At 46.9% G+C, this 57,671-nt stretch carries 50 protein-coding genes (2 of these 50 running past the window's edge); 23 read left to right on the top strand and 27 right to left on the bottom strand.

The genetic code is table 11. The features are described 5' to 3' along the window. A protein-coding gene (locus tag AAC052_RS02330) for a cation-translocating P-type ATPase (protein WP_339810632.1) crosses the window boundary here: on the bottom strand, positions 1–1,334 show its 5' portion. Its footprint begins 1,174 nt before the window's first position; the window shows 1,334 of its 2,508 coding nt (coding positions 1–1,334); it begins with the start codon at positions 1,332–1,334; its stop codon lies off the left edge, out of view. Positions 1,335–1,770: 436 nt separating this feature from the next. On the opposite strand from AAC052_RS02330, the gene AAC052_RS02325 reads away from it, so the two are divergent. From AAC052_RS02325 to AAC052_RS02315, 3 genes are read left to right on the top strand one after another with little or no spacing between them, the layout of a single operon-like run. Then, positions 1,771–2,910 (top strand): Re/Si-specific NAD(P)(+) transhydrogenase subunit alpha, encoded by a 1,140-nt coding sequence (locus tag AAC052_RS02325; protein ID WP_339810631.1) that lies wholly within the window; start codon positions 1,771–1,773, stop codon positions 2,908–2,910. After that, entirely contained in the window at positions 2,910–3,224 is a 315-nt protein-coding gene (locus AAC052_RS02320) for an NAD(P) transhydrogenase subunit alpha (protein WP_317490148.1), read from the top strand. Before AAC052_RS02325 ends, AAC052_RS02320 begins: the two co-directional genes overlap by 1 nt. A gap of 7 nt (positions 3,225–3,231) precedes the next feature. Beyond that, entirely contained in the window at positions 3,232–4,677 is a 1,446-nt protein-coding gene (locus AAC052_RS02315) for an NAD(P)(+) transhydrogenase (Re/Si-specific) subunit beta (protein WP_317490149.1), read from the top strand. A gap of 603 nt (positions 4,678–5,280) precedes the next feature. On the opposite strand, the gene AAC052_RS02310 is transcribed toward AAC052_RS02315, so the two are convergent. The 4 genes from AAC052_RS02310 to AAC052_RS02295 all read right to left on the bottom strand — a co-directional run bounded on the left by AAC052_RS02310 (position 5,281) and on the right by AAC052_RS02295 (position 9,445). Next, on the bottom strand, positions 5,281–6,366 hold the full coding sequence (locus tag AAC052_RS02310; protein WP_339810629.1) for an amidohydrolase family protein: 1,086 nt from the start codon (positions 6,364–6,366) through the stop codon (positions 5,281–5,283). Between the two features lie 95 nt (positions 6,367–6,461). Beyond that, entirely contained in the window at positions 6,462–7,979 is a 1,518-nt protein-coding gene (locus tag AAC052_RS02305) for a biopolymer transporter TolR (protein WP_339810626.1), read from the bottom strand. 271 nt (positions 7,980–8,250) lie between these two features. Further along, positions 8,251–8,808: a peroxiredoxin-like family protein gene (locus tag AAC052_RS02300; RefSeq protein ID WP_339810624.1), complete on the bottom strand. Its 558-nt coding sequence runs from the start codon at positions 8,806–8,808 to the stop codon at positions 8,251–8,253. 64 nt (positions 8,809–8,872) lie between these two features. Then, positions 8,873–9,445 (bottom strand): Crp/Fnr family transcriptional regulator, encoded by a 573-nt coding sequence (locus tag AAC052_RS02295; protein WP_339810621.1) that lies wholly within the window; start codon positions 9,443–9,445, stop codon positions 8,873–8,875. A 478-nt stretch (positions 9,446–9,923) separates the two neighbouring features. On the opposite strand from AAC052_RS02295, the gene AAC052_RS02290 reads away from it, so the two are divergent. Next, a complete protein-coding gene (locus AAC052_RS02290) occupies positions 9,924–10,703 on the top strand; it encodes a phytanoyl-CoA dioxygenase (RefSeq protein ID WP_339810619.1) in 780 nt (259 codons plus the stop codon). Positions 10,704–12,408: 1,705 nt separating this feature from the next. Here the strand turns inward: AAC052_RS02290 and AAC052_RS02285 are convergent. From AAC052_RS02285 to AAC052_RS02230, 12 genes are all read right to left on the bottom strand, one after another. Further along, positions 12,409–12,780 carry a hypothetical protein gene (locus AAC052_RS02285; RefSeq protein ID WP_339810617.1) on the bottom strand — a complete coding sequence of 124 codons (372 nt, stop codon included), beginning with the start codon at positions 12,778–12,780 and terminating at the stop codon, positions 12,409–12,411. A 502-nt stretch (positions 12,781–13,282) separates the two neighbouring features. Next, positions 13,283–13,588, bottom strand: coding sequence for a hypothetical protein (locus tag AAC052_RS02280; RefSeq protein ID WP_339810616.1), 306 nt, complete (start codon positions 13,586–13,588; stop codon positions 13,283–13,285). Between the two features lie 200 nt (positions 13,589–13,788). Continuing rightward, positions 13,789–14,487 (bottom strand): hypothetical protein, encoded by a 699-nt coding sequence (locus AAC052_RS02275; protein ID WP_339810615.1) that lies wholly within the window; start codon positions 14,485–14,487, stop codon positions 13,789–13,791. A 41-nt stretch (positions 14,488–14,528) separates the two neighbouring features. Beyond that, positions 14,529–15,122 (bottom strand): hypothetical protein, encoded by a 594-nt coding sequence (locus tag AAC052_RS02270; protein WP_339810613.1) that lies wholly within the window; start codon positions 15,120–15,122, stop codon positions 14,529–14,531. 175 nt (positions 15,123–15,297) lie between these two features. Continuing rightward, on the bottom strand, positions 15,298–15,816 hold the full coding sequence (locus tag AAC052_RS02265) for an RDD family protein (protein ID WP_339810612.1): 519 nt from the start codon (positions 15,814–15,816) through the stop codon (positions 15,298–15,300). Between the two features lie 182 nt (positions 15,817–15,998). After that, entirely contained in the window at positions 15,999–16,577 is a 579-nt protein-coding gene (locus AAC052_RS02260) for a hypothetical protein (protein WP_339810610.1), read from the bottom strand. Further along, positions 16,577–16,921, bottom strand: coding sequence for a hypothetical protein (locus AAC052_RS02255; protein ID WP_317490418.1), 345 nt, complete (start codon positions 16,919–16,921; stop codon positions 16,577–16,579). Before AAC052_RS02255 ends, AAC052_RS02260 begins: the two co-directional genes overlap by 1 nt. Positions 16,922–16,940: 19 nt before the next feature. Beyond that, on the bottom strand, positions 16,941–18,341 hold the full coding sequence (locus AAC052_RS02250) for an IS110 family transposase (protein WP_339810608.1): 1,401 nt from the start codon (positions 18,339–18,341) through the stop codon (positions 16,941–16,943). Positions 18,342–18,838: 497 nt separating this feature from the next. Continuing rightward, positions 18,839–19,873, bottom strand: a complete 1,035-nt coding sequence (locus AAC052_RS02245; protein ID WP_339810606.1) for a hypothetical protein — start codon at positions 19,871–19,873, stop codon at positions 18,839–18,841. Positions 19,874–20,050: 177 nt separating this feature from the next. After that, a complete protein-coding gene (locus tag AAC052_RS02240; RefSeq protein ID WP_339810605.1) occupies positions 20,051–21,499 on the bottom strand; it encodes a hypothetical protein in 1,449 nt (482 codons plus the stop codon). Between the two features lie 292 nt (positions 21,500–21,791). Continuing rightward, positions 21,792–22,646: a DUF4382 domain-containing protein gene (locus tag AAC052_RS02235; protein WP_317490156.1), complete on the bottom strand. Its 855-nt coding sequence runs from the start codon at positions 22,644–22,646 to the stop codon at positions 21,792–21,794. A 33-nt stretch (positions 22,647–22,679) separates the two neighbouring features. After that, positions 22,680–24,158 carry a DUF4382 domain-containing protein gene (locus AAC052_RS02230; protein WP_339810603.1) on the bottom strand — a complete coding sequence of 493 codons (1,479 nt, stop codon included), beginning with the start codon at positions 24,156–24,158 and terminating at the stop codon, positions 22,680–22,682. 87 nt (positions 24,159–24,245) lie between these two features. On the opposite strand from AAC052_RS02230, the gene AAC052_RS02225 reads away from it, so the two are divergent. From AAC052_RS02225 to AAC052_RS02215, 3 genes are all read left to right on the top strand, one after another. Further along, positions 24,246–24,761 (top strand): sigma-70 family RNA polymerase sigma factor, encoded by a 516-nt coding sequence (locus AAC052_RS02225; protein ID WP_317490158.1) that lies wholly within the window; start codon positions 24,246–24,248, stop codon positions 24,759–24,761. A 66-nt stretch (positions 24,762–24,827) separates the two neighbouring features. Beyond that, a complete protein-coding gene (locus AAC052_RS02220; protein ID WP_339810601.1) occupies positions 24,828–25,733 on the top strand; it encodes a FecR domain-containing protein in 906 nt (301 codons plus the stop codon). A 37-nt stretch (positions 25,734–25,770) separates the two neighbouring features. Further along, positions 25,771–28,248 carry a carboxypeptidase-like regulatory domain-containing protein gene (locus AAC052_RS02215; RefSeq protein WP_339810599.1) on the top strand — a complete coding sequence of 826 codons (2,478 nt, stop codon included), beginning with the start codon at positions 25,771–25,773 and terminating at the stop codon, positions 28,246–28,248. Positions 28,249–28,345: 97 nt separating this feature from the next. On the opposite strand, the gene AAC052_RS02210 is transcribed toward AAC052_RS02215, so the two are convergent. After that, positions 28,346–29,179 (bottom strand): TIM barrel protein, encoded by an 834-nt coding sequence (locus AAC052_RS02210; RefSeq protein WP_339810597.1) that lies wholly within the window; start codon positions 29,177–29,179, stop codon positions 28,346–28,348. Between the two features lie 219 nt (positions 29,180–29,398). Here AAC052_RS02210 and AAC052_RS02205 point away from each other — a divergent pair, with 219 nt between their 5' ends. Next, positions 29,399–29,914, top strand: a complete 516-nt coding sequence (locus tag AAC052_RS02205; RefSeq protein WP_339810596.1) for a hypothetical protein — start codon at positions 29,399–29,401, stop codon at positions 29,912–29,914. A gap of 103 nt (positions 29,915–30,017) precedes the next feature. Here the strand turns inward: AAC052_RS02205 and AAC052_RS02200 are convergent, their stop codons facing one another. After that, positions 30,018–30,689 carry a hypothetical protein gene (locus AAC052_RS02200; RefSeq protein WP_339810594.1) on the bottom strand — a complete coding sequence of 224 codons (672 nt, stop codon included), beginning with the start codon at positions 30,687–30,689 and terminating at the stop codon, positions 30,018–30,020. A gap of 198 nt (positions 30,690–30,887) precedes the next feature. On the opposite strand from AAC052_RS02200, the gene AAC052_RS02195 reads away from it, so the two are divergent. Further along, complete coding sequence (locus AAC052_RS02195; RefSeq protein ID WP_339810593.1) at positions 30,888–32,162, top strand: hypothetical protein; 1,275 nt, start codon at positions 30,888–30,890, stop codon at positions 32,160–32,162. Positions 32,163–32,171: 9 nt separating this feature from the next. Here AAC052_RS02195 and AAC052_RS02190 read toward each other — a convergent pair whose 3' ends face one another. After that, positions 32,172–33,791 (bottom strand): sulfatase, encoded by a 1,620-nt coding sequence (locus AAC052_RS02190; RefSeq protein WP_339810591.1) that lies wholly within the window; start codon positions 33,789–33,791, stop codon positions 32,172–32,174. 90 nt (positions 33,792–33,881) lie between these two features. Continuing rightward, the gene (locus AAC052_RS02185; protein ID WP_339810589.1) at positions 33,882–34,319 is read right to left on the bottom strand and encodes a PH domain-containing protein; all 438 of its coding nucleotides are present in this window, start codon (positions 34,317–34,319) and stop codon (positions 33,882–33,884) included. A gap of 111 nt (positions 34,320–34,430) precedes the next feature. Between AAC052_RS02185 and AAC052_RS02180 the strand changes: the two genes are divergently transcribed. Continuing rightward, entirely contained in the window at positions 34,431–36,170 is a 1,740-nt protein-coding gene (locus AAC052_RS02180; protein ID WP_339810588.1) for a family 43 glycosylhydrolase, read from the top strand. Positions 36,171–36,177: 7 nt separating this feature from the next. Here the strand turns inward: AAC052_RS02180 and AAC052_RS02175 are convergent, their stop codons facing one another. Beyond that, complete coding sequence (locus AAC052_RS02175) at positions 36,178–36,645, bottom strand: DUF1440 domain-containing protein (RefSeq protein WP_339810587.1); 468 nt, start codon at positions 36,643–36,645, stop codon at positions 36,178–36,180. Positions 36,646–36,823: 178 nt separating this feature from the next. On the opposite strand from AAC052_RS02175, the gene AAC052_RS02170 reads away from it, so the two are divergent. Both AAC052_RS02170 and cysM read left to right on the top strand, forming a co-directional pair. After that, positions 36,824–37,663 carry a serine acetyltransferase gene (locus AAC052_RS02170; RefSeq protein ID WP_317490168.1) on the top strand — a complete coding sequence of 280 codons (840 nt, stop codon included), beginning with the start codon at positions 36,824–36,826 and terminating at the stop codon, positions 37,661–37,663. Continuing rightward, a complete protein-coding gene (gene cysM / locus AAC052_RS02165; RefSeq protein WP_339810585.1) occupies positions 37,660–38,538 on the top strand; it encodes a cysteine synthase CysM in 879 nt (292 codons plus the stop codon). Before AAC052_RS02170 ends, cysM begins: the two co-directional genes overlap by 4 nt. A 16-nt stretch (positions 38,539–38,554) precedes the next feature. Here the strand turns inward: cysM and AAC052_RS02160 are convergent, their stop codons facing one another. Next, positions 38,555–38,851: a putative quinol monooxygenase gene (locus tag AAC052_RS02160; RefSeq protein WP_339810583.1), complete on the bottom strand. Its 297-nt coding sequence runs from the start codon at positions 38,849–38,851 to the stop codon at positions 38,555–38,557. Between the two features lie 265 nt (positions 38,852–39,116). Further along, positions 39,117–40,643, bottom strand: a complete 1,527-nt coding sequence (locus AAC052_RS02155) for an arylsulfatase (RefSeq protein WP_339810581.1) — start codon at positions 40,641–40,643, stop codon at positions 39,117–39,119. Between the two features lie 85 nt (positions 40,644–40,728). Here AAC052_RS02155 and AAC052_RS02150 point away from each other — a divergent pair, with 85 nt between their 5' ends. From AAC052_RS02150 to AAC052_RS02130, 5 genes are all read left to right on the top strand, one after another. Beyond that, a complete protein-coding gene (locus AAC052_RS02150; protein WP_339810580.1) occupies positions 40,729–41,694 on the top strand; it encodes a S41 family peptidase in 966 nt (321 codons plus the stop codon). Positions 41,695–41,751: 57 nt separating this feature from the next. Then, positions 41,752–42,831, top strand: coding sequence for a membrane dipeptidase (locus tag AAC052_RS02145; protein ID WP_339810579.1), 1,080 nt, complete (start codon positions 41,752–41,754; stop codon positions 42,829–42,831). Positions 42,832–42,966: 135 nt separating this feature from the next. Continuing rightward, entirely contained in the window at positions 42,967–44,877 is a 1,911-nt protein-coding gene (locus AAC052_RS02140; RefSeq protein WP_339810576.1) for an ATP-binding protein, read from the top strand. Between the two features lie 54 nt (positions 44,878–44,931). Further along, positions 44,932–46,377, top strand: a complete 1,446-nt coding sequence (locus AAC052_RS02135) for an HD domain-containing protein (RefSeq protein WP_339810574.1) — start codon at positions 44,932–44,934, stop codon at positions 46,375–46,377. A gap of 152 nt (positions 46,378–46,529) precedes the next feature. Next, positions 46,530–47,222, top strand: a complete 693-nt coding sequence (locus tag AAC052_RS02130) for a tetratricopeptide repeat protein (RefSeq protein WP_317490177.1) — start codon at positions 46,530–46,532, stop codon at positions 47,220–47,222. Here the strand turns inward: AAC052_RS02130 and AAC052_RS02125 are convergent. Further along, on the bottom strand, positions 47,201–47,935 hold the full coding sequence (locus tag AAC052_RS02125) for a ceramidase domain-containing protein (protein WP_317490178.1): 735 nt from the start codon (positions 47,933–47,935) through the stop codon (positions 47,201–47,203). The two genes, AAC052_RS02130 and AAC052_RS02125, sit on opposite strands and share 22 nt — an antisense overlap. Before the next feature lie 189 nt (positions 47,936–48,124). On the opposite strand from AAC052_RS02125, the gene AAC052_RS02120 reads away from it, so the two are divergent. The 6 genes from AAC052_RS02120 to AAC052_RS02095 all read left to right on the top strand — a co-directional run bounded on the left by AAC052_RS02120 (position 48,125) and on the right by AAC052_RS02095 (position 56,414). Continuing rightward, positions 48,125–50,566 (top strand): outer membrane beta-barrel family protein, encoded by a 2,442-nt coding sequence (locus AAC052_RS02120; RefSeq protein WP_339810569.1) that lies wholly within the window; start codon positions 48,125–48,127, stop codon positions 50,564–50,566. Positions 50,567–50,904: 338 nt separating this feature from the next. Continuing rightward, positions 50,905–51,357, top strand: a complete 453-nt coding sequence (locus tag AAC052_RS02115) for a hypothetical protein (protein WP_339810568.1) — start codon at positions 50,905–50,907, stop codon at positions 51,355–51,357. Between the two features lie 76 nt (positions 51,358–51,433). Continuing rightward, entirely contained in the window at positions 51,434–52,057 is a 624-nt protein-coding gene (locus AAC052_RS02110; protein ID WP_317490181.1) for a sigma-70 family RNA polymerase sigma factor, read from the top strand. Further along, a complete protein-coding gene (locus AAC052_RS02105; RefSeq protein ID WP_339810566.1) occupies positions 52,050–52,601 on the top strand; it encodes a hypothetical protein in 552 nt (183 codons plus the stop codon). The genes AAC052_RS02110 and AAC052_RS02105 overlap by 8 nt, the downstream gene beginning before the upstream one ends. Before the next feature lie 10 nt (positions 52,602–52,611). Beyond that, entirely contained in the window at positions 52,612–53,682 is a 1,071-nt protein-coding gene (locus AAC052_RS02100; RefSeq protein ID WP_339810564.1) for a hypothetical protein, read from the top strand. Positions 53,683–53,951: 269 nt separating this feature from the next. Beyond that, positions 53,952–56,414, top strand: coding sequence for a PAS domain-containing protein (locus AAC052_RS02095; protein WP_339810561.1), 2,463 nt, complete (start codon positions 53,952–53,954; stop codon positions 56,412–56,414). 484 nt (positions 56,415–56,898) lie between these two features. Here the strand turns inward: AAC052_RS02095 and AAC052_RS02090 are convergent, their stop codons facing one another. Together AAC052_RS02090 and AAC052_RS02085 are read right to left on the bottom strand one after the other, a co-directional pair. Further along, positions 56,899–57,378: a DinB family protein gene (locus AAC052_RS02090; RefSeq protein WP_339810559.1), complete on the bottom strand. Its 480-nt coding sequence runs from the start codon at positions 57,376–57,378 to the stop codon at positions 56,899–56,901. A gap of 134 nt (positions 57,379–57,512) precedes the next feature. Further along, positions 57,513–57,671: the 3' end of a hypothetical protein gene (locus AAC052_RS02085; RefSeq protein ID WP_339810558.1), read on the bottom strand. 381 nt of this gene lie beyond the right edge of the window; 159 of the gene's 540 nt are visible here — the last part of the coding sequence; its start codon lies beyond the right edge, outside the window; it ends in the stop codon at positions 57,513–57,515.

The following is a 57,671-nucleotide window of genomic DNA, read 5'->3' as shown; positions in this document are numbered from 1 at the left end:
ACCCCCAACACCCTGTAACCATCCTTTGCCAGGGTGTTAATGGCTTCATGCACTTGCTCCTTTTCACTTGCCGACAGGCCAGATACAGCAATCATCGCCTCGGGGGCACCCTTGGCGGCAATGATTCTTTTACCATTGCCATCTTCAAAAATATGCGTCATCATGGGCGGTTTTCCACCCAGCGGATACTCATGCGCCATGTTGAATACAAGCCGCTCATCGGTTACCATAAACTTACCGTAAGCTTCGTGCAGCGCCACCTCCATAGGATCGAAAGGGATGGGTTCGGTGGCCCACATGGCCAACCGAACAAGAGACTGGGCATCTGCTGAAAGTGGCTGACTAGCATCCGCTATTTCCTGTGAAGACAGCACAAACAACCTTGCCAGGCTCATTTTGTTTTCGGTAAGTGTGCCGGTTTTGTCAGTGCAAATCACCGTGGCGCTACCCAGTGTCTCCACAGTTTTCATCTGCTTCACCACTATGCCAAGCTTCATCAGTCGCCAGGCACCCAGCGCCATAAATGTGGTGAAGGCCACGGGTATTTCTTCAGGCAAAATGCTCATGGCCAGTGTCAGTGCCTTCAATAGACTGTCGAGCACATTGTACGACCGGAAATAATTGATGGCCCATACCACCAGAAAGACAATGGCGCCGATCAGCACCATCTTCTTAACAAAATTGGTTATCTGCTTTTCCAGTGGTGTTTTTTCTTCAGCGATGTCTTCGAGGCTTTTGCCAATTTTACCGAGGTTAGTGGCGTTGCCAATGGCGGTAACAGTGGCTATGGCCAATCCGCTGGCAACTGTTGTGCCTAGTGAAACCTTGTTATCTTCCTTGGCAGCATCTTTATATACTGCCATCGACTCGCCCGTGAGAATTGATTCGTTGACTGAAAAATCGTTGGAATGCACGATGATGCCATCTGCGGCAATGGTATTACCCTCTTCAATCATCAGGCTGTCGCCCACCACCAGTTCCTCACTTTTTATTTCTATCGTTTCGCCGTCTCTTATCACCTTGCACATAGGCTGGGTGAAGTTCTTGAGCTTCTCCAGGGCGTTGCGGCTGCGGGAGTCCTGGTACAGAGAAATGCCTGCTACGAGCACAATGGCCGCCGCCAGAAAAAGGCCATCACCAACATTGCCGGTGAAAAAATAAATGGAAGAGACAACCAGCAGCAGCACCACCATGGGCTCTGTGGCGATGCTTTTGAGCGCTTCGATTAGGCCGCTCTCCTTTTTGTAGTTCAGTGTATTGGCACCATGCTTTTTCCTGGCTTCGAAGACTTCTTTAGCTGAAAGACCCTGAATATTAAAGTTATTGCTGGCCATAGTCGATTCGTTGTGCAGTAGTTTCTTGCGTCACCAGCCTTGTGATGTTTAAAGGCCGTTTAGGAAAGTAGTGGAAATAATCCGTTCGTTAAACAGAAACGAGTAGAGAAATCTTAAAATAGCTGACTGCTGTACATGGTAGCTGGTCAAACTGCGTCTGTAAAGGGAAGCGCAATGTCATAAGTGAGCGAAATAATTGCAAAAGACTCACATTGAAGCTATTATCGTAGGTTGAGGGATAAGGAAAGTGGGTGCACATGACGGTGGTGCCCAAATGATAATTGAAAACTTTGGAATTTTTTACCGCATATTTACTAGTAAATGATGCGAAAGTGACTTGAAAGTCGGTGAGTGATACGATTGCAAGGCTTTTTGAGCCATGCGGTTCATTTGCCTTGAGAATAATAGTACACCCTATAGCTAATAACGCAAAACAATGATTGTAGGCCTTCTAAAAGAAAGCGGAAATGAACAGAGAATCGCTTTTTTACCGGAAATCGCAGCCAGATTGGTTCAGCAGAAAGTTCGGGTTTTTGTAGAAAAAGATGCAGGGTTAACGGCATTTCAATCCAATCAATTATACGAGGAAGCAGGAGCGGAGATAGTTTCACGAGAAGAAGTGTTGACTAAATCTGATTTGCTTGTGCAAATCGGTGAGCCATCGCCGGAGCTGGTTGAGCAGTTGGGGAGCGATAAGATATGGCTGAGCCAGTACAACCCCCTCTGGAATAAAAACCTTGTGACGCAGTTTCTCCAAAAGGGAATTACCAGCTTCAGTATGGACTCTATACCCCGGACGTCGAGGGCGCAGGCAATGGACGTACTTTCATCGATGGCTACTGTTTCAGGTTACAAAGCCGTGCTGGAAGGTGCCAGTCAACTGCCCAACTTTTTCCCCATGTTCATGACTGCAGCAGGCACCATCCGCCCGGCCACGGTATTGGTGCTGGGAGCGGGAGTAGCAGGCCTTCAAGCCATAGCGATTGCCCGAAAGCTTGGCGCTCAGGTGCAGGCTTTCGATGTGCGCTCGGCAGTGAAAGAGGAGGTGATGAGCCTGGGAGCACGGTTTGTGGAAGTGGAAGGGGCCAAAGAAGACGCTGCGGCAGGTGGATATGCTGTAGAACAAACGGAAGAATTCAAACAAAAGCAGCAGCAGGCCATCAACGACCATGCTGCGAAAGCTGACGTGGTGATATGCACAGCACAGATTCCAGGCAGAAAAGCGCCAGTTCTTCTGCCCAAAGAGGCAGTGGAGCGAATGAAGCCCGGATCTGTGATTGTCGATTTGGCGGCTTCAAGTGGTGGCAATTGTGAGCTGACGCAGGACAATGAGACCGTTGTGCATCATGGTGTGAAAATCATCGGGCAATCAAATTACCCTTCGATGATGCCGGTGGATGCCAGCAAGATGTACGGAAAAAACGTTTTTAATTTTCTCGAACTGCTGATTGCCGACGACGGGTCGCTCAATCTTAATTTCGAAGATGACATCGTGGCCGGCACGTGCATCACCCACAAAGGGGAAGTTTTGAATAGCCGGGTAAAATCACTTTTTGGAGAGCTAATTGATATTTAATGGAGCAGGTATTTGTTTTCTTTTTCACCTATAGAGAGGCCATTTTCATCATCGCCTTGTCGGTTTTTTTGGGAATTGAAGTGATTTCCAACGTGCCATCCGTGTTGCATACCCCGCTTATGTCGGGAGCTAATGCCATAAGCGGTGTCATCATTATTGGCGGGATTATCCTCGTTGGCCACGCCGATGCATCAAAAGCATCGCTGGAGCTGATTTTGGGGATTCTCGCTATCATTTTTGCCACACTCAATGTGGTCGGCGGCTTCGTGGTGACGGACCGCATGCTGGAGATGTTCAAAAAGAAAAAGAAATAAACCATCTATGGATCAGGTAATTGGGAGTTTAAATGGTGTCGATTTCACCCTGGGCGGGGCTTTGCTCGAACTAAGCTATTTGCTGGCCGCTCTTCTCTTTGTGGTGGGCTTAAGGCTGCTGAGCCATCCGGAAACGGCCAGAAAGGGAAATTTTTATGCGGCTGCCGGTATGTTTCTGGCTATGGTCACCACCCTGCTGCTGCACAAAAACAGCCAGGGAGAGGCTATTCCACTGGCCAATGTGTGGATCATTCTGGCGGCGCTTGGAGTTGGCACCGTATTGGGCTGGGTGATGGCATTGCGCATTCAGATGACGGCAATGCCCCAGATGGTTTCATTTTACAATGCCACGGGCGGTGCAGCCTCGGCCCTGGTGGCGATGCTGGAGTTTCCGAATACCGACATGGGCAATGTGGGCTCGGCGCTGGCCACACTGTTGGGACTGATAGTGGGAAGTGTTGCCTTCAGTGGTAGCATGCTGGCCTACGGTAAACTCGACGGAAAAGTTGGCGACACCGTGTCCGGCTGGATGAAATACCTGAATTTGCTTCTACTGCTTGTAGTGGTCGGGCTGTCGGCTTACATGATGGCGTCAGGCCAAACAGCGGACGAGCTGAGTTGGGCGCTGTACCTGCTGCTCGGCATTTCATTGGTGTACGGGGTCACTTTCGTTATGCCTATCGGCGGTGCCGATATGCCCGTTGTTATTTCTCTGCTCAATAGCCTCACAGGCATAGCAGCTACCATGGCTGGGTTTATTTACGGCAACCAGGCAATGATCCTGGGAGGTATTTTGGTGGGCGCCGCAGGCACCATCCTCACCGTGCTCATGTGCAATGCCATGAACCGGTCGCTGCTCAACGTAATTCTGGGGGCGTTTGGCGGGGCAGGAGCAAGTGCCGGTGCCGGACCCGAAGGCGACATGAAGGAAATCAGCATGAGCGATGCTGCCATTTTGCTTTCTTATTCTAAAAGTGTGGTGATAGTGCCTGGCTACGGCCTGGCAGTGGCGCAGGCACAGCACGTTTGTCATGAACTCGACATGTTGCTGGCTGAGAAGGGAGCCAATGTGCGTTATGCCATCCACCCAGTGGCCGGCCGCATGCCCGGGCATATGAATGTGCTGCTTGCCGAAGCCGACGTGCCCTACAGCCAACTGGTGGAGATGGATGACATCAACACCGAAATAGCCAACACCGACGTGGTAGTGGTCATAGGTGCCAACGACGTCGTGAATCCGGCGGCCATCAATAACCCGGGCAGCCCCATTGCAGGCATGCCTATCATCAATGCGCACCTTGCTAAGAACATCATTGTAATGAAGCGAGGCAGGGGCAAGGGCTATGCTGGCATCGAAAACGAACTCTTCTTTGATCCCAAAACCAGGTTGCTGTTCGGCAATGCCAAAGACACTTTGCAGAAGCTTGCCAGCGAGGTAAAGAGTTTGCATTAGGAAAGCTCGTCGGCGGCTTTTAAGCAAGGCCATCACAGGGGCCCTGGCTCCAAAAGAGAACCTGACTGGGTACTATTCCTTTTTTTCAGCGTTGTGATACCCTGGGTTTTTTTGGGGGATGTTGCATAACTCAACCTGGTGTTGATCTACTTCGAAAATTTTGTTTGACTTCAGAGAAACTGTGCCTGAGAAACACAATTGGAGGCTGAGTAGTAAGGTTTTGTTCAATTGCTGTTAGCAGCTTTACCCTGTGCCTTTAACATTCCTTTAGGTTTTTGAGAATTGCCACAAAGGCACGAAGACACTAAAGTTTTGAGTTTCGGATTTTGAGTTAATGTTGACTAGTTGATTTCTATGCAAGTGCTGTTTATCAGTCTTTTCTTATGGCCTTTGTGGCCAAAACAACTTAGATTCTAAATTTCTTCCTGTTTTCACTGCTGCGATACACAAAAGGTATTTCCTTAGAAGCATTCTCAAAATTAGCCCCTGAAGACCCAAATTGGATAACAGTCTTTTAAATTGGTACAGAAAGACCACTTTTTTAGAATGTGAGGAAAATGTGAGGCGGCATTGGCTCCAAAAGAGAAACTGCTGCAGTGCTATTTATTCAAGCCCCAGGAAATTACTAGCATTTTGAAAGTAAACCTTTTCCAATACCTCCCTGGGTAGGCCCAGGCCCCTGGTATGCTGCTTCCTGATGACCAGCGAATCGGTGGTGCTTAGGTACCGCCACAGGTCGTTGTAAGTGGCATCGAGGTCTTTCTGCTCAGCGTCGAGCTGTTCGGCTGTCCAGTCCACTGCCGAATCGTAATTCCCGAAGTCGGTGCCGAACATGATCCTGTCCTGGTACTTCACAAAGAAGGCCTTCACCTTGTCGCTGTTCTGGCTGGCCAGGTCGCCAAACCGGGCAGCAGGCTCAACCATCATGTTTGGATATTTGTCCAGGCGCTCAGCCACCATATCCACGTTGTGCGACATGCTGCCCATGTGGGCGCACAAAATGGGCAAATCCGGATTTGCTGCAATCCACCGGTCACGGGCAGCAATGATGGTTTCATAGCTTGGGATTTCAGGATGGGCGAACGCATGGTATTGCGGATTGTTTTTGTAGTACTCGTAGTGCGGATTCATTGGGTTGTCCAACGGCCGCCATGCCTGCACCGGCTCACCTATATGGGCCATGACGGGGATGCCGTTTTCCTTTAGAAAATCCCAAACAGGCTGAAGACGGGCATCGTCAATCTGGATGAACTGCCCGCTGCCGTCTTTGGTCACCATACCGAAGTTCTTCCACACCTTCACCATTTTGGCACCGGTGGCAATCTCGTTTTTCAGCCGTTCAATGTTTTTGGTGGCAAAGTCCGGGTCATCAATACCCACACCCACCAGTGAACTACACAGGTAAAATACCCCGGGGTTTTCAATATCCATATCCACATACTGTTCCCAGCTACGGTTGATGCCGGTAGAATCCTCTTTAGCCACATCCACCAGCACCGCCTGCATGATCCAATCCTGAAAAAAGGAGGAAAGGTAGGGGCGGGCGTAGCGGTAGTGCGCATGCACATCTATTTTTCGTATCGTTTGCTGTTCGATGGCTTCTGCCTGGCTCGTGCCAGTCTTTTCCTTTCCGGGGCTACAAGCTCCAAGGATGAAGAGCGGGAATAGATAATAGGCTATATTTTTCATATACACAGATTCAATGCCGTTTAGTTAAAAGGTTCAGACTGTCAATTATATTTCACCCCTTTCCTAAACGACATTGGACACAAATTACCTGCCGGTTAGTAGTTCAGGAAAGCGCTGTTGCTCACGAAGGCGATGCGTTTCCCGTCGGGCGACCAGTTCGGCACATTCATTGAGCCCTGGCCTCCATAAATATAGCCAATAATTTTTGGCTCACCCCCGGTAATCGGCATTAGCCGGATATAGCAGTGCTTATAAAACGGGTGCTGTCCTGAGTCCACCGTTCTTGGGAAGGAAATAAAAACGATCCATTTGCCGTCAGGAGAAATGTGCGGAAACCAGTCGTTCAGCTCGTCGAACGTCACCTGCTCCGGATTGCTTCCGTCGGGCTTCATGCGCCAAATCTGGCCTATGCCTGTCCGATTGGAGTTGAAGTATATGTATTTCCCATCCGGCGTATATTCCGGCCCGTCGTCAAGGCCGGGAGTTTTGGTAAGCTGCACCTCCTGGCCCCCTGAAGCAGGTATTTTGAAGATATTCCATGCATTGTCTCGCACGGCAGTGTATACCAGCTCTTTGGCATTTGGCGACCAGCCATGAAGGTAGGAGGGGCCATTTGGAGTGAGCCGTTTCGGAGTGCCTCCCTTTCTGGGCATGGTGAAAATAATGGAATGCCCGTCTTCCGGTGGGGTACTGCTGATGCCCATTTGCTTTCCATCAAAAGACAACACATGGTCGTTGTTGTTTCTCACGGCAGCGCCAGTTTCCAGTTTTGTTGGTTTTCCGGTTCTCAAATCAAAATCATAGAGCAATCCATCTGAGTTAACCGTAAAGACATTGTTGTCTACCATCCAGTTGGGTGCCTGCCAGGAGTTATCTGCGCTGAAAACAATTTTTCGATCACCCGTGGCGACGTCCATCAGCTCAATATGACTGCCGATATAATCTCTGTAGGGTACATAATCCGGCTTTGGCGGAACAATCACCCGCACATTTTTGAAGGTGGCCGTTTCAACCACATCGGGGTTGTGAGCACAAACCGACAGGCCGATATACACCTCGTTGCCCAGCTCGATGCCCGATACCTGCTCCTCAAAAAACCGCTCGCCCATTTTAGCTGCCGACATGATGAAGGTGTCCCCTCTTCGTTCCAATTGAATGACATCGGCGTGGGTCATGGCGAACGCCTTCTGATCCATGTCCGACTGTGGATTTTCACGGAACTGCAACGACACAAGTCCATCGCCATGCACAGCTGCCGATACACAAGGGGAGTTCACTTCGAGGCTATGCCTTACCATCCAGCCGATTTTCCTGTGTGGGTCAACGCCCTCACCAACAAATGCAACGTTTGCCCGGAGGATAAAGTCTCCTGTCATTTTGCGGTAGGCATACTGAAACTCATCCTTCTGGCCCCATATATTTTGCCCTGAGCCCGAAATGGTATACGACTGTTTGTCGGGGTCGTAGGTGGTTTTTCCGGCTGTTTTTGTGGCGCCTACATCGGCATTGTTGGTGAACACCCCGAGTGCAGCTGGCTGCGCCATGGCGGAGTGAAGGAGTAGCACGAAGATGAAAGTGCTGCAAAGGCTCAATAGTGGTGTCTTACTTTTCATAAAGGTGTTGTTAATCACTGAGGTAAAAAGATAAATTGTCCAGCGGCTGAACTGCCGATGGATTTGATAAGTGAGTATAAAAAACAACTTCCCGTGGATGTGTAGTAAATGCCACATGGGTAAGTTCCACCATAAACTTAAACAGCGCCTTGCGTGGCCTCTGAACAATTAAAGGTAGTGAAAATTGTTGACCAGAGGAAGAGCCAGGAGCAAGACCAGGACGGGCGAAGCAAATTGTCAGCATCTAACAAAAGCAAATGAAGCCGGTGTGTTATCTCTGGCTGTAGCCATTTTGTTCTGCCAATATTTCACTTAGTGGAATATGATCCACCACATTGTTGCCGTATTTAGCAGCTAATATGTCTTTGTTACTGTCAATAATGAAGTCTGCAGGAATTTGATGAAACAGCCCTTCTACTTTTCCTCCTGGTTTAAAACCGGCTCTGATACTCTTAAAAATTCTTTTTACCCCGCTCAGGTTGATAGTTTTAAACAGCTTGATCCAGGAAGGTTTTACAAAATATAAGTCGTACAAAACTCTTTCAGGATCAGCTATAACTGCAAAGTCAAAGTGTGGTTTGTCTGCTATAGTTAGTCTCAAACTTTCGGCAGGCGATTGAAAAACCGCAATGACTTTAATGCCTTGTTCACTGAACCTGGTTTTAGCCCCCATTATTTCTGAAACCCTCAGCTGGCACACGGAGCATTCTGCATACCTAAAGAAGCACAATAAAATCTTCTTGTCTCCAATTAGCTTTAGATCAATGATATTTCCCCAAATGTCGTGGGTTACAAATAACGGGGCCTTTTGTCCTTTCTTTAGTTGCATAACTGTTTTGAAAATTTAGTTATGCAAGATTGAGTCAATGGAATTTCATATTTCTTGATTGAAATCAAGAAAGTTTCGCTCTTATTCTACTCAAAGTTTCCGGAGTCATCATCAAATACGAGGCAATTAACTTCAGCGGAAGAGCATTGATTAAATGCCCGCTTCTTTTAATGAATACTTCATATCGCTCGGCTGGTTTGAGTGTGAGTAATTCCACTTGTCGCTGAATGTGCCCTGAAAGTGTTGTCTCCAACATCGATTGATACCAATTGGCAATTTCTTTGTTCTCACTTGTCAGCTGCGCCAATTTTTTTTTACTGATACTTATCAAATCAGTTTCCAAAACAGCCTCAATACTTAGCATTGAAGGCTTTTCCTCGATAAAAGACTGAAATGATGTTATGAAGGAATCTCTATATCCAAAACCAATATTTATTTCGTCGCCCAGGTCGTCAACTATGAAAAGCCTTACGCAGCCGTCAACCACAAAATATAAGTTTGGGGCGTGACTGTCGAAATCTATGAGCGTCTCTCTCGGTTTTAGGGTTTTGCTTTTAGTCCAAAACGTCGAAAATAAGCCAATGGACTGCTTGCTTAAGTGTTTAGATTTTGAAAGTGCGAGTTCTAATGGTTTCATTTAAAATACTCTGTTTGGCGCAGTATAAAAGTCCGTTCTGGCTATCGACAACTCCTTAGTTGCAACCGTCGTACGGCTGCCGGCGATAAAATTATGCTTTGTGGAGGAGATTGCAAGTTGTGAATAAGGCGGTAGTAATCGATTTCACCACTTTGCCTATCGGTTAATTATCAGAGGTGTTTCAGTTCGCATACCTCAGAAGTGAGTTACTTTTTGAAAGCTGGCCCAAAATCATCCACTTTCAGCACTGTGACATCCTTCATGCTTTGCCGGATTATGAAGATTTTTTAATTTTATGACATGAGAATGACTGTAATGCTATAACACCCTCTTCAGGCTTAGTTCTTAAGCAATGCGCTATATTCTTTACATAGCGCACCTATCTAGCTATCATTAATTTTATTATTAATCTCAAACCAAACCCATGGGTTGGCGGTCACTTGCTGCTCTCTGTGGGGTGGTTTTTAAAAGAAAAATCATGTCAGAAATACTAACTGAAAAGCAAATAGAGCAATTTATTCTCAGCGGGTTTGTCCGAATTGACAATGCATTTCCTAAAGAAATTGCAGAAGCCGCTTTAGATCTCCTATGGAACGATCTTCCCTGCGACAAATCGGCTCCTTCCACCTGGACGGAGCCCGTTATTCGTTTGGGGATGTATACCCAGCAGCCATTTATTGACTCGGTAAACTCGCCGAAGCTGTATTCAATCTTTGACCAATTGATTGGTAAAGGCAAATGGATTCCATGCCGAAGTGTAGGAACATTTCCCGTAAGGTTCCCATCTGATCAGCAACCGACTGATACAGGCAAACACGTAGATGCGAGCTTTCCGGGCAGTGACCCTGACAATTTTCTTGAATGGCGTGTCAATGCCAAATCGAAGGGCCGGGCCTTATTGATGTTGATTTTGTATTCCGATGTCAGCGAAAATGATGCACCTACCGTCATTTATGAGGAGTCGCACATCGACGTTGCCCGGCTCTTGTTAAAAGAGGGCGATTCCGGGCTTTCATTTATGGAACTTGCCGACAAGCTGGACGACTTGCCGAAAAGGAAAGCGGTATATGCAACTGGTGAAGCAGGCACGGTTTACTTGTGTCATCCGTTTTTGGTTCATTCAGCACAACCTCACAGAGGAAGTACTCCTAAGTTTATGGCACAACCGCCCTTGTTGTTAAAAGGTGAGTTGTCTGTTTCCGAGTCAGATGTTGGATATTCTCCCGTTGAAAGGGCTATACGTTTAGGATTGGATTAACCACAGAAGGAGGCTGTTTTTTGCAGCCTCTTTCTTTTAGGATTGCACACAGTATCTATCTTTTTCACTCATCTGGCTTTCCGGTTCGTGATCAATGGCAACTTTGTTGTGATTTTTCGGAAGAGGTTCCTTGATTTTGGAGCTGGTTCAAACTCACCCGGTTTCAGTTACCTATTTTTCTGTATCACTTCAAGCTTTTGGTAGCTGACATCCGGAATTTCGGATGTCAGACAGGAAAATTCGGCTATCACACACGAAATTTCGTATGTCACATAGGAATTTTCGGTTACTACATACGGATTTTCGGTTGTCACTTATGAAAATTTGCATGTTGGTTACCAAATTTTGGTTTCTATATCGAAAAAATTGGTTGTTGGTTGCCAATTTTCGGTTTCCAGATAGGAAAATTCAGTTCTTGGTTACGAATTTTCGGATGTGACATAGGAAATTTCGTATGTCACATAGGAATTTTTGGCTACTACATACGGATTTTTGGTTGTCACTTAGGAAAATTTGCATGTTGGTTACCAAATTTTGGTTTCTATATCGGAAAGTTCGGATGTCAGTTATCGATTTTCGGCTATCACATACAGATTTTCGGATATGGCATAGGAATTTTCGGCTATCACATACGAAATTTCGTATGTCACATAGGAATTTTTAGGAGAGGCAACCGACAAGCGGTGAGTAGGTCTTGGCTATGAGGCTGAGAGTAACCTGGTAGAAAAAGTGTTTGGTGGTGTTTTGTTCTTGACGACTGGCTATGGCGAGTGGGTTTGTTTTATGCACTTCGCTGCCCACTTGCACTTAGCCAGGCCGATGTTAAAATTAACTTTTGTGGCGGAGATTCCAAGCCAACTTCCCTATGACATCCGGTGAAGCCCACATTCATTGTTAGCGGCGTGTTACAAACATTTAGTCCCTCTTCCAAGGCGTCGATGTCTGAATTTCATTATAAGCTTTGTATAATGGGGACATTAAAGCAGGAGAGTTCCTAGCTAGTACCTCGTTAATCTCGGTATATTTCGTATTCAAACCCTTCTCATTGGTGCAACTCAACAATAGCCTAAACACGTTGAGAATGTCTGAATCCGTCCGTGTCTCTAATTCCGTCACAACCATCGAAGGGTCTGCCAAAAGTTTGTTTAGGAGACCAAATCCGTCGACGTCGTCAGTATTTTGCCACTCGCCGTCCACACATAGGTCTATGTATTTTTTATAATATGCAGACTTGTCAATTGTCCTAAGATGGTAGAAAAAGAAGATGATTTTCAATCGATCATGGACACCGTTTAAAGGAAGCATTCCTGTTTGCTGGTCAGCACCAAATATCTCATTTAGTTCGTCAACCGAATTTGGATATGCGCAAAAGAAATCTTGTTCGATTCGGCTATTGTGTGTAGTGTCTGTAGCCAACCTAAGCAGGTATGCAAATTTATGACTTGGGCCAACAAATTCTTTTTCAATGCATTGTCCAGGTGCTTTGAAGCAAACTATGCTAAAAAGTATGAATAAGAATGTTCGCACGTAGGTGATTTGTGTGTACGCCTCGCTAACATGAGTGGTGGAATGTTATGCACTTCCGTTTCCACTAGCACTTAGCCACGCCGCTAATAAATTTATACTTTGTGGCGGACATTCCAAGCCAACTGACCTCTGACAACCGGTGAAACTCACATTCACTTTACTGTTGTGTTAGCGAGCTTTAATCGCCTTGATGTATCCAGATAAATCTGCTTCCGTCAAAGTAGATGAGTCCACCAGAACCCTCGTCCTCCCGAATGCTAATTGCTGGGTTCTTCAGCTCAACCGTTTTGGTCCCGTCGACGTCTCCATTTGGGAGAAATGTTGTCTGCCAAGCCTTCGGTTTTAAAAAGATCCTCCACTCGTCCGCCCAATTGAAGTTGTCACCTGCAGGGCCAAAGGAGTCACCAGCTCCCGCCAGAAAAAACCGGTCATCGTCGCCGTCAAACAGAAACAGAATTCCAGTTTTATTGTCTGACTTTCTTCGCATGAAAATTGCCACGTCTTTTCTTTGATCGCCATCAAGGTCGAGTTCGATAAATGTCGGTTCCATCTGATTGCTTAGATCGAACCTCTCTGAGAATTGAGCTAAACGTCTGGATGCCCAGCCCGGAAGTTCCGCTGTCAGATCGCCAGCGGCTGTTAAGAAGATTATCAGAGCTAATTGATACAGCATTTTGTGCGTCTAGTTATGCTCGCTAACGCCTCAGTAAAGTAAGTGTGGGAGTTTTATGCAGCCCCGCTTCCACTACATCTTAGCCACGCAGAAGATAAAAATAGGCGTTGTGGCGGAGATTCCAAGCCAGCTGCACACAACTAACCTGAACAGCCCCCATTCGCTATAGCCTTGTGTTGGGCATTCGTTTTATTTTGTTCTTGCCAAGCTTTTTCGTCCGCCACAAATTGACGTCTAAACTCGGCTAAAACTTGCTGGTAATTTTGCAGTTCAAAAGTCAACGGTTCTATTTCCTCGAACCAGTCAACTTGGCTACCTACTAATTCTGGTTTGTCGAAAGTCGTTTTTGCTATATTGATGCCCAGTTGGTGCCAGGTTATCAGATTGTTTGTCCTTGTAATTCTAACAACAACAATTGTGCAGAGAAATCACAGTCATCAGGACACATCAGGATTGGACATACTGTCGACTCGTTAGGGTTGGGTAAAATTCGTTGCCAAACTATCTCTCGTTCATTTGAGTGCTCCATCCAAAAAAGCAAAGTCGGAACCATTCCTTTGAGTTCGTAACCAGCACGCCTGTCGTCCAGAAATTCATCGAGAAAATGTCCGTCAACTTTTATGTTTAAAAAGTCATTATAGATTTCATAATCACTTTTGTCTATGGCCGCCTCTATCTTATTCATTGTAGCCCTGTTTAGTTTGCCGCTCAGCAATGATGCCCAACGACTCGCTAAGATGAGTGTGGGAGTTTTATGCACTTCTGCCTGCACTGACACTTAGCCACGGCGACATTAAAATTATAAATTGTGGCGGGCAATCCAAGCCAACGGCCCTATGACGTACGGTGAAGCCTACATTCACTTTACTGTTGTGTTAGCCACATTTATTTTAAAAATTTGCCATTTGAGACCAAGTGAAAGAAAATTTTTATTTGATCAAAAATCTCTGGATGCGATTTAATGAAATCACCTGCTTCCGAGGAAAGCATAGACACTATGGTGCCCATAGCAAGATTAACCCAATCTATTTTTGGGTATTTTTTGTCAACTCGATTTATCAGGTAGTCGATTTTCTTCTCAAGAGATTGAACCACCCTCTGATTTTCATGTTGTAGACTGTCAATATTTTGCTTGAGTGAATGCAGCTCCGCTGTGAGGCGACTAACTTCATTTTCACTCAATAATTTAGTCTCTGAAAAATCGGATTTATCTGTTTGTGTGGCAGCTAATTCTTTAATTTCATTAAGAAATTCATTGGCTTGGATTTCATCCAGCAAAAGTGCTATCCACGACTTAAATATTGTCTTGACGTTATCCCAGCCTTTAATTAGTTCAATAGACGAATATGCAGAGTAGTCGCTGCCCGGAGTGAAATACACATGCCAACCTCCCATGTTTTGATGTGCTCTCTCAAATAAAACGTCGTGAAATAGCTCAAAAAATAAGCCGGTGGGTTTGTGTATTAGCCGAATATATTCCTTTCCCGCATTTTCAACTTGAACCTCGTCAAAGTGGTTCCAATCTATGGAGTTGGATAACACTATCTCTGCTAACTCCTTCTTTTGTTTAGGGGCTAATTTCATATATCATCGGAATTAGAACCTTTGAAAGGTAAGCATTTGACCTAGCTTCTACTTGAAATTTCCACATGCTCTGAAAACTGAAAAATTTGATTGTCAGTTTCAATTTTAAAATCAGTAAGAACACCCTTAACTATTTTTACTCGCTTCAAATTCATTACGACGTTAAACATAGGTCTCCTTTTAAGAAGTCGCTGAACAAAATTCTGTGTCCTTGATAATCTGAATTGGAGGTGTACTTTTTCTCCGATTGGGAAAGATAAATTTTGTCCGGTAAAATCATCATTTACTTGATCGTCAAAAGTACGGATATCAATTAGGCAGCCATTCTTGTATATATCAAAGTAGTCGGCTAGAATTTCTCCAACTACATTTTTTGCTTTCTCATCTCTGAAATCAAATTCAACCCACTTTTGAATAAAATTTTGGTTTGAGAGGTTCTTAAAATCTTTTCGCAATTTTTCGACGTGAATAGTTTGAAGTTTTATCGCATTTTTGTTGGGTTTACCGTCCACCCCAGGAATTTTCATACTAATTAGCTCATGGGCTGTCAGGTCGCTAAGAAAAGGCTGGTTTACCTCTAGGAATCGATCTTCCGAATAAAATACGTTATATCCCCCGACTCTATAGTATGCCATTCACGTATGCTATTTTGTGGCTAACGCCCGGCTATGGCGAGTGGGGGTTAATTAACGTACTTCGCTTACCACTCGCACTTAGCCACGCAGAAGATAAAAATAGGCGTTGTGGCGGAGAATCCAAGCCAACTGCACTCAACTAACCTGAACAGCCCCCATTCGCTATAGGCATGTGTTAGTTTTCTTTTCCACATTGGGGGCAGGTGAAGTGTCCGCTAATTGTCTCGTCGGGTGTTAGGGTCAATTTAGAGTTGCAATGCTGGCAGATTGCAGATTCGTCGCCAACAACAATCGTCCGGGCCCAGATGTCACCGACTCTTTGATTGCGTTCCGAGTTTCTGGATGTCACATAGGCCACCAGTCCAAATGTCATGATGATCTCAAAATAGTCTAATATTCGTCTCTTGAATGCCTGTCCAAACGAAATCGAGTATCCATTGAGAGTCACCACTTTGAGTTGCATGATTCTGCGTCCAAGTGTCTGCCCGTTTATAGTCTCAGCAATGGGGAAGTATAGAAACCATGTCAGCAACAAAATGAACCCTGGCCAGCCGTCTACAGTATACTCGCCTTCATTGTTCAGAGTGCCGAAGGAATAAACGTAGAAACCCAAAAAAGTCAGATAAACGCAGATATCTATGATGGTGGCAGTCGCTCGCCTTAGGGTATTAGGTTGGGTCTTTATTTGCCGCATCTGCAGATATTAAAACTAACGCCTCGGTAAAATGAGTGTGGGAGTTTTATGCAGCTCCGCTTCCACTACATCTTAGCCACGCCAATGATAAAATTATACTTTGTGGCGGAGATTCCAAGCCAACTGACCTTTGACAACCAGTGAAGCCCACATTCATTTTTACCGCTGTGTTGTGAGCATTTCTAATCGTAGGTCAGTGAGGTAGTAAGCCATTGTCCGGACTCTTTAGCCAAACTAATACTGACCCGTGTCCCGCCGGTTGTCCCATATGCGCTAAAAATGAGGTGTGCCTTGGTCGAACTAGTTGAGCCGGACACCAGTATTCCGGTTCCTTGGAATTCGCCAATACGGTTGGTCAGCTCGTCGTCTGCCATTATAGTTGTTACAGCAGCATTGAAACCGCCAGAACTTTTCATCGCTGCGCCTCCACCTGTCACCATCAGCATTCCAAAAGCGCAACAGAAGGCCCAAAACTCCAACATAAAATTATTGAATATGAAGGCTAGAAACGCATCTGCTGTTGATTTGTATTCATGGGAGTTCATTGGATGAAGGATCGGATTTTTGATTCGCAAAGGAATCCAAATGATGGTCCCGATACCAAAAAGTATGGGTCCGACTATCGCTCCATATCTCAAGTACTCGATAGCTTTTGCGTCACAGATAACTCCGGTAATGAAAATCAAAATACCGGCCCAGATGAGCGTTTGGTAAATAGTTTTCAAATCGATTCCTCTTGCTTTTGTCTGAGCAGCAAACATTAATTGAGTTTAAATTCAATTTCCTTAACTCCATCCTCTGGAGGACCAAATCTCAATTTGACATTCGCTCCCGACATGAAGTCGGTCGATTCAAGTGTTCCTTTAATTTCTGCGAATAGTTCTTCGGCATTCCTGCCATATAAGAATAAATACCCATCCGAATAGTCTACTGCGATTTCGTTACCATCATAATCCCCTACGGCTTTACCTTTTAATACGTCATCAAGCCTTCTTTCCAGATCTTGTAGCGGGGCCAAGTCCTCCTTATTGTAATTGAAGTGAATTACCACCCCATGCTCAGAGTTCGATTTTTGAAGTCCAAAAAGTTTGCGCAGAAATTCCATGATTATCAGTCTATACTGACTAACGTAAGCTAAATGGTTGATAATCAGATGGCATTTGAGCTGCGATTTTATCCCTGTTTGCTCTGGAAAAGCCCAGGTCGTCAGGGTTGATTCCCAGGTCTGCTATCTGTTTTCTCATTCTGCTTACAATCCGTCTTTTTTGATCTAAAAATAGGTAATTATTTTTTGGCTTATAGGGTTGGCGCTTGGTGATCATGTTCCAGAGGATTACGGCGATCTTTCTGGCCGTTGCATTGATGGCTGTCTGCCGACCTTTCTTGAAAGCGATCTTTTTAAAGAATTTGGTAAGATCAGAGTCCTTGAGATTACCCACAGCATTGGCGGCATTTCGTAGAGCTATCTTAAGCCTGTTGCTACCTTGCGGTATTCGGTTGGATAGGACTCTGCCACCACTGATTTTGTTGTTTGGGGCAAGCTTGAGCCAAGAGGCAAAATGCTGGGCTGTGGGGAACTGGTTAAAACCATCTGGCCCGATCTCGCTCATCAGGGAGAGGATGGTTGAGTGACTAACTCCAGGTATAGCAAGCAAGTCAACACCGTTGAAGTACTGGTAAGAAGCAATGTTAAGATCAATACCTGTGATAGCATTTTTATTTTGCCTTTTGAAGTACTTTCCGTCGGGGATGTCATCTACTACATCTTCCTTTTGTTGGATTGTTTGTTCAAGGAATTGGCTAATCTCCTTATCACAATCAATAACCATTGAGGTATAGAACTGATGTCTTGCAAACTCCTGCTTGAGGCCGAAGAGGTAATCTTCTCTTTTGTTGGACACGAGAGCTTTTGCAATTTCTTCTTCAGAGCGCCGGCAGTTGTGGTGTCGATGAGCAGCAAGAGCTTTAGGATCAAGATTTCCGTTGCAGATCTCTTCAATGATCTTCAGGCCAGTTTGTCCGGCAATGTCTCGGACAACAACATCGAGCCGGAAGTTGAGATATTTGAGGAACTTGGCCATTTTGTGGATGCTATCAGCTCTTTGCTGTATCATGTTTGTTCTGTGTCGGCAGAGGGTTCTGAGTCTTTCGGTGGTGTGATCGGGTAAGAAGCTTGAAGGTAGGAGACCTAATGAATGCATTTTTTGTATCCACTGGCAGTCAAGTACATCGGTCTTTTTCCGATTGATGTTCTTGGTAAACTTCCCATTGGTGAGTACTACTTCAATACCAGAGTTGATGAGTTCCACGAATAGATTCTGCCAATATGCTCCGGTAGATTCCATAGCCACTGTTGTGACTTGACTGTCGATCAGCCACTTCACCAAAGAAGACAGGTCTTCAGCATAAACTCCGAAGGACTTCACGTCTTTTTGCTCCTGGCCGATGGCTACAAAGTGGGTTCGGCTACCGACATCAATTCCGGCAGCATGAGGGTTGACAACTGTCAAAGGCATCTTTTTCATTCTCTTGTTTTTAAAGTTTTAAAAGAGCCCTAAGAGAATGTATATTTACACTTGAAAATTATACTGAACGGGGTTCCGCCAGCTGGCGGACCACCAATGAAATTTATCAACTAGTCCCGACCGCAGATCGGGACTTTTTACATTCCAGCCAAAATGACGCTCGGATTTATCCCGACGAATCGGGACATTGATACCAATTAACCAACCGGCCTTGCAAAGGGCTAAAACGAAAATAGCGATGAAGAGGCTGTGCTTACCCGTTAGCTTCTGAAATCAATTTGGAAAAGATGAAATTGGTAAATTTTAGAGGTTCAATTTCAGCTCCAAATCTCCCCAATTGCTCACAACGCCTCAGTAAAGTGAGTGTGGGAGTTTTACGCAGCTCCGCTTCCACTGGCACTTAGCCACGGCGATGTTAAAATTATAAATTGTGGCGGGCAATCCAAGCCAACTTCCCAATGACATCCGGTGAAGCCCACATTCACTTTACTGTTGTGTTAGCTTCTTTTTTTATTAACCCCTTGTATCACCATTTTTAACTCCTCCTTTGAAACAGGCATATACTTGGCAGTCAGCTCAATTAATGAATCTAATTTGAATTCTAAGTGAGAATACATTAGAGTGTCATTTCTTTCGGTGATACTAATGAGCTCTAAATTTTCATGGAGTGGTATCTTGTCAAAAACCAGTCTAGGTTCTGGATATGATGAAAGAACGCTATTCCTGTCTTTAAAAATTAGGAAATGCTTTTGCTGAAAGCTTGTGTCGGACTTTACTATGAGAGTCTCCGTCGAGTCGGGCTCCATTAGTTTATCGATATTTATCCAGTCAAGCTCTGAAAAATCAAACATAAAATAAATGGATTCCCTAAGGTAAGATGGGATTGTAATCGAATCTTTAACGGAATCAAACTGCTCATCGCCAGGATCTAATACCTCTCTGCTTGAATAGAGTGTATCATTGCGAGATATGTAGTAAGTATTTAAGATTGCTCCATTTCCACCATAATCCAATCGAACCTCTCTTGCTGTCTGATAAACAAACGTATCGGTTCGAACGATATTCGAAAGATTCCATTGAGTTATATTATTTTTCGATGAACCTAAATAAACGTTATAGTTGTAAAGGTTCTCAGATCTGGGGAATTTGATAGTTAGCTTTTCTCCTTTGTTTAATCTAATGGGGCTGTTCCCAGCATAAAACTCAATATTCAGCATTCCTTCACTTTCTAAGTAAAATCCGTCTGAGGTGTTTGTGGAAAGTCCCCAGTAAATCATATCCGACTTATCGTAAACTTCTGATATTACTACTTCAATCGGTTCGGTAGTAGTTGCTGCCAATTGATTTGATGAAATTTCAATAATTGCTCCTCTCTCAGTAATCAAGGTGTTAATAGAATCTCCCTGAATGACGAATTTTTGAGAACTTCGGTTCAGCTCGAAAAAAGCGTCCATTTTGGACTTTACTTCGTTCTCAGGTTTTTGGCATCCGAATACCACTAAGCAGATCAATAATAGTGAAAATCTATCCATGCAGGTTTTATTGAAGCTAACACTTGTGTAACACGCACTAGTGCGTGTTACACCCATTATATATATCTTTTGGTTTATTTACAAAAAAAGCTCAATAAGCCTCATAAAGCCATATTGCCCGTTTGTAAACCCATAATATACGTATATTATCATTATAACATGAGGATGCGGTTTTTACTACTTCCTCCTCACCACCAGCACCATATCAGCGAGCCCTGGCACGGCCAGTTTGTTGTCGTTCACTGCTCCCTTCGATACAATGTTCCCGGTCGTTACATCCATCCACTCCGTGGAATAGCTCCCAGCGGGCAGGGTGAGCGTAATGTCATAGCTTTTCACTGCCAGCGATTCCCAATACACCACCCACATGCCGCTGCCATTGCTCATGGCCAGCGTGGTGGCACCGGGCGCTGCCTTCACCACCGAGGCGTCGGGCTTCAGGTTCACCAGGTCGTGGGTTTCCATGAAGCTTTTCAGAATACCAAATTGCTTTCTCAAGTCAGGGCTTCCTCCGCCAGGCGATTCATAGGTAGTGTCTTGTCCGTTTTCCTGGCCTACCGAAAAGGAATAGTCGAGGTGGCTGAACAGCGCACCGCCCGCCATCACAAACTGCCATACCTGCCGGCGGTAGGTGTCGTCTTCGCCTCCGGCAAAGCCCGTTTCGTTGAAGCCCAGCACCTTGTTGAGGTAATAGTTTTCGCTGGCCGCCCGTGGGTAGGCATAGTGGAAGTTGAAAATGTCGATCTGCGGGTCGGGCTCGGTAATAGGGTAGTAGAAGTTGGAGATATTTTGTGAGATCAGGTGCTTGTTGGCCAGCTTGCTTTCTTCGTCTTTGATCCAGCTGGCCACTTTTTTCTGCCACTCGTTCGAGGCCTGGGATACCACCTGAATTTTGTCCGTCCACGGGCTTTCGCCGTAATCGTTTCTGGTGAAAACAATCTCCGTATTATCCGCCCACGGCTCGTTTTGTATTTCAAAGTAGAAGTTACCGAAACCGTTCAGCTCCCTCACCAGTTTTCGCACATAAGCTTCCTGGCGGGCCAGCAATCCTTTGTTGTTCAGGGTATTCACGTCTTTAGCCTCCAGCTCGGGCGTACCGTTGATATTGTTGCTGGGGTTGAAGGCAGCATAGTTCCACCCCCCGCCATAGTGAGCCGAAAAGAGGCACACTTCCACCATCACTTTGCTGGTGCTGGCCAGGGCCATGAAGTCCTTCAGTCGGGCAAAGTAGGCCGGATCCCACTGGTCGAGGTCAAACTTATTGCCGCCTAGCGCATAGCCGGGCTGGTTGCTCCGCTTCCATGGCAGGATGGCCCTGCCCTCCGCCGGTGCCATGGTGTTCTTTTTGATGCCAAAGTCGCCCTGCTTCTCCAGGTAAGCTCCCGTAAACAAGCGGGTGTGGTTGAGGCCTTCCTTTCCCAGGGTATTGAGATAAGTTTTGTAATCAAAGTCGAGGTTCATCACTGCCCCGTAGTGTTCCCCGGAGCCGATAATGATCAGTGGCTTGCCCTGGTATTGGAAGTAGTGAGGGTTTTGGGGGTGAAGCTGTAGGACGTTTTGGGCCCGGGCTGAGCATGTGACTAATAGCAAGCCTAGAAAAATGGAGCGTATATGAGCGACTTTCATAAATGATATTTGTTGCAGTTAACACCGTTCGGGGAGGGGTGGTGAATTTTCTTTTTGTAAATATAAAGATAGCCAAAGTTAATGCTGATGCGTTATGCTGGTAGAAAAACCGTTTCTGCGTTGAAGGTCGTTGCAGGTACGCTATTCCACCTCAATTAGAAGCTCGTTTATTTGCGGCAGAAAGCAATGGTGGCTGGGCTTGGCAACAAAAAAAGGGAAGCAAAGCCTAAAAGCTCGCCTCCCCTCTAACCTAAGAGATTTACCGCACTAATACGGCATCTTAAACTTCTTTTTATTCGGGGTTGAGTACAAAATCTTGTGTGGTTGCATTAGCTGCCACAATTTCCACCCCCTCGGAGGTATTGGCTGCATATCCTTGCAATTCCACAGTTACGTTGTAGAGGCCAGCCTGTAAGCCAAGCACGGTGTAGGTACCATCTTCGGCTGTAATAGCCGTGGTATTGAGCGTGTCGGCGGCATAAACCGATACCGTGGCTCCCCCCAATGCGATGATTTCAGTTTCCGTTTCCCCTTCCACTTCGGTTGTTACAGCACCCACCAGCCGACCGGCAAAAGATTGGTTGGAGGCCTTGATAACAGGCTTGAAGTTGAACCCGGTGATACCAGACGGTGAACTGGCGTCGCCTTTGGCTACAAAGGAGCTGGCCACGTCGAAGTCCAGCAGTAGTTCGGCAGTTAGCCCCCCCGCTACTTCTATACCTGGTTTTACAAATATTTTAATGCCCGAGGAAGAGCCGCTGGGCACCTTCAGGTCATAAGATGTGCCGTCTTTTAATACCACAGTGGCATCGGCCACATACACCCTGATGAGATCATAAGTACCTTCGGGAATTTCGACGTCGGCCAGGTTTTCAGTCACTCCATTCGTAAGATCCAATAGATTGGCTGATACCTCGTCTTCCATGATGGTAATAAATGCGCTTTCTGAGTCTCCGCCTTTTTGTCTGGCCTCAATTTTAGTAACAGTTACGTTTGCTTCGCTCACCAAATCGCTTGGAAAAGGTGCATCTGTCATTTTTACTACCAACTGTCCGGTTCCGCCCGAGTCGCCATCGTTGTTGCATCCCACAAGTCCGGCAATAATAGCCATGGCAATAAATGGTAATAAAATCTTCTTCGCTCTCATGAATTTTTGTTTTGTTGTAAAAGAATAACTGATTTAATTAATGTTAGTCAGATTGATAGTAACTGTAGTTTCTTTTCCTTTTTCGATCAATAAGTCGTCAAGTGTTGAGGTTTCGTGGTCGATTAACTCTGCCTGAACCTGATAACCTCCCGGGGTCAGGCCGAGAATGGTAAACTTGCCATCCTCACCACTCAGTGCTGTTGTGTGAAGTGTGTCGGCTGCAAACAGGGCGACCTGGGCTCCGGACAGAACGGCGCCGTTCTGGTCGTTAACGGTACCAGAAAGAGTGCCGGTAGCATGCTGATTGGAAGTTCGGATGACTGGCTTGAAGTTGAACCCGTTGATGCCCGCAGGAGTGTTTGAATTGCCTCTCACCACAAAGCTGCTGCTAACGTCAAAGTCCAGTAAGTAGCTGGCACTTTCACCCTCTTCTATTTCAATATCAAAGGCTGGTTTTACCTTAATGCCGCTCTTGTCGCCTGATGGGATTTTGAGATCGAATAGTCGCCCGTCTTTCAGTAGCACACTTCCCTCGCTAACGTATACGCTAAAGAATGAATAGGAGCCAACCGGCAATGCTGTTTCACTGAGCTTTGCGGTGATGCCATTACTCAAGTCGAGCAAATTGAAGGTTGTCGGCTCGTTAAAAACTGTAATAAAAGGTATGGTGTCATTTGCATCGCCGGTTTTCACTTCAATTTTGACTATTGTGACGTTGGCTTCTTCAATCAAATCAATTGGGAAGGGGGCATCAGTTAACAACAGCTCCAGCTTTCCCGTGGCAAGTGGCAGGCCTGTATTGTAAAAGACTCTATCGTCCTCATCGCAGGTGTCCTGCGCTGTGTCAAATGCATTTTGTAGCGCAGTATTGCCTTCAATCACTTGCGCCCCTATGCTGGTGGCAACCTGGATAGGAAACTGGATCGAAAGAAGGTCGTCGTTATTAAATTCATTTAAAAGCTGAAAAAGAGAGGCGTCGTCGGCTACTGTTCGGATGTCGGCAATCTGATTTTGCAGGTCGTAGGTGGCCATGGAGATCGGATACTCGATGTCGACACACTCGATGTCGTCGTCAAGTCCGTTGCCAACGCACAGGGCAGCCAGCATGTCCAGCTCTTCCTGGCTGGAAACTGCCACCTCCGTGTGATCGGATTTGATCACACGCAAGGGGAAGTCTAAAAGAAAACGGTCTGACTGGTAAGGATTTAAATAATATATGTCCTGTAAAACAGCTAAATCAGCCTCTTTGCTAACAGTAAATGCCTTTCCTCTGAAGCTTCCTTTTACCGGTAGCACCAGCGTCAGACAACTGGCATTGTCTATTACATTATCGTCGGAGCCATCCTTTAGCGACATTTTTTGCAGCAGCTGCCCGAGGGCCGATCCTTTGGTGAAAGCCGCTTCTTTGCCGGGCTCCGTAATATCCTCAGTAGGCTCCTGGCAGGAGATCGCCGATATCACCAGGCTCATTAATACAATGAACTGCTTCAAAAATGTAATTTGTCTCTGCATAGGATTTTGCCCTGCTTTCGGTAATTAAACCGGCTGACACTGAAAACTCCTACCGGTAAACCTAAACTTTGTTAAATTGGGGTTCATATGAGCCATGAGAAGCGAAATGTTTGTGATGAAGGCAGGTTTAAAACACTTTTCAGAGCGCTCTCAAAAGACCTTCATGATTTTCTCTACTATAAGTACGGTGCCGGAAACCATCCTGCAGATATTGTGCAGGAAGCTTTTGTGAAATTATGGAATAACTGCAAAAACGTACCACCTGAAAAGGCCAGGGCCTTCCTTTTTACAGTGGCCAACAACCAAATGTTAAATGAGCTGGCAAAAAGAAAGACAGCGTTACGGTATCAGGAGACGGCAGAAGCAAAGCGATACACAATTGAGTCGCCTGAATTTGCAATGGAGGAAGAGCAATACAGGCAGCGACTTCATGCTGCGCTCGAAAGCTTGACCGAGGATCAGCGGGTGACTTTTATGTTGAATCGGGTAGAAGGAAAAAAGCATCAGGAAATTGCCGACATGCTGGGTATAGGTCGCAAGGCAGTTGAGAAGAGGATATACACAGCATACAAAATTATAAGGGAGCAGCTGGGCGATTTTTGATTGTGCAAAAAATGTGGCAGGTAGGAGATTCTTGCATTCATCTGTTTTTATTAAGAAGTAAAAATTATGGACGAAGAAGACTTGGTGAAAAAATGGCTGGCCGAAACGCTTTCGGAGTCGGAACGGTTGTCGTTCGAGAAAACCGAAACGTATCGAAAGCTACGGCGAACTGAAGGTTTTTTGCAACGGATGAAAGCTCCTGATTACGATGTTGAGGCCGAGGAGAAAAGATTGCCTATCGCTCCTCGCCAGGTCGGAGTTGTCGCCATATGGCAACGAAATTTTCTAAAGGTTGCGGCCTCTTTGCTACTAGTGCTCAGCGCAGCACTTGTCATAGGCTATCTCTTGTTGAGAGATGAGACGGTCAGGGTACTGGCGGCCACGAAAACCACCACTTATTTGCCTGATTCTTCAGAGGTTGCACTGAATAAAGCCTCAAGCCTCACCTACAGTAAAAGCGGGTGGAACAAAGCCAGAGTAGTTGAACTAAGTGGCGAAGGATTCTTTAAAGTCTCTCACGGCTCCCGTTTCGATGTGAAGACCTCGTCAGGTACAGTCACTGTTGTGGGCACACAGTTCAATGTGAAGAGCAGAACAGGGTATTTTGAAGTGCAATGCTATGAAGGAACGGTGAAAGTTCGGTCAAAAGGCACCGAGCAAATATTAGAAAAAGGCCAGGGGTGGCGTTTGATAGGCGGTTTGTCAGCGGCTTTGGAGTTAGGTGCCGACGATAGCCCGGGTTGGTTAGGTAACGAAAGCAGATTTGAAAGTGTGCCGTATAGTCAGGTGGTGGAGGAGTTTGAAAGGCAGTATGGCGTTAAGGTAAAACTGGTTCGTGTGGATGCCAATCAAATGTTTACTGGCAGCTTTACGCATGACAACATAAATCTTGCTCTGAAGTCAATCACGCTTCCGCTCAATATAAAGTTTGACCGTGAAGAGAACCTGGTTCGTTTGTCTGGTGATCAATAGAAAAGTAAAATTTTTTCTCCTTCTACCACTCCTTTTTTTGGCAGCACACATTTTTGGCCAGCAAAAAGAAGATGCGCAGCCGTTATTATCAGTTCTCAAAATTCTTGAGGCCAGGTATGAAATTGCATTTTCCTATGCAGATAAAAATGTTGCCCACCTCTATGTTGATCTTCCGGATGATGCCTTAAGCCTGGCTCAATGTCTGTCGTACCTGCGACAGGCCACCGACCTGGAATTCGAGCAATTGGATGATCGATTTGTTGCTATAAGAAAGTTGGAGACCACCGCCAGGGTGATCTGTGGCTACCTGAAAGACGTGGGAACCAGCGAGCCCGTGACGTCGGCCGTCGTAAGCCATCTGTCAACTTCGGTTGTTACCAATGTGGAAGGATATTTTGAGTTAGCGCTTGAGGGACCAGAATCCGTTTTGCGTGTAAGGCACCTGGGCTATCAACCCCTGGAAATAGATCTGGCTAAAAAAAAAGTTACGGATTGTCTGATCATCAGTCTCGCAGCCAAAACAGTGGAGCTTGAAGAGGTTCTTATCTCCAATTACCTTGTTGGCGGAGTGGGAAAAACCGTTTCAGGGGCATTTGAGGTGAAAACCCGGGAATTGCAGGTGCTGCCCGGCATGAGCGAGCCCGATGTGCTGTATACTATGCAGGCTTTGCCGGGCATACAAAGCGCCAACGAGTCGGTTTCCGATATCAACATTAGAGGCGGGACTAACGATCAAAGCCTGATACTTTGGGACGATATAAAAATGTATCAGTCCAGTCATTTTTATGGCCTTATCACTGCCTTTAATCCCTATTTCGTTGACAAAGTAATCCTGACAAAAAATGGCACCGGCGCTCGCTTGGGAGAAGGAGTTTCCGGCACCATTGAGATCAAACCCGACGACAAAGTGGCCAAAGAGTGGAGTGGTGGCGGTGGCATCAATCTGCTAAGTGCAGACGGCTACCTTACTGCACCACTATCCTCCAGGGCTTCCATAAGTGTGGCCGGGCGCAGGTCGATGGCTGATATTGTCAGAACGCCTACTTACGACAACTATTTTGACCGGGCATTTCGCAACACCGACGTCGCCAGGGTTTCGGCCGGAGATAGCCTGCTGAATAGCAACGAAGACTTCTATTTTTACGATTTAACGGCAAAAATTAACTACCAGATTTCAGAAGGCGACAAGCTAAGTCTCAGCTTCCTGCAAATTTTTAACGACCTGACCTACACTGAAAATGCTGAAGTAAATGGGGTAAGGGAGTCAAAGGCAAGTAGTCTTTCTCAGCAGAGTATGGCTTCAGGCATTCGGTATGAAAAGGAGTGGAGTCGGTCAGTGAAATCAACGCTTAGTGTGCCTGTGTCGTGGTACAAGCTCAGAGGCGTTAACAACAACATTCCCAATAACCAACGGCTAGAGCAAGAAAATGAAGTGCTGGATGTCGGTTTCAAAATCGATACCAGACTGCTTATTAATGAAACCACTGATGTAACGGGAGGTGTGCAACTTACAGAGGTAGGCATTGGTAATTTGGAAGTGCTGAATAACCCAGCTTTCAGAAGGTATGTAAAGGAGGTTAACAGAAGCCAGGTGTTGTTTGCTAATGTCAATCACTCTACGCCATCAAACAACACCAACATAAGTGGAGGGCTTCGTGCCAACTACTACTCTACGCTCGATCAATTTACCCTGGAGCCTCGCCTTTCCATTCATCAGAAGCTGGCCGAAAATGTTGCACTTGAACTGCTGGCTGAACAAAAAAGCCAGTTTACTACCCAGGTGATCGATTTGCAAAACGACTTTTTAGGTGTCGAGAAACGAAGATGGGTTCTTTCCAATGGAGTGGGCATTCCGCTTATTCGCAGCAAGCAGGCTTCGGTGGGCTTGCTGTATTCTCCCGACAAGTGGTTGATTAGTGCAGAGCCATATTTAAAACTGGTCAAGGGTATCATTACCTCCAGCCAGGGGTTCCAAAACCAGTTCCAGTACCTAAGGTCAAATGGTAGTTACCAGGTGTTTGGTGTGGACGTGCTGGTGAAAAGAGACTTTAAAGAGCTTTCTGCCTGGACGAGTTATGCTGTGGCTAAAAATCGATATGATTTTCCTCAACTGTCGGTGAGCGCCTTTCCCAATAACCTTGATATTTTGCACAACCTAACGATTGGTGCGGGCTATACCAGGGATAGCTTTCAAGCGTCCACTAGCCTTAGCTGGCACACAGGCCGGCCTTATACGGCTGTAAATGCCTCCAACCCAATAGTTAATGGGACTATCAGCTACGACCTCCCCAACGCAGCCAGAGTTAGCCCTTACTTCCGCATTGACTTGTCAGCCAGATATAACTTTAATTTGAGGGCAGGTATGCGAGGTCAGGCCGGGTTTTCTATCTGGAACCTGTCGGCGTATGAAAATGTGTTAGGAACCTATTACCGCATTGCCGCCGGAAACCTGGAAACTATCAGCCAGGCTGGGTTAAAGCTTACACCCAACATGATGTTCAGGGTATTTTTCTAATCAACGGAAGGCCAAATTTGCCAGGTAATTAAAAAAAAAAGTTACCACACCGGGAAAGTCAAACTTATCCTGATGTGGCAACTACGAGAAATTTCTGTTAAATCACTTTAAGCACTCCCCTGACATAGCCGAAGGACTCAGCAGCACCCGCCAGCGGATCTTTGCCGTCTTTCTCATATTCCAGCGACATATAGCCGGCGTATCCAACTTTGATCATCGTCTTCAGAAACGCCGGTATGTCAGTCACACCACGGCCGATTTCAAGCGGCTTGCCATCTTCCTGAGCTTTGTCTTCGTCTTTAAGGTGGATGTCGTAAATCCGATCCTTGAATTTTTCAGCCCACACAGAGGGATCTTCCCCAATACGCACCACATGGCCAATGTCCATGCAAAGGCCAATACGCTTGTCAAGCCCTTTTACTTTTTCGTAAACGTCCTTGGGGCTGCGGTAAAGGTCGTCTCCGGGGCCGTGGTTATGGATGGCCAGTTTGATGTCAGTTTCTTTCACTTTTTTCTCCGCCAACGGCAGCAGGTCATAGTTGGGCACGCCAATGATCATTTTCATGCCTGCCGCTTTTGCGTAAGCAAACGCCTGGTTCACTTCTGCTTCCGTTTTCATGTAGATAACGCCGGCGCCGTACAACTCAAGGCCGGCATCGGCTATTTTCTTGGCAGCTGCCTTGATGTCTGCTTCTGACGAGTCTAGCGGCAAGTGCATGCTTTTTAGGGCGATCTTGGAAATGCCAAGGCGCTTTGTGTATTCTATCGTGGTATCCAGCGAAAATTCACGAAAGGTGTAGCTGGCAAGGCCAAGCTGGAAGGTGTATTTGCTGGCTCTGGCCGGTTTGGCGGAGCTAAGTGTGGGGGCAAGTACCATCCCTGCACCAGCGAGCCCGGCCGTTCTTAGAAAGTCTTTTCTATTCAATGTCATCTGATCAAAAGTTTAAGTAGAATTTAAATATAACGCATAGCGACAGAAAGGGCTAAAGGTTTTACAAAATCTATGTTCAGTGGTAATGTGAAAAGCCGGAAAGGTGCTGGGAAATTGTCTGGTAGGTTTGATATTGTATTTTTCAAGAAAATGACATTTAGGACTTTTAGGCACTATAATTGCTCTAATTTTTCGTTTAAAAAACTAACGAAAATCAGCATGAAAAGACTTTCTATCGCAACGCTATTTCTTTTGTTTGCCTTTGCAGGCCATGCCCAAATCAACAAAGGAGAATCGTTTATCAACGGATCACTCAACTCTGTATTAGTCCACAAGGCACATGTCTTTCAAGTAGGTGCGGGCTATTCCTATGCTGTCAAAAATAATCGATTGCTCGGACTTGGAGTAGGTTACAATGATATCTCTGGAAACGCTACGTCTTTTAATTTTGGAACAAACTTTGCCTGGAACTTTAGCCTGGGTGAAAAGCTATTCTGGGGAGTGGGTGCCTTCAGTACGATCAGCTTTACGGGAGGAAACGATGCTTACGTCAACGATGTTCTTATCGGATTCAGTCTGCCCTCCTTGGGTTACCGAATGCATGATAGGATCATACTGAGTTTACGCACTGGAAACCTATCGTACGGATTTAAAAGTGAGGCCCTGCAATTATCCGGTAGTTTATCCGGTCTTGGGATTGGAGGAATGATCCGGCTAGGAAAGAAACCCGGGTGATCTTCGGTGATGAGAATGCAAGTACTTGGTTTAGGATTCTATTCTATTTGAGCCGATGACAGGAGTACCAAGACTTCCAAAAGGAATCCAAATGTAACTTAGGTTATGCCATTGTCTTACTATGCTTCACTTCAATTTTTCGCACCCCCCTATAAATAAAGAAGGTAGCCGCAGCCATCAGCACGTGACTTAGTGCTATATGATTGAACCATTGGTGGGGCGACAGCTTGTTCATGAAGACCAGTGCCGCCGCTGCCGCAAAGGCAATGCCTATGAGTATGTTTTTGCTGGCAGCATTTCTGGTTTTCAGGTAGAGGTAGCCTTCAAACGACAGCACCACGAACATCAAGCCATAGCCGGAATGGAATTCTACAAAGAAGAAATTGAGTGTGAAAATGGTGAGGCAAAGGAAGGTGAGCAACTCAAGGATGTTGATCACTTTCAGCACCTTCACTGCCGACTCCTTAAAAAGCACCCCTGAATGCTCAATAGTTCCCCTTTCTATCAGCATAATGGCGAACATGCTGATGATCCAGCCGGGCAGCTTCCAGCCAAAGGAAAAGGCGTAGAGAAACGCATGTCCGAGCAAGCCGCCGAGCGCTGTGGCAATGCCCATCAGGAGAAAGTAGTACTTGAACCAGATGAACACTTTCCCGGTCTTCCCCGATTTTTGAAGCTTGTAGAAATAAAAAATACACAGCGCCGACACCAGCAGGTCGGTGATTGTAACTATGGGCTCATCTATTCTAAGTCCAAACAGATGAATGGTATTCATAGCCTCCATATTTCGGCAATCCTATTGACTTAATAACGGCCCTTTCGGGCTTTAGTTCCATAATCTTCTGCTTTGGTGAGTTGCGCCCGATAATGTATGTGAGATCGATTATGCTAGTATTTTATTTTTTCACTAAACGGCTTTTATTTCTGGCTAATGATTAATTTTCAGAGACTCTTTCATTAGTTTCTCCCGAAAATGCATAAACACATTTTTACGCAATGCGTCTTTTTTTGTGTCGCTATGTGGCATAGCTGCGCTGCCTTTGGTCAGATTGCATTGCCTGTAGACGACAGGAAAATTGTGCTGATAAAAGCGATAAAGACAGATGGAACCGAGGTTGCGGGTTTTTTACTTGATTTCGACAAGGAAAACGGGCTTCTTCATTTTCAACAACGAGATGAACTGCTGGTGGAGGAGCTGAGCGCTGAAGAAATTGCCAGGATTGCTTATTTCAAGAAGGGCAGTTTTTGTAGAGGCTTTGGTTGGGGGGCACTAGTTGGGGAGTCATTGTGGGCTACCTACGTTTTCTCCAACGAGCCCGGTTATTTTGGACGAGGTTTTGATCTGGTGGTGGGGTCTGTGCTGTTTGTTACGCCGGTAGGCATAGTAGCGGGTATTGTGGATGGAGCCAAAGGCGTTCATCTTGACTATGAAGTGGCGGGAGAAAAGGCTGCCTTTCAACTTCCGATAGGTCGGCTTGCAAGGTTTACCAACCAGGATTTGCATTTGATAAGGCCATCGGAAAAGGGTAAGAGAAGGCTTCGTAACTATAGCTTCACTGAGACGCCAATTGCGAGACGGCATCCGCAGTATAGCCCCCGGTTTCACTTTGGCCTTTCCTACGGGCTTGGGCTAAACGGCATGGTTAGAAAAATCGAAAAGAACTACACCCCTTTGCAGTTTGACAGCAAGTATGGTGACAGCAGACGAGGGCATGATGGTATATTTAGAATAGGCGTTTCTTACTCGCTCAGCGATACACTCGAAGTGGGTTATGACTTCCAGAATGAGTATGGTGATGTGGTCAACTTGTACGGCAGCAGGAATGGTTACGAGATCAGAACATCCGTTTACATGTTTCAGAGCAGCCACAAATTATACGGCATGTATCACCTCAAGCCTTACTACAGCGCTGTTGGCACCCCTTTTCAGTTGTCGGCAGGCGCCGGACTGATTTTTAGTAACATTTACCTGGCAACGGAAACGTACGGCTCCTCGTCGTTTCCTGATGTTTTTGTGTATGATGAAGCAAGGCGCACAACGCTTGTGCCAGGTCTTGCATTCATGGCAAAGGCATCTTACTTCATCAACCCAAACTTATCGGTCCAACTATTGCTTGAGCAGGATGTATATACCAGGGCCTCAACTACAGGCCTGAGCCTTGGTGAGCCGGTAAACTACACCACAAAGCCACTCAAGATCGCTCCGAATCTATTCTCCGTTGCCACTGGGCTCCGGTTTCATTTATGATCGGCAGGCTTACTTGAGTTCCTTGTATTTTTCAATATACATCTGATCCAACTCCTCCGAGTCTTTGTACTTCACCCTTAGTCCGGCCAGCTTTTCCTTCAGGTCTTTTACCACATCGGCATAGGCCGGATCGTCGTACACATTGGTCATTTCCTGCAAGTCCTTTTTGCGGTCGTAAAGCTCCCATTCGTCCACATCGTAGTAAAAATGCACCAGCTTGTAGTCTTCGGTCACTATGCCGTAGTGGCGCTTCACCATGTGCACACCCGGATATTCGTAGTAGTGGTAGTAAACAGCATCTCGTTTGAAGCTATCATTTTCGCCCTTGAGGAGGGGAATCAGGCTCTCACCCTGCATGTCGGCGGGCACTTCTGCACCCACGGCTGATAGCAACGTGGGAGCAAAGTCGAGGTTTTGCACCATTTGGGTGTTGGTGGTGCCTGGCTGAACCACACCCGGCCATTTCACCAGCAATGGGGTTTTGAACGATTCGTTGTAAATAAATCGCTTGTCGAACCAGCCGTGTTCGCCCAAATAAAAGCCCTGGTCGGACGTGTAAACAATGATGGTGTTTTCTGCCAGGCCGTTTTGCTCCAGGTAGTCAAGTACTTTGCCCACACCCTCATCCACAGAGGCTATGGAGCCCAGGTAGTCCTGCATGTAGCGCTGGTAGCGCCACTTCATCTTCTCTTCCCGGGTCATGTTGGGGTAGTTCTTCTTGAACTCCTCGTTCATGGGGCCATACACGGCGTCCCATTTGGCTCTTTGCTCAGGATTCATGCGGCCAACTTCTCTTTTGAAAGCGGCTTTGTCCCAGTTGGCAGTTTCAGGTATGCCGAGCTCATCCATCACGTCCGGATAGATCTTGGAGTCGCCGGCCCAGTTCATGTGGGTGAGCAGGTTCATTTCAGCCTCTTTGGCTGCGGAGCCACGGCCTTCGTAGTTGTCGAACAGCGTAGCAGGTTCTTCAAATGTTTTGTTGATATACTCTGTGTAGTGCCTTTCTGCAGGCAGCCATTCTCTGTGGGGCGCTTTGTGGAGGTACATTAGCAGGAAAGGCTTCTCAGCATCTCTTTCTTTGTCCAGCCAGTTGAGCGTCATGTCGGTGATGATATCGGTCACATAGCCTTCTACCTTGATATTGCCTTCGTTTTTAGTGATAAAATCGGGGTTATAGTAAGCCCCCTGGCCCGGCAGAATTTTGAACTGATCGAAACCCTTGGGGCTGTTGCCAAAATGCAGCTTGCCAAACATGGCCGTTTGGTAGCCCTCCTTTTGCAAAAGCTGAGGGAAGGTGACATTGGTAGTATCAAACGGGAAGTTGTTGTCGATTTTGCCATTCAGGTGGCTGTGCTTGCCAGTGAGGATAACGGCACGAGATGGTGCACAGATGGAGTTGGTAACACTGGCATTGGTAAACAGCATGCCTTGTTTGGCAATCCGGTCGATGTTGGGTGTTTCAATCAGCTTGTTGGAATAGGCACTAATGGCCTGGTAGGCATGATCATCCGACATGATGAACACGATATTGGGGCGCTTTTTCTCGGCTTCTTTGGGAGCAGAGGGGCTGCAAGAGTAAAGGATAGTGGCAAAAAAAAGGCCGAAGATCAGCTGGTTAACGAGTTTCATTGGGAGTGGATTAAGCTTGAGTAAAGCTCAATTTAGGAATAATGATCAAAAACCTAAGATGTGGAATAGATGATCGGCAGTAAGGCGGTTTTAAACAAGCACTTCGATGGTTGGATTGAGCTGCTTCAGGGTTGCCAGAAACTCATGTTCTCGATCCGGAGAAATGACTACTTCGCCACCTTTGTACTTTATCCGAAGTCTCCTGATGGAATTAGCTGGTGCCGATAGCAGGGTGTAAGTACGATGAGCCGTCCAAATGTCTCTGATATCGACCTTATCAGCTATAAACGGCCCGATTTTTACAATCAGAACATTGTCTTTTATGGTATAGCCGGTGCCGAAAAATATGGTGAGAATGAAGACTAGGACGGGAATCCAAATAGCCAAAGAGATAAGGATGGAACTGGTGTGCATCGACACGATAGACCGATAGATGTTAGCTGTGCCCAGATAGGCAAGTAGCAGTACGATGAGCCAGACAAGGAAGCTTTTGCGGGAGGAGTAGTAATTATTCGGTAGTGACGTCATGTCGGCTTAATGTATTTCTAATAGCTAATATAACCGTTAAACTCATATTCAATTAGGTAAATGATCGTTGCGACGTTTTCTTACATTTGCTTAGCAACACATACTTCTACCATGCGATTCCTTTTTGTCATGCTCATCGGGCTTTTTTTTAGTTTATCTGTGTATGCCCAACAGCTAACTTACTGTAACCCCATCAATATCGACTACGGCTACACGCCCATTCCCAACTTCAGTGAAATGGGGAGACACCGGGCCACGGCCGATCCTGTCATTACTGTTTTCAAAGGCAAATACTATCTCTTTTCGACCAACCAATGGGGCTACTGGTGGAGCGACAATATGTACAACTGGAATTTTGTACCACGTAAATTTCTGAAGCCGTGGCACGATGTCTATGATGAGCTTTGTGCTCCGGCCACGCTCGTGTTGGGCGATACACTGTTTGTTATTGGCTCTACTCATACAAAAGAGTTTCCGCTCTGGATGAGTACCAATCCTACTGAGGACGACTGGACGGAGGCTGTGGACAAGTTTGAGGGTGCCGCCTGGGATCCTTCTTTTCTCGAAGATGATGACGGCCGCATTTATCTCTACTACGGCTCCAGCAACTTTTACCCTATGTACGGGATAGAAATTGATAGAAAGACCTTGCAGCCAATTGGAGAAAGAGTGGATATGATCCACCTGAATGACAGCATTCACGGCTGGGAGCGCTTTGGTGAGCATGCCGACAATACTTTTCTTGACCCCTTCATGGAAGGTGCCTGGGTCAACAAGCACAATGGTAAGTATTATCTGCAATACGGCGCCCCCGGCACAGAATTTAGTGGTTATGCCGACGGAGTTTACACCAGCGACAAACCCCTGGGGCCATGGACATATCAGTCGCACAATCCTTTTGCCTACAAGCCGGGAGGGTTCGCCAGAGGGGCCGGGCATGGTGCCACCTATCAGGACTTGTCGGGCAACTGGTGGCATGTTTCTACGATAGTCATTGGCGTGAAGAATAACTTCGAACGCCGCCTTGGCATTTGGCCAGCAGGGTTTGATGACGACGGCATCTTGTATTGCAATACCACTTTCGGCGACTATCCTCACTACCTACCAAATGGCCCGGCTGATCACTTAAAAAGCAGGTTTACCGGCTGGATGCTATTGAACTACAATAAGCCTGTTCAAGTCTCGTCTACTTTGGGAGGTTTTGCTCCTAATCAGGCGGTGGATGAAAGCATTAAAACTTACTGGAGCGCCGCTACTGGCAACAAGGGAGAGTGGTTCCAAACCGACCTCGGCGAGGTGAGCCAGGTGAATGCCATTCAAATCAATTATGCGGATCAGGATGCTGACTTCCTTGGCAAGCCAACCGGTTTCTACCATCAGTACATTATCTACGTTTCAGAGGATGGCAAGAAATGGAAGGTGGCTGCTAACAAGGGACAAAATAAAACAGATGTGCCTCACGACTACATCGAATTCAGTGAGCCCATTAGGGCTCGCTACCTGAAGATGGAAAACATTCATATGCCCACAGGCAAGTTTGCGCTTAGTGGCTTCCGGGTTTTTGGTAAGCAGAACAAGCCACTTCCAGCACCTGTCCGGCATTTTATCGTTCTCCGTGGCGACAGTGAACGCCGCAATGCCTGGCTCAAATGGGAGCAGATGCCCGATGCCACTGGTTACAACATTTACACAGGGATTGCACCCGATAAGCTTTACAACAGCGTGATGGTGTACGGTGCCAATGAGTATTATTTCACAGCCATGGACCTGGACAAAACCTATTATTTCCAGATAGAGCCTTTCAACGAGGCGGGCGTCGGGCCAAGAGGTGAAATCATGAAAGTAGAATGATGCCCTGTCAGGAACCAAAATGTTTTCTGGCGAGCAACACATTTGGCAGGCCAATGGCCACAATTAGTATACATGAACCAATGATGGCTGAGGTCAGGTTGAAAGGGAACTTAGGCGTATTGGACAGCGGGAGCACTACCTGATTCATAACCAGCCACACACAGAGGCCGTAAATCACCGCCGGAAGTACAACCCCTGCTCGTAAAATTGAGACCTTGCTGTAAAGCAAAAAGAAGAGAACCGACCATGAGAAGGCTATCAGATAGTGGAACAGCAGGCCGAAAACTGCGATCATTGCTCCACCAGAGAGCGCTTCAACACCAAAAACACCACTGGCAACGAATTTGAGCACCGCTGCAGGGGTGGTGGAATTTCTGACCCAGGCACTGGCGAAAGCGGAGAGGATATCCAGTGTGCCTGTAGCAAAGCCAGCTAAAACAATAGCTTTACTCAATGGCTTGTTTGATGTGCTCATAACGAATTTGTTTAAGTAGCGGGATGTTCTGGGTTAAATAACAATTATCACGATATTTACTACTATCGGAAGAGGGGCGCTTAGTCAAATGACATCAACAGAATGCCAGTTTGCGACAATTCCTGTCCTTTCATGGAATTGCGGGGAACCCTTTTCTCAAAAAACAGTTTGATACATCATGCAGAAGGAATTTCTAGATAAATTATACAAGGATCATCTGGAGTGCCCAAGGTGCCCAAGCCCTAAAAGAGTGTCACAGTTTTTTGTGGACTTGCTGGAAACGCTGTTTCCTGATTTTTCCATGCGGGCTTTTTCGTCGCAAAGAGAGCTGGAAATACACCTGAAGAAACTTCAGATTGAGTTGGATGAGATGCTCACGTTGAATCCCATGAAGGGCGTAGTGGATTTGGAAGATGTGGCGAAGCTTTTTTTTGATAAGCTGCCAGAAGTTCACTCAAAAATCATCGACGACATCAAAGCGCTGTACGAAGGCGACCCGGCTGCCAAAAGCCAGAGTGAAGTGATTCGCACATATCCCGGCTTTTACGCCATTGCCTCCTACCGCATTGCGCACGAATTGCACAAGCTTGGTGTGAAGGTGATTCCAAGGATCATTACCGAGCATGCCCACGGCAAAACAGGCATTGACATTCACCCGGCTGCTACCGTTGGCGAGCACTTCTGCATCGACCATGGCACTGGTGTGGTGATAGGAGAAACCACCATCATTGGCGACCACGTTAAAATATACCAGGGTGTAACCCTCGGAGCTCTTAGTGTCGACAAAAAAGATGCGGAGACAAAAAGACATCCGACCATTGAGAACAACGTGGTGATTTATGCTGGTGCTACCATTTTAGGTGGCGAAACCGTTATTGGCCATGATAGCGTGATTGGTGGCAATGTGTGGCTGACTCGCAGCGTAGCTCCGAACACGAAAGTCTACTACCAGGCCCGCATGTACAATAGCGATACCGAGGAAACTGATCTGCTCATCTTCAAAGAATCTGCTCAATGAAGCTTTTCGATTTGATTGGCAACACGCCAATAGTAGCGTTGGAAAAAATCCCAACCAATAAGAACGTAACTATATATGCTAAGCTGGAGGGGCAAAACCCTGGCGGAAGTGTAAAGGATAGGGCAGCCTACAATATGATCAAAAGCGCTTTGGAGCGTGGCGATATCAAGCCGGGTGATAAGCTTGTGGAAGCAACGAGCGGAAATACGGGGATTGCCCTTGCCATGATTGCCCAGGTAATGGGGGTGCACATGACACTGATCATGCCGGACAATTCCACCAAAGAGCGGGTGCTGTCGATGGAAGCTTACGGAGCCAAAGTGATCTTAACACCAGCCGCCAAAACCATCGAATACTCCAGAGAGCTGGCCGATAAAATGGCAGCCGAGGATGGCTATACCATCCTCAACCAGTTTGCCAATCCCGACAACTGGAAAGGCCATTACAAAACCACCGGCCCCGAGATTTGGAACGATACCAAGGGAAAAGTGACGCACTTTGTGTCTGCTATGGGCACTACGGGCACCATCATGGGGGTGAGCCGCTACCTGAAAGAAAAGAACAAGAATATCCAGATCGTAGGCACCCAGCCGACCGATGGGTCAAGCATCCCAGGTATCCGACGCTGGTCGCCGGAGTTTCTGCCCAAGATATTTGAGCCAGAAAGAGTGGACAGAGTGGTGGACGTGAGTCAGGATCAGGCCACAGAAATGACTCGCCGCATGGCCAGAGAAGAAGGCATCATGGCTGGGATGAGTAGCGGCGGCGCCTTGTACGCCGCCTTGCAGATTGCTTCCGAGCTGGAGTCTGGCGTGATCGTGTGTATTACCTGCGACAGGGGTGACAGGTATTTGAGTTCAGATTTGTTTGGATGAGTTGTTCCTGCGCTCCTTACAACGGATGCACCAGCAACACCTCTCTGGATTCAAGCAGTGGCACTATTTTGCCCAGCACTATTTCCTTAAAGTAGTCTGCATCACGGTGAGCCTGTAGGGCCGCCTCGTCTTTGTAACCCTCGTATAGGGCGATCGTGTGGTCATCGTCTTTGCCTTGGTGCAGCGTGTAAAACAGGTTACCCGCTTCCGCTCTTGTCCTCGGAACCATTTCCCTGAGGTGTTTGATGACTGTATCGACCTGGCCTTGTTTCACCTTCCAGGTAACGATGAGGTAGATAGGTGGTTGATTCATAGTTATTTGTGTTGTAAGGTTATAAGTTATTTGCTGTCCTCAATATCGCAAGGGTCTCCCTTGTGATAGTTATTCAATTGGCGTTCGCCACTACAAACATGGCTAACCATAAATTCCGTTTGTAGCGTCTTGTGTCTTTTCTTTGCCGCCTATTCTTACGTACCGGCACTTCCTGCTATTTTCCTCTAATATTGCAAGGGTCTCCCTTGTGATGTATAATTGACCGGCGTCCACCACTTTCGAGATGGCTTACCATCCATGTTTCCTATTTCTCTCCAAGGGCCTCAAACTTAAACTTCTCAGTCGCCGCCGGCTCATGCTCCCGGCTCATGATGGCTTCAATCTGTGCTACGACTTCGGGGTTTTCGGCCGCTACGTTATTTTGCTCCTTTGGATCGATTTTCAAATTATACAGCTCAACGCCAAGGTTGCCTTCAAACATCCCTTTCCTGACGCCCTTCCAGTCGCCCATTTGCACAGCCTGCTGCCCGGTGTATTCCAACAGCTCCCAGTAAAGGAACTCATGCACAGGCTGATTGCCCTGCCCAAGTAAAGTGGGCAAAAAACTGATTCCATCTGTTTTGGCAGGAGCGGCTATGCCAACAAGTTCGCAAAATGTCGGCATCACATCGTAAAAAACTGACGCAAGGTCGGTGGTAGTGCCAGGCTTGATTTTGCCTTCCCAGCTGGCAATCATCGGCACCCTTATTCCCCCTTCGTACACAAACCCTTTGTTTCTTCCATAGCCATTCGTGTATGGGCCGGTGCTGTTGAAATACTCGAAGTCCACACCGGCAGTGTAGGTAGGCCCATTGTCGCTGGTGAAGATGATGAGTGTGTTTTCGTAAATCCCCAATTCTTTCAGTGTTGCGACCAGTTCACCCACCTGATCGTCCAGGTAGCTGATCATCCCAGCATAGGCAGCTCTGGGGTAGCGGTGAGGGAAGTAGCCAAGGTTGCCCAGGTAGGGCTGCTCCTCACCAAAAATGGCATGATACTTTTCCACGTACTCTTTTGGTACCTGCAAAGGCAAGTGCGGCAGAGGAGAAGCATAATACAGAAAGAAGGGGTTGTCTTTGTTTTCACGCAAAAAGCCCAGCGCCTTTTCGTGCATAACGCCGGGAGCGTAATCAGCCTGGTAGAACTTGTCGAAGCTCGACTCAGCCAGTGTGTCTGAACCCGTTGCCAGTTTTTCTCCGGGAGCCATGAACTCATTGTTCAGGTAAATCCGGTTTTCATTTTCCCAAATATGTGTGGGGTACAGATTATGTGCCTGTCTTTGGCAATTATAACCACAGAAGTAGTCGAAGCCTTGTGTGTTAGGTGTGCTTTCGGAGGCAGGTGCCCCCAGTCCCCACTTGCCAATAAGTGCTGTTTTGTAGCCAGCTTGCTGCATTACTTCGCCCATCGTAAGCGTGCTGTCGGGTATCGGGCGCTGCCCTTCCAGGGTAGAGTCGGCCAGCATGGCAGCAAAATCCCACACGGCGCCCCGCTCCCGCCATTCGTCGTTGCCCCGGATAAACGAATGTCCCATGTGCAGCCCGGTGAGCAGTGCATACCTCGATGGGGCGCAAACAGGGGCTCCGGAATAATGGCGGGTAAACTTCATACCATTCTTCGCCAATGCGTCAATATTGGGCGTCTGAATCAACTTTTGTCCGTAAGCTCCTACATCGCCATAGCCAAGGTCATCAGCCAGTATGTAAATAATATTGGGTTTCTTCTCTTCCGGAGTTGTTGAACAAGATAACAGCACTGCGCTGAGACAAAGCAGGATAATGAAAGACCGCATGATAGATGGTTTGGTGTTGAGGAGCCAATATAGCCAATTTATGTTTTTCTCGTTAAGGTAACCGGACGGGAAAAAATCCCCCGGAATGGGGGCCATTTCGAGTGTAGATGGTTTTATATTTACCCTTATGATCAAATGCTTCTATTTCAGTCTTTTAGTGGTTGCTTTTGCGTGCGACGCCAGGCCAGCCCCTCATGTAGAGTCGACGGTGAAAGCCCTGGCGACTGCGCTGAAAGATAATTACATCTACGAGGACAAGGCAGAGCAAATGAGTGACCACCTGCTCCAACGCCTGGGGGAAGGGAAGTTTGATGGAGAAATGACTGACGAACAGCTGGCCAATTTGTTGCACGAGGAGGTGAGGTCGGTAGTCGGCGACAAACATTTGCGAATCAGGCTGGGCAGTCGGGGCAGAAGCACTTCCAATCGAAGGGAAGTGCCCAGTTACCCTAATGGATTTGGGAAGGCCAGGATGTTGGCCGATCAGGTAGGCTACCTTGAAATCACGGGTTTCCATAACCCGATTAGTGCCTTCAGGGCCGACTTGACTAAACAAATGACGCTGCTGTCAGGAGCTAAAGCCGTGATTCTTGACCTTCGAAATAATGGTGGTGGTTCACCAGAAGCAGTGCAGCTTATATCCAGTTATTTTTTCGATAGAAGCAAGCCTGTTCACCTTAATACGCTTTATTTCCGAAACAGCGATTCCAGTACCGATTTTTACACCCTGCAGGAGATTGAAGGGCCCGATCTCCAAAGCAAGCCGCTTTTGATACTCACAAGCGACTATACTTTTTCAGCGGCTGAGGAGTTTACCTACAACATGCAATCGCTCAAGCGAGCCACCATTGTTGGTGAAACTACTGGCGGCGGGGCACATCCGGTTAACCGGTACACCATTTCAGAAGCAATTGTGGCCATCATTCCCGTCGGTCGGGCCATCAACCCTATAACAAAAACCAATTGGGAAGGTGTCGGTATAAAGCCTGATGTGGAGGTTGATGAAGAAAGTGCGCTTGATAAGGCCATAGAACTGCTTTCCGGCTCCTGATTTTTTTTTAAGCAAGGACTAATTCCTAATTTGAAATCGACAAATTTCAAATCCTCTATGTTCACCATCGACGCCCACCTTGACCTGTCCATGAACGCCATGGAATGGAACAGGGACATCAGACTTCCAGTAGCTGACATTAATAAAAGGGAGGAAGGGCTAACCGACAAGCCTGACAGAGCGAAAGCAGTAGTTTCGCTGCCGGAGCTTCGCCGGGGAAACATCGGCCTGGTGGTGGCCACGCAAATTGCCCGTTATGTAGCACGTGGCAATCCTTTGCCCGGGTGGCATTCGCCTGAGCAAGCCTGGGCGCAAACGCAAGGGCAGCTGGCCTGGTACAAAGCCATGGAGGAGGCCGGTGAAATGACTCAAATCACCAACCTTTCCCTACTCAATAAGCATATTGCATTGTGGGGCAATGGGCAGCCAAATGAGCGCAAGCCAGTAGGCTATATCCTGAGTTTGGAAGGGGCAGACTCCATTGTTACTGTGGCTCATCTTGAAAGAGCGTATGCTTACGGTCTCAGAGCTTTGGGCCCGGCGCATTATGGGCCTGGCCGCTATGCCCAGGGCACCGATGCAACTGGAGGGCTCGGTCCAAAAGGTCGGGAGCTGCTGAAAGAAATGGAGCGGCTCGGGATTATTTTGGATGCCACTCACTTGTGCGACGACAGCTTTTGGGAAGCTTTGGATCATTATCAGGGCCCGGTGTGGGCCAGCCACAACAACTGCCGGGCGCTGGTTAACCACAACCGCCAGTTCAGCGACGAGCAAATCAAAGAGCTAATCGGTCGTGGCGCTGTTATAGGGGGAGCGCTCGACGCCTGGATGATGGTGCCCGGCTGGGTGCGGGGCCAATCGACTCCCCGGGCCATGGATTGCAACCTTGAAAAAATGATTGACCACATGGATCACATTTGTCAGCTGGCCGGCAATGCTTTGCACATAGGCATTGGATCCGATCTGGATGGCGCCTTTGGGAAAGAGCAATGCCCTTACGATTTAAACACGATAGCTGACCTGCAAACAGTGCCAGATTTGCTAACAAAACGAGGCTATTCGGAAAATGAAGTTGAACAAGTGATGCACGGAAACTGGCTTAGGTTTCTTCAAAAGGCCTGGGCCGGGAAAGATTGAAGAGCGAAAGTTTTATTCAAAGTGCTTAAGTCATATATTTATCGAACCTGAAAAATGGAAATTGTGAGCTGTAAGCTAAGTGCCCCAAAAGCATTTGGTGTTACAAGCCTTAAAGCACCATCAACCAAATAGTTCATGTTCTTCAAGAGAGATAATTTTGGACAGTTCATCTTTCTGAGTAAGTCTACTGTTTGCCTTCTTTTGCTGGCTCTTTTTCTCCCTGAAAGAGGTACTGGTCAGGGTACGGACAAGCCGGATTCATCCATTGTCGATGAGCTTTCGTCAAAGGCAGATGTTGCTATGCTGTCCAATGTAGACTCGGGCTTCTTCTATGCCAAAAAACTATTGGAGCTTGGCGAGCAACAAGAGTTTGACTATGCCAGGGCGAGGGGATATGAGAAGCTTGGCTGGACACACTGGGTGGAGGGAAACTACGCTGACGGGCTGAAAAATGCTTTGGACGCCATCAGGATTTTCGAACAGTACGGCCCCTCCGAAGGTCTCGTCAGTGCAGTTTTATCTGCCGGGAGAAACCTTTTTGAACAACGTAGCTACACCATGGCACTGACCTACTATCAACGGTCGGAGGCATTAGCACAAGAATTGGGGTTGGAGAAGCCGCTGATAGAAGCCTACAGAGATCTTGGAGGTATTTCTATCTCTCTTGGTGAGTATGAAAAAGGCCTCGACTATTGCACCCGGGGCCTGGCGATCACTAACCGGCTGGGGTTGAGGTCATCTATTCCGATATTTTATAGCCATATAGCACTCATTCATTTTAATCAGGGCGACGTGGAGCAATCGGTGGATTATAATTGGCGAGCCATACTGGAAGGGAGGCTGACGGGCAATCGCCGCATAGTGGCACTTGGCTTTGAGCGCCTCGCCAATATCGATCTTCAGCAGGGGTTGTACGATGAAGCCATCCGCAAAGGAAAAGAAACGCTTGAGATGGGGCAGGAGCTTGGGTCGTCTCTGATAGCCATGCGGGCCTATATGGTACTTTCCCGGGGGTATGAAGGCAAACGAGACTATGAGAAGTCCCTCACCAACTACAAGCTATATATTGAGATCAGCGACAGCACTTATAACGCTGACAAAGAAAGTATCATAGCGTCCATTGAGGCTGTGTATGACCTCGAAAGCAAGCAGGGAGAAATAGAACTGCTTGAAACGGAAAAGGCGCTTAATGAACAGGAGTCAAGGGCAAAGAACTACTACATCATTCTGTCTCTTGTAGCCATTGGGCTTCTGATTGCGCTGACTTTTGCATTGTTCAGGGCGTCCAAATTTCAGAATCAGCACAACAGCGAGCTACAGGCAAAAAATGGGGAAATAGCTGCCCAGGCAAAAAAGCTGGAAGAAATGAATGCAACCAAGTCGAAGATTTTTTCGATCATTGGCCACGACCTGCGGAATTCGGTGGCCAATCTGAAACAGCTGCTGGACCTGCTGAATAGTAAGAAAATAACCTTGAAAGAACTCAGGGAGGTAGCGCCAGAAGCCAAGCAAAGCGTGGATGCGTCATTTGACGTACTCGATAACCTCCTGCACTGGGGGCTTACGCAAATGAACGGCATTAGAACCAATATAGAGCCGGTTTTGCTTCAACCGATTCTGGCGGAGATCACCTCTCATTTCAAGCTTTTTGTTGAAAGGAAAAACATATCCCTCACCTTCCAGTCAGCCGCTAACCTTATGGTATTGGGTGATGCTCCTCAGCTAACTGTTGTGCTTCGAAACCTGGTGGGCAATGCCATCAAATTTACCAAAGCCAATGGAGCCATCGCAGTGGAGGCGGAAGATATGGGCGACTTGGTGAGGATTAGGGTGAAAGATAATGGTGTCGGTATTTCTGAAGACAAACTTAAACTCCTGTTTAAGCACGAAACTCACTACTCAGAATCCGGCACCAACGATGAAAAAGGAACCGGCTTAGGCTTGCTTCTATGCTACGAATTTGTGGAGAACATGGGTAGTCGTTTGGAAGTGGAAACAGCACTGGGTGAGGGCACGACCTTCTTTTTTGATATGAAAAAAGCCTGATACAGCTTTTCTTACTTATGCTATTCTTTCTTGAGAATGGGCTAACTTTGTGCCATGGGTGAGCATGTGAATAAAATACTCAGCGTTTTGGAGAGCGACCCAGTGTTTGCCATTGTTGGTAAAGCTGCAGACGAGCTGGGTGTGGAGGCGTACGTTGTTGGTGGGTTTGTGAGAGATATTTTCCTGGATCGTCCATCCAAAGACCTTGATTTTGTGTGTGTTGGGAGTGGCATAGCTTTGGCAGAGCAAGTGGCCCGCAGCCTCAAGGGCAAATCCAACCTTAGTATTTTTAAAAATTTTGGCACTGCTCAGGTCAAGTGGGGCGAGTATGAGCTTGAGTTTGTTGGCGCCCGTAAGGAAAGCTACCGGACTGACAGCCGCAAGCCGATTGTGGAAGATGGCACCCTCCAGGACGACCAAAACCGCAGGGACTTCACCATCAACGCCATGGCCATTTGCCTTAACAAGAAAAGGTTTGGGGACCTTGTCGATCCTTTCAATGGCATTGAAGACCTGCGCAAAAAGACAATCAGAACACCGCTTGATCCCGATATCACTTTTTCAGACGATCCCCTGAGAATCATGCGGGGTATCAGGTTTGGTGCGCAGCTCGGCTTCGACATTGCTCCCGATACCATGGAAGGCATTACCAGAAATGCCCACCGGTTAGAGATTGTTTCAATGGAGCGGGTAACGGACGAGCTTAATAAAATCATTCTGTCGAACCCGCCTTCTTATGGCTTTCAGCTCATGTTCCATGCGGGAGTTCTCAAATATGTGTTTCCCGAAATGGTGGATCTTTATGGCGTGGAGGTGATCAATGGCAAGGCGCACAAAGACAACTTCTTTCATACGCTGAAGGTGCTCGATAACGTTAGTCAGGTCACCACCGATCTATGGTTACGGTGGGCAGCCATTATGCACGACATCGCCAAGCCAGCCACAAAGCGCTTCAACGACAAGGTAGGTTGGACCTTCCACGGCCACGAAGACAGGGGTGCTCGCATGGTGCCCAAGATCTTCAGAAGAATGCGCCTGCCCATGGACTTAAAAATGAAGTATGTGCAGAAGCTGGTCAGGCTGCACCTGAGACCCATCGCTTTGGTGAAGAGGGAGGTGACCGATTCTGCCATTCGTCGGCTGCTGTTCGAAGCAGGAGACGATGTGGAAGACTTGATGAAGCTGTGCAAGGCCGACATCACCAGCAAAGACCACAACAGGGTACAGCGCTATCTCAGTAATTTTGAACTGGTGGAACAGAAAATGGCTGAGGTAGAAGGCAAAGACCATGTGCGCAACTTCCAGCCGCCAGTTTCAGGCGAAATGATCATGGAGGCCTTTGGCATTCCTCCTTCCAAGCCCATTGGGGAAATCAAGGAAGTGATCAAGGAAGCGATCATGGAAGGCGAAATCCGCAATGAATTTGGACCTGCCTATGAGCTGATGCTGAAAACAGGGTTGAAGATGGGCCTGAAGCCCGTAAAGGAGTTGAAAACCTAACAGGCTGGCTAAATCGTGTAGCCGGGCCGACTGCCGATCGATTTAGGTAGCAGGATCGGTTAAATGTTGTTAAATCGTGGGTAAATATTTCGTGATTCAACTGAGGAAGTTAATTTCGGGATTGTTAAAGAAGCTTATTAACTAAGAAAAATATGAAAAGAGTAGTTGGTACGTTGATGTTGGTGCTTTTTGGAGTGGTCGCAGCCTTTGCTCAGGATTCGCCTCAGTCCACACCTGAGTTCAAGAGAAACAAGCAAGTGTTTGAAATGGCCTCTTTGTTCAACGATGCTGCCGTAGCCAGAACGGCGCTTTATAACATGATTGCCATTGACAGCAAAAATCCGGCGCTACTTGACTCACTGGCTCTTTTATATTACGAATTTCAAAATTATTCATCCGCCGCAATCGTGACCCAGGCAGCACTGCGGGCCAACCCCGGCAACCCATTGATGCTGGAGCTTTCTGCTATTTGCTACGAAAGCCTTGGCTTGCCCGACAGAGCACTCGCACAGTACGAGACGCTTTACATGAAACAAAACAATCCTTTGACACTGTACAAAATGGCTTTTCTTCAGCTACAGGTGAAGCACTACGTGGAAGTAAACACGTCAGCCGACATTCTGCTGGCAAAGCCGGAATTGAAGGAGACCAGGATCGTGTTTCCTAAAGCAGATGAAACCACGCAGGAAGTAAGCATGCATGCCGCTTTGTATAACCTCAAGGGGCTGGCTGCTAAGGCTCAGGGCGATAATGTTGGAGCCAAAGCCATGTTTGATAAAGCGCTGGAGGTGTCCCCTGATTTTGAAATAGCTTTGAAAAACGCTCAGGAAGCAGCTTCTAAGTAAATCTCGCCTTTTAAATTCTCCAGCCTACGGAATCTGTAAAGGAATTCTGCCAGGTAAAATGCGCCTACACCGGTCGATATGTGCCATAGAAAATGCGTGCCCATGGGCAGTGCATTTTCCTTCCAGGCATCGAGTTCCCTGAAAACAAGCGCTAATACGAAAAGCGCTATCGAAGCACCTATTATTCCCGCATAACGGTACTTTATCTTGTTTAGCAATAGCAAAATTGGCAGAAAAAGCAGGGTGCCCGTAATGGCATAGGAGATATTGAGTGCAGTATGAGGCGACACAATAAAATACATTCCATACCTGACAGCTGCCGCAGGCACAATGATATAGACGATCTGCCACCATCTGGGTAATACTTTGATCCAAAAATAGATGCTGAGTGAGATGGTTAAGACGGCTGTGGGAAACACGTCCAGCCATAGGAAAAACTCACTATTGCGGAATGCATGAAAGAGTGTGCTGCCAAGTCCGCCCAAAAACAGCAACGGCATGCAGTAAGCAAGGAAAAGGTAGCTCTTTAACTCCTTGTTAAGTTTGAATGCCCAATAAACTGCCGGGAGTAGAATAAGCAGTGAGGAAATCGCATTCCATGGCTCTACTATGATCCACTCAGGATGAAATTCATGGTAAACGGGCCCCCCGTCGGGCAGGCTGGCAAAGTACCGTGCATGTTCAGTGTTGTTGGGTAAGTCAATTACCTGCATAGTTAATCACCTCATTTACTTCGACTTGCGTTCCGTTGATCGGGTATATGTGCCGAACACATAAAGATTTGAACAAAATAGACGTTGGAACACTTACTAAATAGTATACCCGGCGACAAGATGTGATGTTCATCATTTGTTTCAGGCAAATTTTCACACTTCTCTTTCGCTCAGCAACACAAAGTTATCATGAATTTATCACGCCCAACAATATTCTTTATTGCAGGACTCATTTTATTTACGTCAGCGGATGCTATTGCTCAAAAGGAAGGAGGGGAAGTGGATGTTGTAGGCAAAATTGTTGACGCAGGTAGCGGTGACGCTTTGGAATTCGCCACGGTTTCCTTCTACACGGCCGACTCCAGCCTTGTATCCGGCGTTGTTACCGACCTTCAGGGCCAGTTTAAAATTGAGTTGGCACCAGGCTCATATTACAGCCTGGTACAGTTTGTTTCATACGAGGACAAGTATTTTTCGGGAATAACCTTGTCGGAGGGGCAGAAGCGTATGAATCTGGGCACCATAGCTGTCGAAGCAGACAGCGAAACTTTGCAGGAAGTGGTGGTGGAGGCTGAGAGAGGCCAAATGGAAATGAGCTTCGACAAACGCATATTTAACGTGAGCAAAGACCCAAGCAACGTGGGGCGCACTGCCACGCAACTGCTCGACAATGTGCCTTCTGTTACTGTTGACACCGATGGAAATGTGGCGCTTCGGGGAAGCCAGAACGTAAGAATTTTGATTGATGGAAAACCATCGGGGCTGGTGGGTATCAGCGGTTCCAACGGGCTCCAGTCGTTGCAGGGAAGCCTGATCGAAAGCATTGAAGTAGTGACAAATCCTTCGGTTCGTTATCAGGCGGAGGGGTCGGCGGGTATTATTAATATCGTACTGAAGAAGGACGACAGAAATGGGGTAAATGGATCTTTTGAGTTAAATGCCGGCTACCCGGCCAACTATGGAGCCAGTGCCAATGTTAATTTTCGCAGGGAGAAAATAAACTACTTTGTCAACTATGGGGCCAATTACCGGGAGAGCCCGGGCGGAGGCAGCTCCTTTCAGCGATATACGCTTCCTGATACCTCATTTATCACAAGAAGAACCGAAGACAGAACCAGGGGCGGCTGGGCACACAACCTGCGAGCCGGAGCCGATTTCTTTGTGACCCCAAAAGACGTCATTACAGTATCGGGAGTGGTGAGGTACGAAGATGGCGAGAATGTGAACAACCTGATTTACGAAGACTTTAATAGCAACGACGTGTTGCAGAACAGAACCGGTCGGGTCAATACCGAGCAGGAAAATGAACTGAACTCAGAGGTGACGCTGAACTACGAGCGATCATTTGACGATAAAGACCGCAAACTAACGGCATATGCCCAATTCCGGGACAATAACGAATCGGAAGATGCCGATATTGAACAGCGCCTGCTCGACGGCGAGGATCCTGAAATGATCATGTTGCGTCAGCGGTCGTTAAACGATGAAACAGAAAGGAACCTCCTGGTTCAGTCGGATTACGTGCACCCTTTTTCTAAGGATGGAAAATTCGAAGCCGGATTCAGAAGTACCTTCAGGCGAATTTCCACCAATTACCTCGTGGAAGAGCAGGACTCCGTTGGCATATGGAATAATCTTGTGAACTTCACTAACGACTTCCGTTATACAGAAAATGTGCATGCTGTGTACGGGCTGATTGCCAATCGCCATGGCAAGGTGTCGTACCAGGCTGGTTTGAGAGCTGAACTATCCGACATCCAGACGTTGTTGCTGCAAACCGACGAAACAAACGACCGTCTTTACGCAAACCTTTTCCCGAGTATTCACGCTAACTACCACCTCAACGAAACGCATTCGTGGCAGGTGAGTTATAGCCGCAGGATCAGTCGGCCAAGGTTCCGGGAACTGAACCCGTTCTCTTCTTTCAGCGATGCAAGGAACATACGCACGGGTAATCCGAACCTGAATCCCGAATTTACCAACAGCTATGAAATCGGCTATTTGGTCAATGGAAAAACATCTACCATATACGCTGGTGTGTACAACCGCCGGACCAGCGACGTCAGTCAGCGGGTGAATTACGTAGATGCCGATGGTGTAACGTTTTCGCAGCCGCTCAACCTCGCCTTCGAAAATGCTTTCGGCGTGGAGTCAAATATTTCCAAAGACTGGTTTGACTGGTGGACATCAAGCCTGAATTTTAACTTCTACCGGAGTATCATCGAAGGTGACTTCAATGGGGAATCTCTCAACGCCGATACCTACACGTGGAGCGGGAGGGTAAACTCCAGGGTCACACTTTGGAAGAAAGTCAACTATCAGGTGAATGCTTTCTACAGAGCGCCTCAAAATACACCTCAAGGTGAAAGGCTGGCCTACTATGCCATCGATATGGGACTGAACAGAGACATCCTCAATGGAAATGGCACTATTAACCTGAGTGTGAGAGATATCCTCAACTCCAGAAAGTGGAGAGGTATCACTCAGGGAGAGACATTTTATCAGGAGAGCGAATTCCAGTGGCGCTCCCGCCAGTTCATGGTCAGCTTTGTGTACCGGCTCAACCAGAAGAAAAGAGGCGGAGGCCGGGAGGAAAGAGAGGACTTCGAAGGTGGCGAAGGCGACTTCTAAAATAGCACTGTTCTGTCACTCATTGCTAACCACCGGCGCCTTACCGACCTCCAAGCCGGTGTCATGCCTTTGGTGCAGCTAATGCCAATTGTTATAATGGCAATAAGCGCAAATAATTTATTCAGGGTTATAGGGATAAGTAGCAGAGTTTGAGTAAATATGTAATAAAAGAGCTGTTACTTTAAGGTGGGAGGTTTCTAAATTTTTTGGAATAAGAGAAACCTTAGGGTAGGCAGACTGTCTTTTAGTCGGAGTTATTAGTTTATTTTTTAGTGAGCTGTAGTAAGTGTCCTGGGTTTACCTGAACTAATTCTACTTATATTGTTAAACGTAGTCCCATGAAGGCTATTTATTCTTTTCTGTGTCTTACATTTTTGCTGGCTTCCTGCGCTCGCCAACCCGACAACTACGAACTCCTCGAAGGCGAATGGAGGAATGTGTCGCTGAAACTGATCCAGCATACTATCGCCAACGGCACCACAGATTCCACGCTGACTATAAAAAATGGTGACTGGGACAGCATACTTCAAATGAAGCCAATCCGAACTACCTTTAGCAGCAATGGAACCTACATGTCACGCTACTATAATCTTAAAGACTCTCTGATTTTTGAGTCGGGGGGGCATTGGCATTTCATTGGCGACAGCCTCTACCTGTCATCCGACGAAGGTGACAACAGCTACTTTTTTCAGGTGTTGGAAAACAACCAGGCCAGGTTCGTTTCTCGCCTCGATTGGGACAATGACGGCCAACCGGACGACGAGTACGACGGTATTCAGCAAAAACAATAGAACAATTTTTCACATTTAACCTCCTCATGCAACCCTCTGTTTCTCCTAAGGTCTTTGGTATAGAATTTCGAAAGTTTTGGAGAGAGCAATTGCATACAGGTTGGAGGATTCACAAGCATATACAGTGACGGAGGAAGGGAAAAGCGCCGTTGTCAATATCCATCAGTCCCTTATCGACAGTTGTCGGGAGGGGAGCAGAGAGGCGCAATACCAGCTTTACAAACTGTATAACAAAGCCATGCTCAATGTTGCCTGGCGCATTGTGAACAACCAGTCTGATGCTGAAGACATCCTGCAGGAGTCTTTCCTAAGTGCCTTTCGTAATATTCAGTCGTACAAGGGTGACGCCACCTTTGGTGCCTGGCTAAAGCGAATAGTGGTGAACAAGGCGATCAACCATATTCGCAAACGAAAGTTGGAAATGAGCGACCAGGAAATTGGCGAAGTGGATGTTGCCGATGAGCAAACTTCGCTTGAAAATGATCCTGAAGTTTTGTTAAGTGTGGAGAGGATCAAGAGAGCCATCCCACAACTTCCGGACGGTTTCAGAGCAGTGTTATCGCTCTACCTGCTGGAAGGTTACGATCATCGTGAAATTGCAGACATATTGGGCATAACAGAATCAACATCGAAGTCGCAGTTTAATAGAGCGAAAAGCAGATTGAGAGAAATTTTGAAGTCGGAGGTGAATTATGAGTAGTCGTTTAGAAGAATTTATTCGCAACCACAAGGAGGAGTTTGATGACAAGGAAACCTCCGATAAGGTATGGGCCAACATTAGCAAAGGGCTTGAAAAAGACAAAAAGGAACCCGTTCCTATGTGGAATTGGACCTGGAGAGTCGCAGCAGTGTTTTTCTTTCTTACAAGCTCCTGGTTTGCAGTGGAAAAGGTGATGCAATACAAGGAAACCGGGGGAAATGAAGTGGCAGTAAGTGAAGAGTACAAAGAGTTTGTGGAGGCTGATCACTATTACACAACTTTGATCAGCCAGAAGAAGCAGGAGATAGAAGACTTTCGCCTGGCCAATAGCGATCTTGAAGAGGAGTTTTTGCAGGATGTGGAGAAACTTGACTCCATGTATATGGACTTGAAAAAAGAATTGAAAAGCTTTCAATATAATGAGAAACTGATGGATGCAGTGATTCGCAATCTCCAATTGCGTGTCGAAATTCTAAATCAACAAATCAGTCTTCTGCAGCGGATTCGGCAGAAAAAAGCGCAGGAGGAAACAGTTTCTATTTAAGAGAAAGACCATGAAACAGAACATGTATAAACATTTGAAATATTCGGCACTGGTTTTTTGTCTGCTGTTTGTGGCAGGCCTGGCGAGTGCTCAGGGCTCGGAAAAAGAGAAGAGGGTCTCGAAATCGTACAAGGTAAATGACAACCGCCTGGCGTTTTCGGTAAGGAATAAGTTTGGGAAAGTGGAGATTTCCACCTGGGACAAGCCACAGATAGACGTGGAGGTAGTCATCAAAGTAGATAACCGCAATGAGTCGAGGGCCATGAAGATGCTCGACCAGATCAACGTCACCATCATGGAGTCGTCGCAGGCGATCTCTTTCGAAACCAGAATTGACGGCAGTCTGAACAACAGGAACAACGAAGAGTTTGAGATCAACTACACGATTAAAATGCCATCGAACCTACCGTTAACGGTGAAAAACAGCTTTGGCGACACCTACATTGGTTCCTACGATGGCCCGGCCACCCTCGACATTGCTTACGGTAATATCAAAGCAGAAACATTTTCCAACGACCTGAGACTCGAGCTGTCGTTTGGTAGCGGTGACATTACCAGCACCAAAAAAACCGACATGACAGTGAAGTACAGCAAGCTCGACATAGGCAAGGTGGGCAACGCCACTATCAATAGCCAGTTTTCGGATCTTGATATTGAGGAGTTGCTGGATGTGAACCTCGACGCTAAGTATGGCAGCGTGGAATTTGGCTCCCTCAACAACATCACCGGCAGGGTGAGCTTCTCGGGCTTTGAGCTCGATCTGCTGCGGAAGTCGATGGACCTGACCACGAGTTATTCCGGGGACTTCACCGTGCGCAAGGTGACCAAGGGCTTTCAGCGCATCAGCCTCGACGGCAAGTTTGGCTCGTTTGACATTGGCCTTGAGAGCGGAGCCAACGCCTCGGTGGAAGCCAACCTGAAGTACTGCGACATGTCGTACTCAGGCGTGCCCTTCGAATTCAACTACGTGGTGAAAGACCACAACAGCAAAGAGTATCGTGGCAAACTGGGTACAGGCCAGGGGGGCACCATCAATGTCAGCAGCGATTACGGCGACGTAAGAGTAAGAACAGTACAGTAATAGGCATACAATTCAGGCCCTGAAAGGCCGTACCAGCGTTGGCTGGTGCGGCCTTTTGTTCTTTTCCAGGTAGTACCGGCGTTTAAAGTACTCAACCCTTTGTTAGGCTTTATGTAGTTATGGCTGGAACTATACCTTTCCATTATGTTTGCTCGTTCAGCTAATTTCTCTAAAATTGTGAGCGGGCTTTCGGTAGCAATTGCTTTCCCCCTGGAACCATCAAGTTTTTTTTCTTTAAAAGTTCTGTAAAGAATTTTCGTACAACCACTATGTATATACCCGAGGAGAACGACCGTCAGGCTCCTGATTTACTAAAACCTGGTCAGTTGAACATGCTTTTACAGCGGCAGCTTGAGCAGTTTCTTCCTGCGGGTGAAACTACGCCCCGGAATCTGGAGGGGCTCTTGCAGGCCGTTAACGAAACCTACGAAAATTTTGAAAAGCAGCTGCCTGGCGAAGAAATCCGCTCTCTCGTGTCGCAGCAAATCGGCAGTATGGGTACCTGGGAATTGACTTTGGACAGCCAGAACCCCCTGAGAGGACAGTTGGTTTGGTCAGAAGAGATGTACGGGATTTTCGGGTACACCGAAAATGAGGTACCGGTGACCCTGGAGCTCTATTTTGCTCATTTGCTGCCTGCCGACAAAAGGTTGGTGGAGGCCACGCTTGGGCAAATGATTGTATCGGGAGAAGATTGCCGGATGGAACACTGGCTGATCAGAAAGGATGGTAGCGAGTGCTTCGTCTGTCAGAGGGGAACGCTCGTGCGTGATGAGGAAAGTGGCGAGCCTCTGCGGCTGATTGCTATAGTGCACGATATTACAGACCAAAAAAGAGCCCAGGAGGAGATACAGAATAAGGAGACTCATCTTAGCATGACTCAGCGCATTGCCAGGGTGGGTAGCTGGGAGATGGGCCTTCAGCAGTCGCCGAATTCACTGGTCGGCCCTCTTCGGTTGTCTGATGAGTGTTATCGCATTCTTGGCTATGAGCCAGGGGAGATTGTTCCTGACGTCAATGTGATCACTTCGCACCTCCATCCGGAAGACAGGAAAAGAGTGCACGCAGTAGTTGGGGAAGCTATGGCAGCATCGTCGCCTTTTGAGGTAGAATGCAGAGTGATTACCAGGCAGGGCCAGTTGCTTCATGTAGTTGGCCGTGGCGAGATAATCATCAATGGCTTGCGCAACAGACCAGTGAAGGTGATCGGGATACTGCAGGACGTAACCGAGCAGAAGCGAGCATCTCTGTCACTGGAAGAGGCCAAGGCCAATTTTAAAAATGTACTGGAAAACACCGATACAGCATTTGTGCTGCTTGACAAGGAGAGAAAGATTCTGTTGTTCAACCGGCAAGCTGATGAACTAACTAAAAGAGAAGCAGGCAACACCATGGCAATTGGTGCCAAATATGAAGACATTGTGCTGCCAGGCAGGAAGGAAATAGTAAGGCAAGCACTGGAAAGTGTAGCGCTTTCAAAGCAAAAGTTGGTCTACGAGTCCCACTACGCAAATGCTGACCGCCCGGAATGCTGGTTTTCAGTAAGTATACACCCCATTGTTAGTGAAAATAATGAACTCATCGGCATGAGCGTAGCCACCCATGAGATCACGAAAGAGAAGAATCATCTTGAACAAATCAAGGTGAGCAATGAGAGGTACGAGTTGGTCACCAGGGCTACGAAAGATGTGATTTGGGACTGGAACCTGATGGATGACATGGTGTATCGTTCAAATACTTTCATTGAAGTATTTGGAGGGATAAGCGTAGCCGATGAAATGCTCAAGGATGGATGGATAGAACAGGTGCATGAGGAAGATCAGGCTCGTGTGCACCAGCACATGATGAGCTGCATAGAGGATCCCCGAGCAAATGTGTGGGAAGATGAGTATCGGTTTTATCGGAAAAATGGCGAATTGGCCTATGTAAGCGATAGGGGCCTGATTATTCGCAACAGCCAGGGCCAGGCGGAGCGAATGGTGGGGGCCATGAGAGACATAACTACTCAAACACTGCTTGAAAAGGAAAGGGATAGAATCACCAATGACCTGCTGCAACGAAATGTAGCACTTGAGCAGTTTACTTATATTGTTTCACATAATTTGAGGGGGCCGGTGGCCAATATACTTGGGCTTTCAGGGCTGCTAAAGTCCTCGGCACTCGACGAGCAGTCCTTTCAGATGTGCTTAACCTCCATGGAGTCCACCACAAAAAAGCTCGATCAGGTGATCAAAGACCTGGATCAGGTATTGCAGGTGCGTCAGCAGCTCACCCAAACAAAGGAAAAAATAAGCCTGCGTGGGCTGGTGAAAGAAATTCAATTGATGATAGGGCATGAGCAGGGGCATAATGATATATGGATAAATATCGATTTTTCAAAAACAGATGAAGTGTACAGTTTAAAGAGCTATCTGCATAGCATTTTTCATAACCTCATTACCAATAGTATTAAGTACAGAAAACGTGATCAACCGCTGACTATCGACATAAAAAGTGATCAGTCAAACGGGTATACCGTGCTTACCTTCAAAGACAACGGCACGGGGATCGACCTCAAAACCAATGGTGAGAAGGTTTTTGGGCTGTACAAACGGTTTCACGAAAGCGTCGAAGGAAAGGGAGTAGGGCTGTTTATGACCAAGACGCAAGTGGAATCGCTGGGAGGAAGAATTCATCTCCAAAGTGAACTGGGCGCTGGCACAGAGTTTACCGTTGAGCTGCCGCTTGGTTAACATCAGGAGAGGGACGTCGTGCCAGTGTGAGCTGAGATGCCTTTTTTTGTTCACTGGGTACGCAATTGGTTACCTGTAGTGAAGTAAATAAAAACCCCGCATCAAAATGACACGGGGTTTATCTGTACTGCCAACTTGTTTTAGAGTAGTTCCGCTTTTGTCTTAGCCTGGCTGGCGGTGTTTCTTGTGCCAATGCCCAATTCCAATCGACTTCCTGGAATAAGTGCCTGTATCAGGACTTTGACTGCATAAGGGAACATTTATTTTCCACAATTTTTAACTGCTCGGGGTAGTCGACCAGCAAAGCGACAAGCACTAAATATTCTCGAAGCCGAGCTTTCATAAGACTGGTGATGTTTGCGGAAACTAAAATAAGGTAAGTTCACCCTCGAATTTCAGTAAATGAGGAACTGCCTGAAATAGATGAGTATTCGTAGAATGATAGTGATTTGGCAGGAAGATAGCCTCGACCAGAAAAGGCATATTACGAGCCTGCCCTGGCCTGCGACACCCATTTTGGTGCGTCCTCAATTGTCTGACGCAGGAGCAGGTTTAGTTGAGCTGCGTGGTGCTGTACATGCCGCATGTTGTAGAGCAGCATCTCAAAAACCGAATAGTTCTTGTAGTCGTTCACCCACCTCTGGTCGGCAATATCTTCCGTCATGCTGGCGATCAACTCATAACATTTTTTCCGGCTAGCTTCCAAATAGTCAAGCAACTCGTCTTTGCTGTACACCTCGTCGGGCATGGCACCTTTCGGATCAAACTCAGAGAGCGTAAATGGAGGAGTGGGCGAAAATTGTTTTGGGTTGAGCGTGAGGTAGTAGTCGAGATAGAACAGACAGTGATAGGCCACGTACCAGAATTTGTTGCCAGTATCCCATTGCTCAGCAGGGCACATTTTCAGCGAATTTTCAAGCATGTCGATGCTGGCACCGAACTGCTTCCATAAAGTTTCTCTCATTGACTCTTTCATTTTCGCAGACTTGTTTTCAGTGAACCAAGGTGCAATGTCCCTGGCATTTGATAAGGCTTAAGGTACGAAAGGTGTTTTATTTGCCCTCTTGGTGAAATGCTCTGCTTTCGACCGTATTTTTACTACCCAATCGCTACCCTAAAACACTTTCCCTCCCTTGTCAGCAACCCATTGTCACTTGCTGATGTGTAGGTGGCTATTTCCTTTCCAAACTTCTCATAGAAGCCAAACGACTTTGGGTGGCTGGAGCTAAGGTAGATATCGGCGAAGCCCAGCTTTCC

The sequence above is a fragment of the uncultured Imperialibacter sp. genome (assembly GCF_963974565.1).
Classification (GTDB): Bacteria; Bacteroidota; Bacteroidia; order Cytophagales; family Cyclobacteriaceae; genus Imperialibacter; species Imperialibacter roseus.
The sequence above is the reverse complement of the archived record's forward strand: the minus strand, read 5'-3'. Positions and strand labels throughout refer to the sequence as shown.

Coding starts and splice junctions, on each gene's coding strand:
- AAC052_RS02325 (WP_339810631.1), top strand. CDS start 1,771: ATGATTGTAGGCCTTCTAAAAGAAAGCGGAAATGAACAGAGAATCGCT.
- AAC052_RS02320 (WP_317490148.1), top strand. CDS start 2,910: ATGGAGCAGGTATTTGTTTTCTTTTTCACCTATAGAGAGGCCATTTTC.
- AAC052_RS02315 (WP_317490149.1), top strand. CDS start 3,232: ATGGATCAGGTAATTGGGAGTTTAAATGGTGTCGATTTCACCCTGGGC.
- AAC052_RS02310 (WP_339810629.1), bottom strand. CDS start 6,366: ATGAAAAATATAGCCTATTATCTATTCCCGCTCTTCATCCTTGGAGCT.
- AAC052_RS02305 (WP_339810626.1), bottom strand. CDS start 7,979: ATGAAAAGTAAGACACCACTATTGAGCCTTTGCAGCACTTTCATCTTC.
- AAC052_RS02300 (WP_339810624.1), bottom strand. CDS start 8,808: ATGCAACTAAAGAAAGGACAAAAGGCCCCGTTATTTGTAACCCACGAC.
- AAC052_RS02295 (WP_339810621.1), bottom strand. CDS start 9,445: ATGAAACCATTAGAACTCGCACTTTCAAAATCTAAACACTTAAGCAAG.
- AAC052_RS02290 (WP_339810619.1), top strand. CDS start 9,924: ATGTCAGAAATACTAACTGAAAAGCAAATAGAGCAATTTATTCTCAGC.
- AAC052_RS02285 (WP_339810617.1), bottom strand. CDS start 12,780: ATGGAACCGACATTTATCGAACTCGACCTTGATGGCGATCAAAGAAAA.
- AAC052_RS02280 (WP_339810616.1), bottom strand. CDS start 13,588: ATGAATAAGATAGAGGCGGCCATAGACAAAAGTGATTATGAAATCTAT.
- AAC052_RS02275 (WP_339810615.1), bottom strand. CDS start 14,487: ATGAAATTAGCCCCTAAACAAAAGAAGGAGTTAGCAGAGATAGTGTTA.
- AAC052_RS02270 (WP_339810613.1), bottom strand. CDS start 15,122: ATGGCATACTATAGAGTCGGGGGATATAACGTATTTTATTCGGAAGAT.
- AAC052_RS02265 (WP_339810612.1), bottom strand. CDS start 15,816: ATGCGGCAAATAAAGACCCAACCTAATACCCTAAGGCGAGCGACTGCC.
- AAC052_RS02260 (WP_339810610.1), bottom strand. CDS start 16,577: ATGTTTGCTGCTCAGACAAAAGCAAGAGGAATCGATTTGAAAACTATT.
- AAC052_RS02255 (WP_317490418.1), bottom strand. CDS start 16,921: ATGGAATTTCTGCGCAAACTTTTTGGACTTCAAAAATCGAACTCTGAG.
- AAC052_RS02250 (WP_339810608.1), bottom strand. CDS start 18,341: ATGAAAAAGATGCCTTTGACAGTTGTCAACCCTCATGCTGCCGGAATT.
- AAC052_RS02245 (WP_339810606.1), bottom strand. CDS start 19,873: ATGGATAGATTTTCACTATTATTGATCTGCTTAGTGGTATTCGGATGC.
- AAC052_RS02240 (WP_339810605.1), bottom strand. CDS start 21,499: ATGAAAGTCGCTCATATACGCTCCATTTTTCTAGGCTTGCTATTAGTC.
- AAC052_RS02235 (WP_317490156.1), bottom strand. CDS start 22,646: ATGAGAGCGAAGAAGATTTTATTACCATTTATTGCCATGGCTATTATT.
- AAC052_RS02230 (WP_339810603.1), bottom strand. CDS start 24,158: ATGCAGAGACAAATTACATTTTTGAAGCAGTTCATTGTATTAATGAGC.
- AAC052_RS02225 (WP_317490158.1), top strand. CDS start 24,246: ATGAGCCATGAGAAGCGAAATGTTTGTGATGAAGGCAGGTTTAAAACA.
- AAC052_RS02220 (WP_339810601.1), top strand. CDS start 24,828: ATGGACGAAGAAGACTTGGTGAAAAAATGGCTGGCCGAAACGCTTTCG.
- AAC052_RS02210 (WP_339810597.1), bottom strand. CDS start 29,179: ATGACATTGAATAGAAAAGACTTTCTAAGAACGGCCGGGCTCGCTGGT.
- AAC052_RS02205 (WP_339810596.1), top strand. CDS start 29,399: ATGAAAAGACTTTCTATCGCAACGCTATTTCTTTTGTTTGCCTTTGCA.
- AAC052_RS02200 (WP_339810594.1), bottom strand. CDS start 30,689: ATGAATACCATTCATCTGTTTGGACTTAGAATAGATGAGCCCATAGTT.
- AAC052_RS02195 (WP_339810593.1), top strand. CDS start 30,888: ATGCATAAACACATTTTTACGCAATGCGTCTTTTTTTGTGTCGCTATG.
- AAC052_RS02190 (WP_339810591.1), bottom strand. CDS start 33,791: ATGAAACTCGTTAACCAGCTGATCTTCGGCCTTTTTTTTGCCACTATC.
- AAC052_RS02185 (WP_339810589.1), bottom strand. CDS start 34,319: ATGACGTCACTACCGAATAATTACTACTCCTCCCGCAAAAGCTTCCTT.
- AAC052_RS02180 (WP_339810588.1), top strand. CDS start 34,431: ATGCGATTCCTTTTTGTCATGCTCATCGGGCTTTTTTTTAGTTTATCT.
- AAC052_RS02175 (WP_339810587.1), bottom strand. CDS start 36,645: ATGAGCACATCAAACAAGCCATTGAGTAAAGCTATTGTTTTAGCTGGC.
- AAC052_RS02170 (WP_317490168.1), top strand. CDS start 36,824: ATGCAGAAGGAATTTCTAGATAAATTATACAAGGATCATCTGGAGTGC.
- cysM (WP_339810585.1), top strand. CDS start 37,660: ATGAAGCTTTTCGATTTGATTGGCAACACGCCAATAGTAGCGTTGGAA.
- AAC052_RS02160 (WP_339810583.1), bottom strand. CDS start 38,851: ATGAATCAACCACCTATCTACCTCATCGTTACCTGGAAGGTGAAACAA.
- AAC052_RS02155 (WP_339810581.1), bottom strand. CDS start 40,643: ATGCGGTCTTTCATTATCCTGCTTTGTCTCAGCGCAGTGCTGTTATCT.
- AAC052_RS02150 (WP_339810580.1), top strand. CDS start 40,729: ATGGGGGCCATTTCGAGTGTAGATGGTTTTATATTTACCCTTATGATC.
- AAC052_RS02145 (WP_339810579.1), top strand. CDS start 41,752: ATGTTCACCATCGACGCCCACCTTGACCTGTCCATGAACGCCATGGAA.
- AAC052_RS02140 (WP_339810576.1), top strand. CDS start 42,967: ATGTTCTTCAAGAGAGATAATTTTGGACAGTTCATCTTTCTGAGTAAG.
- AAC052_RS02135 (WP_339810574.1), top strand. CDS start 44,932: ATGGGTGAGCATGTGAATAAAATACTCAGCGTTTTGGAGAGCGACCCA.
- AAC052_RS02130 (WP_317490177.1), top strand. CDS start 46,530: ATGAAAAGAGTAGTTGGTACGTTGATGTTGGTGCTTTTTGGAGTGGTC.
- AAC052_RS02125 (WP_317490178.1), bottom strand. CDS start 47,935: ATGCAGGTAATTGACTTACCCAACAACACTGAACATGCACGGTACTTT.
- AAC052_RS02120 (WP_339810569.1), top strand. CDS start 48,125: ATGAATTTATCACGCCCAACAATATTCTTTATTGCAGGACTCATTTTA.
- AAC052_RS02115 (WP_339810568.1), top strand. CDS start 50,905: ATGAAGGCTATTTATTCTTTTCTGTGTCTTACATTTTTGCTGGCTTCC.
- AAC052_RS02105 (WP_339810566.1), top strand. CDS start 52,050: ATGAGTAGTCGTTTAGAAGAATTTATTCGCAACCACAAGGAGGAGTTT.
- AAC052_RS02100 (WP_339810564.1), top strand. CDS start 52,612: ATGAAACAGAACATGTATAAACATTTGAAATATTCGGCACTGGTTTTT.
- AAC052_RS02095 (WP_339810561.1), top strand. CDS start 53,952: ATGTATATACCCGAGGAGAACGACCGTCAGGCTCCTGATTTACTAAAA.
- AAC052_RS02090 (WP_339810559.1), bottom strand. CDS start 57,378: ATGAGAGAAACTTTATGGAAGCAGTTCGGTGCCAGCATCGACATGCTT.